This is a genomic window from Streptomyces sp. NPDC001450 (assembly GCF_053597295.1).
The window spans coordinates 225,157-282,827 of the sequence record NZ_JBSFHY010000005.1; the positions used below are offsets into that span (position 1 = coordinate 225,157).

The 57,671-nt window shown below is 71.7% G+C and carries 46 protein-coding genes and 3 pseudogenes (2 of these 49 only partly in view); 19 read left to right on the plus strand and 30 right to left on the minus strand.

The genetic code is table 11. The features are described 5' to 3' along the window. The 6 genes from ACWC5O_RS07415 to ACWC5O_RS07440 form a co-directional block, all read right to left on the minus strand. On the minus strand, positions 1-53 hold the 5' portion of the coding sequence (locus ACWC5O_RS07415) for an ABC transporter substrate-binding protein (protein ID WP_450580509.1). It extends 994 nt beyond the left edge of the window; 53 of the gene's 1,047 nt are visible here — the first part of the coding sequence; it begins with the start codon at positions 51-53; its stop codon lies off the left edge, out of view. A 371-nt stretch (positions 54-424) separates the two neighbouring features. After that, positions 425-802 (minus strand): hypothetical protein, encoded by a 378-nt coding sequence (locus tag ACWC5O_RS07420; protein WP_450580510.1) that lies wholly within the window; start codon positions 800-802, stop codon positions 425-427. Between the two features lie 724 nt (positions 803-1,526). Further along, a complete protein-coding gene (locus ACWC5O_RS07425) occupies positions 1,527-2,687 on the minus strand; it encodes an acyl-CoA dehydrogenase family protein (protein WP_450580741.1) in 1,161 nt (386 codons plus the stop codon). Positions 2,688-2,692: 5 nt separating this feature from the next. After that, a complete protein-coding gene (locus tag ACWC5O_RS07430; protein WP_450580511.1) occupies positions 2,693-3,634 on the minus strand; it encodes a hydroxymethylglutaryl-CoA lyase in 942 nt (313 codons plus the stop codon). Further along, positions 3,631-5,598, minus strand: a complete 1,968-nt coding sequence (locus ACWC5O_RS07435) for an acetyl/propionyl/methylcrotonyl-CoA carboxylase subunit alpha (protein WP_450580512.1) — start codon at positions 5,596-5,598, stop codon at positions 3,631-3,633. The genes ACWC5O_RS07430 and ACWC5O_RS07435 overlap by 4 nt, the downstream gene beginning before the upstream one ends. An 11-nt stretch (positions 5,599-5,609) precedes the next feature. Beyond that, positions 5,610-7,226, minus strand: a complete 1,617-nt coding sequence (locus ACWC5O_RS07440) for a carboxyl transferase domain-containing protein (protein WP_450580513.1) — start codon at positions 7,224-7,226, stop codon at positions 5,610-5,612. Between the two features lie 96 nt (positions 7,227-7,322). Here ACWC5O_RS07440 and ACWC5O_RS07445 point away from each other — a divergent pair, with 96 nt between their 5' ends. Next, the gene (locus ACWC5O_RS07445) at positions 7,323-7,925 is read left to right on the plus strand and encodes an SACE_7040 family transcriptional regulator (protein WP_450580514.1); all 603 of its coding nucleotides are present in this window, start codon (positions 7,323-7,325) and stop codon (positions 7,923-7,925) included. Positions 7,926-7,988: 63 nt separating this feature from the next. On the opposite strand, the gene ACWC5O_RS07450 is transcribed toward ACWC5O_RS07445, so the two are convergent. Beyond that, on the minus strand, positions 7,989-9,569 hold the full coding sequence (locus ACWC5O_RS07450; RefSeq protein ID WP_450580515.1) for an alpha/beta hydrolase: 1,581 nt from the start codon (positions 9,567-9,569) through the stop codon (positions 7,989-7,991). Positions 9,570-9,856: 287 nt separating this feature from the next. Between ACWC5O_RS07450 and ACWC5O_RS07455 the strand changes: the two genes are divergently transcribed. The 3 genes from ACWC5O_RS07455 to ACWC5O_RS07465 all read left to right on the plus strand — a co-directional run bounded on the left by ACWC5O_RS07455 (position 9,857) and on the right by ACWC5O_RS07465 (position 12,667). Continuing rightward, positions 9,857-11,014 (plus strand): acyl-CoA dehydrogenase family protein, encoded by a 1,158-nt coding sequence (locus ACWC5O_RS07455; RefSeq protein ID WP_450580516.1) that lies wholly within the window; start codon positions 9,857-9,859, stop codon positions 11,012-11,014. A gap of 35 nt (positions 11,015-11,049) precedes the next feature. Next, positions 11,050-11,916 carry an acyl-CoA thioesterase II gene (gene tesB, locus ACWC5O_RS07460; RefSeq protein ID WP_450580517.1) on the plus strand — a complete coding sequence of 289 codons (867 nt, stop codon included), beginning with the start codon at positions 11,050-11,052 and terminating at the stop codon, positions 11,914-11,916. 427 nt (positions 11,917-12,343) lie between these two features. Then, positions 12,344-12,667: a hypothetical protein gene (locus ACWC5O_RS07465; protein ID WP_450580518.1), complete on the plus strand. Its 324-nt coding sequence runs from the start codon at positions 12,344-12,346 to the stop codon at positions 12,665-12,667. A gap of 75 nt (positions 12,668-12,742) precedes the next feature. Here the strand turns inward: ACWC5O_RS07465 and ACWC5O_RS07470 are convergent, their stop codons facing one another. Both ACWC5O_RS07470 and ACWC5O_RS07475 read right to left on the minus strand, forming a co-directional pair. Further along, a complete protein-coding gene (locus ACWC5O_RS07470) occupies positions 12,743-13,531 on the minus strand; it encodes a phosphatase (RefSeq protein WP_450580519.1) in 789 nt (262 codons plus the stop codon). A gap of 67 nt (positions 13,532-13,598) precedes the next feature. Next, on the minus strand, positions 13,599-15,320 hold the full coding sequence (locus tag ACWC5O_RS07475) for a helix-turn-helix domain-containing protein (protein ID WP_450580520.1): 1,722 nt from the start codon (positions 15,318-15,320) through the stop codon (positions 13,599-13,601). Between the two features lie 230 nt (positions 15,321-15,550). On the opposite strand from ACWC5O_RS07475, the gene speB reads away from it, so the two are divergent. Both speB and ACWC5O_RS07485 read left to right on the plus strand, forming a co-directional pair. Continuing rightward, a complete protein-coding gene (speB, locus tag ACWC5O_RS07480; RefSeq protein WP_450580521.1) occupies positions 15,551-16,522 on the plus strand; it encodes an agmatinase in 972 nt (323 codons plus the stop codon). A gap of 5 nt (positions 16,523-16,527) precedes the next feature. After that, on the plus strand, positions 16,528-18,231 hold the full coding sequence (locus ACWC5O_RS07485) for a thiamine pyrophosphate-binding protein (RefSeq protein ID WP_450580522.1): 1,704 nt from the start codon (positions 16,528-16,530) through the stop codon (positions 18,229-18,231). Here ACWC5O_RS07485 and ACWC5O_RS07490 read toward each other — a convergent pair. The 6 genes and pseudogenes from ACWC5O_RS07490 to ACWC5O_RS07515 all read right to left on the minus strand — a co-directional run. Beyond that, on the minus strand, positions 18,228-18,623 hold the full coding sequence (locus ACWC5O_RS07490) for a DUF6210 family protein (protein WP_450580523.1): 396 nt from the start codon (positions 18,621-18,623) through the stop codon (positions 18,228-18,230). The genes ACWC5O_RS07485 and ACWC5O_RS07490 overlap by 4 nt on opposite strands. Then, positions 18,512-19,861, minus strand: a complete 1,350-nt coding sequence (locus tag ACWC5O_RS07495; protein ID WP_450580524.1) for a VanZ family protein — start codon at positions 19,859-19,861, stop codon at positions 18,512-18,514. The genes ACWC5O_RS07490 and ACWC5O_RS07495 overlap by 112 nt, the downstream gene beginning before the upstream one ends. 170 nt (positions 19,862-20,031) lie before the next feature. Next, on the minus strand, positions 20,032-20,571 hold the full coding sequence (locus ACWC5O_RS07500; RefSeq protein WP_450580525.1) for a hypothetical protein: 540 nt from the start codon (positions 20,569-20,571) through the stop codon (positions 20,032-20,034). Positions 20,572-20,610: 39 nt separating this feature from the next. Next, positions 20,611-20,943, minus strand: coding sequence for a peptidase inhibitor family I36 protein (locus tag ACWC5O_RS07505; RefSeq protein ID WP_450580742.1), 333 nt, complete (start codon positions 20,941-20,943; stop codon positions 20,611-20,613). 242 nt (positions 20,944-21,185) lie between these two features. Next, positions 21,186-23,510, minus strand: coding sequence for an ArnT family glycosyltransferase (locus ACWC5O_RS07510; protein ID WP_450580526.1), 2,325 nt, complete (start codon positions 23,508-23,510; stop codon positions 21,186-21,188). Positions 23,511-23,647: 137 nt separating this feature from the next. Next, positions 23,648-24,079 (minus strand): annotated as a pseudogene (locus ACWC5O_RS07515) (RNA-guided endonuclease InsQ/TnpB family protein); the annotation flags it as partial. Positions 24,080-24,326: 247 nt separating this feature from the next. On the opposite strand from ACWC5O_RS07515, the gene ACWC5O_RS07520 reads away from it, so the two are divergent. The 5 genes from ACWC5O_RS07520 to ACWC5O_RS07540 all read left to right on the plus strand — a co-directional run bounded on the left by ACWC5O_RS07520 (position 24,327) and on the right by ACWC5O_RS07540 (position 32,253). Then, on the plus strand, positions 24,327-25,250 hold the full coding sequence (locus ACWC5O_RS07520; RefSeq protein ID WP_450580527.1) for a serine hydrolase: 924 nt from the start codon (positions 24,327-24,329) through the stop codon (positions 25,248-25,250). A gap of 86 nt (positions 25,251-25,336) precedes the next feature. Next, entirely contained in the window at positions 25,337-26,365 is a 1,029-nt protein-coding gene (locus tag ACWC5O_RS07525; protein ID WP_450580528.1) for an esterase-like activity of phytase family protein, read from the plus strand. A gap of 92 nt (positions 26,366-26,457) precedes the next feature. Further along, complete coding sequence (locus ACWC5O_RS07530) at positions 26,458-30,207, plus strand: ABC transporter ATP-binding protein (protein WP_450580529.1); 3,750 nt, start codon at positions 26,458-26,460, stop codon at positions 30,205-30,207. 117 nt (positions 30,208-30,324) lie between these two features. Continuing rightward, positions 30,325-30,717 (plus strand): hypothetical protein, encoded by a 393-nt coding sequence (locus ACWC5O_RS07535; protein ID WP_450580530.1) that lies wholly within the window; start codon positions 30,325-30,327, stop codon positions 30,715-30,717. Positions 30,718-30,828: 111 nt separating this feature from the next. Next, positions 30,829-32,253 (plus strand): S28 family serine protease, encoded by a 1,425-nt coding sequence (locus ACWC5O_RS07540; RefSeq protein WP_450580531.1) that lies wholly within the window; start codon positions 30,829-30,831, stop codon positions 32,251-32,253. Between the two features lie 100 nt (positions 32,254-32,353). Here ACWC5O_RS07540 and ACWC5O_RS07545 read toward each other — a convergent pair whose 3' ends face one another. Together ACWC5O_RS07545 and ACWC5O_RS07550 are read right to left on the minus strand one after the other, a co-directional pair. Then, entirely contained in the window at positions 32,354-32,932 is a 579-nt protein-coding gene (locus ACWC5O_RS07545) for a hypothetical protein (RefSeq protein ID WP_450580743.1), read from the minus strand. A gap of 182 nt (positions 32,933-33,114) precedes the next feature. Continuing rightward, entirely contained in the window at positions 33,115-34,959 is a 1,845-nt protein-coding gene (locus ACWC5O_RS07550) for a glycoside hydrolase family 3 protein (RefSeq protein WP_450580532.1), read from the minus strand. 668 nt (positions 34,960-35,627) lie between these two features. On the opposite strand from ACWC5O_RS07550, the gene aroA reads away from it, so the two are divergent. Together aroA and ACWC5O_RS07560 are read left to right on the plus strand one after the other, a co-directional pair. Further along, the gene (aroA, locus tag ACWC5O_RS07555) at positions 35,628-36,863 is read left to right on the plus strand and encodes a 3-phosphoshikimate 1-carboxyvinyltransferase (RefSeq protein ID WP_450580533.1); all 1,236 of its coding nucleotides are present in this window, start codon (positions 35,628-35,630) and stop codon (positions 36,861-36,863) included. A gap of 57 nt (positions 36,864-36,920) precedes the next feature. After that, positions 36,921-37,511 (plus strand): alpha/beta hydrolase, encoded by a 591-nt coding sequence (locus ACWC5O_RS07560; protein ID WP_450580534.1) that lies wholly within the window; start codon positions 36,921-36,923, stop codon positions 37,509-37,511. 53 nt (positions 37,512-37,564) lie between these two features. Here ACWC5O_RS07560 and ACWC5O_RS07565 read toward each other — a convergent pair whose 3' ends face one another. The 6 genes from ACWC5O_RS07565 to ACWC5O_RS07590 all read right to left on the minus strand — a co-directional run bounded on the left by ACWC5O_RS07565 (position 37,565) and on the right by ACWC5O_RS07590 (position 42,992). Further along, positions 37,565-38,824, minus strand: a complete 1,260-nt coding sequence (locus ACWC5O_RS07565) for an MFS transporter (RefSeq protein WP_450580535.1) — start codon at positions 38,822-38,824, stop codon at positions 37,565-37,567. A 168-nt stretch (positions 38,825-38,992) separates the two neighbouring features. Further along, complete coding sequence (locus ACWC5O_RS07570) at positions 38,993-39,793, minus strand: sugar phosphate isomerase/epimerase family protein (protein WP_450580536.1); 801 nt, start codon at positions 39,791-39,793, stop codon at positions 38,993-38,995. A gap of 16 nt (positions 39,794-39,809) precedes the next feature. Then, a complete protein-coding gene (locus ACWC5O_RS07575; RefSeq protein WP_450580537.1) occupies positions 39,810-40,739 on the minus strand; it encodes a bifunctional helix-turn-helix transcriptional regulator/GNAT family N-acetyltransferase in 930 nt (309 codons plus the stop codon). Positions 40,740-40,825: 86 nt separating this feature from the next. Then, the gene (locus tag ACWC5O_RS07580) at positions 40,826-41,422 is read right to left on the minus strand and encodes a dihydrofolate reductase family protein (protein ID WP_450580538.1); all 597 of its coding nucleotides are present in this window, start codon (positions 41,420-41,422) and stop codon (positions 40,826-40,828) included. 88 nt (positions 41,423-41,510) lie between these two features. Next, entirely contained in the window at positions 41,511-41,930 is a 420-nt protein-coding gene (locus ACWC5O_RS07585) for a hypothetical protein (RefSeq protein ID WP_450580539.1), read from the minus strand. 15 nt (positions 41,931-41,945) lie between these two features. Next, positions 41,946-42,992 carry a LacI family DNA-binding transcriptional regulator gene (locus ACWC5O_RS07590; RefSeq protein ID WP_450580540.1) on the minus strand — a complete coding sequence of 349 codons (1,047 nt, stop codon included), beginning with the start codon at positions 42,990-42,992 and terminating at the stop codon, positions 41,946-41,948. Between the two features lie 280 nt (positions 42,993-43,272). Here ACWC5O_RS07590 and ACWC5O_RS07595 point away from each other — a divergent pair, with 280 nt between their 5' ends. The 3 genes from ACWC5O_RS07595 to ACWC5O_RS07605 are packed head-to-tail and all read left to right on the plus strand — an operon-like array spanning position 43,273 to position 46,405. Then, positions 43,273-44,424 (plus strand): Gfo/Idh/MocA family protein, encoded by a 1,152-nt coding sequence (locus tag ACWC5O_RS07595; RefSeq protein WP_450580541.1) that lies wholly within the window; start codon positions 43,273-43,275, stop codon positions 44,422-44,424. After that, positions 44,421-45,572, plus strand: coding sequence for a dihydrodipicolinate synthase family protein (locus ACWC5O_RS07600; RefSeq protein ID WP_450580542.1), 1,152 nt, complete (start codon positions 44,421-44,423; stop codon positions 45,570-45,572). Before ACWC5O_RS07595 ends, ACWC5O_RS07600 begins: the two co-directional genes overlap by 4 nt. Before the next feature lie 32 nt (positions 45,573-45,604). Further along, positions 45,605-46,405 (plus strand): sugar phosphate isomerase/epimerase family protein, encoded by an 801-nt coding sequence (locus ACWC5O_RS07605; protein ID WP_450580744.1) that lies wholly within the window; start codon positions 45,605-45,607, stop codon positions 46,403-46,405. A gap of 170 nt (positions 46,406-46,575) precedes the next feature. Here the strand turns inward: ACWC5O_RS07605 and ACWC5O_RS07610 are convergent, their stop codons facing one another. From ACWC5O_RS07610 to ACWC5O_RS07630, 5 genes and pseudogenes are all read right to left on the minus strand, one after another. Continuing rightward, positions 46,576-46,725: a lamin tail domain-containing protein gene (locus ACWC5O_RS07610; RefSeq protein ID WP_450580543.1), complete on the minus strand. Its 150-nt coding sequence runs from the start codon at positions 46,723-46,725 to the stop codon at positions 46,576-46,578. Further along, on the minus strand, positions 46,716-47,729 hold the full coding sequence (locus ACWC5O_RS07615) for a phosphotransferase (protein WP_450580544.1): 1,014 nt from the start codon (positions 47,727-47,729) through the stop codon (positions 46,716-46,718). Before ACWC5O_RS07615 ends, ACWC5O_RS07610 begins: the two co-directional genes overlap by 10 nt. A gap of 272 nt (positions 47,730-48,001) precedes the next feature. Further along, positions 48,002-48,317: pseudogene (locus ACWC5O_RS07620) on the minus strand (RbsD/FucU domain-containing protein). Beyond that, positions 48,314-49,216, minus strand: a complete 903-nt coding sequence (locus ACWC5O_RS07625; RefSeq protein WP_450580545.1) for a ribokinase — start codon at positions 49,214-49,216, stop codon at positions 48,314-48,316. The pseudogene ACWC5O_RS07620 and the gene ACWC5O_RS07625 overlap by 4 nt, the downstream one beginning before the upstream one ends. 114 nt (positions 49,217-49,330) lie before the next feature. Then, positions 49,331-49,513, minus strand: a pseudogene (locus ACWC5O_RS07630) (substrate-binding domain-containing protein); the annotation flags it as partial. 301 nt (positions 49,514-49,814) lie between these two features. On the opposite strand from ACWC5O_RS07630, the gene ACWC5O_RS07635 reads away from it, so the two are divergent. The 3 genes from ACWC5O_RS07635 to ACWC5O_RS07645 all read left to right on the plus strand — a co-directional run bounded on the left by ACWC5O_RS07635 (position 49,815) and on the right by ACWC5O_RS07645 (position 54,190). Beyond that, positions 49,815-50,351 (plus strand): hypothetical protein, encoded by a 537-nt coding sequence (locus tag ACWC5O_RS07635; RefSeq protein WP_450580546.1) that lies wholly within the window; start codon positions 49,815-49,817, stop codon positions 50,349-50,351. A 41-nt stretch (positions 50,352-50,392) separates the two neighbouring features. Next, a complete protein-coding gene (gene recD2, locus ACWC5O_RS07640; protein ID WP_450580547.1) occupies positions 50,393-52,648 on the plus strand; it encodes an SF1B family DNA helicase RecD2 in 2,256 nt (751 codons plus the stop codon). A gap of 252 nt (positions 52,649-52,900) precedes the next feature. Further along, complete coding sequence (locus ACWC5O_RS07645) at positions 52,901-54,190, plus strand: citrate synthase (protein ID WP_450580548.1); 1,290 nt, start codon at positions 52,901-52,903, stop codon at positions 54,188-54,190. An 843-nt stretch (positions 54,191-55,033) separates the two neighbouring features. Here the strand turns inward: ACWC5O_RS07645 and ACWC5O_RS07650 are convergent. Both ACWC5O_RS07650 and ACWC5O_RS07655 read right to left on the minus strand, forming a co-directional pair. Next, positions 55,034-57,313, minus strand: a complete 2,280-nt coding sequence (locus tag ACWC5O_RS07650) for a heavy metal translocating P-type ATPase (protein WP_450580549.1) — start codon at positions 57,311-57,313, stop codon at positions 55,034-55,036. A 129-nt stretch (positions 57,314-57,442) separates the two neighbouring features. Then, on the minus strand, positions 57,443-57,671 hold the 3' portion of the coding sequence (locus ACWC5O_RS07655) for a heavy-metal-associated domain-containing protein (protein WP_450580550.1). The gene runs 11 nt beyond the window's last position; the window shows 229 of its 240 coding nt (coding positions 12-240); the start codon falls outside the window, past its right edge; the stop codon is at positions 57,443-57,445.

Consider the following 57,671-nt stretch of genomic DNA (forward strand, 5'->3'; position numbering starts at 1 on the left):
CCCGCGGCGAGCAGGCCGCGGCGAGTGAGGTGGGTGGCGCGGGTGTTGGACATGGGTATGGCTGCTTTCGAACGGGGCGGAGCGCCCTCCGGAACAGTTCGAAGATAGGTTAGCCTAACCTCAGTACTTGTCCAGGAGGCGGTCCCGGTCGCTGGGACGCCCCTGCTCGCCCGTGCCCGGAGGGATGAGAGGCCTGTGGATCGAAGGCGTTCGGGGGGCGGGCGCGAAATTGTTCGCAGGGCCGCCGGTTGGACCGCACATGCGAAGGCCCTCTACGGCGAGCGTGAACCCCCCTCCTCTGCACGGCCGTTGACGCCCGGGCGCACTCACCCCCAACAACCCCAAAGACCCCCGCATCCTGTACTTCGAGGCCGCCCTCAGCGCCCCTGCGCACCCGAGGGGCGCTGAGGGCGGCTGAGGGGTGTCACACGGGCGTGCCGGGAATCGGGGCGAACCCGGTGCCGCACGCCGCCACCAGGTTCGACGCGTTGAACGGAGTGGCGGTCAAGCGGCAGACGGCCTCGTAGGACGCCCCGGTCGAGGCCACCAGGGTCACGTAGACGTCCTCGGGGCTTTCGTCGATCCCCACAGAGCTGCCCACCACGCAGGAGGGGGTGCCGGGGACGGCGTCGAGATTCACCCAGACACCCGGGTTCCGGCTGTCATTGAGGAAGGCGTCCCCCTTCTGGTTCGTTGCCACGTGGATCTCGGTCGGGCTGAACGACCCGAAGTCCTTGACTTCGGAACTGATGGTGCGTGACGACTTGCACTTTTCGCCACCGACGGGGCCGCTCTGGGCCACCGCGGCCGGGGCGATGAGAACCCCGGCGAGAAGGGCTCCGGTCGCCGCGGCGAGGCTTCTGCCGACCCAGGTGAAGCCTGTGGGCGATCCGGTGAGGCGACACAGGCCCCCACACTTGGTTTGCATCCGCTTTCGTTCCTCTCGGTTCCGAGCGCGAGGCCGCGTAGCGCCGAGGGGCGTCTGCTCACCCGTGCAGAGGCCGGGCAGAACCGTGGACTCCCTCGACGCGTTCGGCGGCAGTGGTCGGGTCGTAGATTCCACCGAGGCCGAGGCCGAGTCGCGCCGGTCCTGATTGCTACCCGGGAGGAGTAATGCTGCGCCTCGAACGGTCCCCTGCGCCGCCGAGGAAGCGTCAGGGCCGACGCGCCGGCGTCATCGCCTCCTTGACAGCGCCGGCAAGAGCGCGCCGCAGGCCTGCCCGCGCACGACGGTCGCTGTGCCGCCGCCCGTGAGCGGCATCCTCCTCGACATGATCGAGCCGCTGTTCATCGAGCCCCGGGAGAGGAGGCGACGGCCACTCCGTCGAGCGCACCGTCCCGCCCGATGCGGCGTGGTCACCCAGTTCTGGCGAAATTCCACGCCCGAACGCACCTGGCGGCGACGGCGTGCGGCCCAGCCCGGCGGCTGTCGTCCTCGACCTGGCGGCGGGGAGAGCATGTGATCCGCGAGGGCACGGGATCGGCACGGCTGTGTGGGCCGGACCGATTCCGCGATCGGGAGGCTGTCAGCCCACCAGCCCCAACTCCCGTGCGATCAGCATCCGCTGGACCTCGCTGGTGCCCTCGCCGATCTCCAGGATCTTGGAGTCGCGCCACATGCGGGCCACCGGATACTCGTTCATGAAGCCGTAGCCGCCGTGGATCTGGGTGGCCTCGCGGGCGTTGTCCACGGCGACCGTGGAGGAGTAGAGCTTGGCCAGGGCCGCCTCCTTCTTGAAGGGCTCGCCCGCGACCAGGCGGCTGGCCGCGTCGCGCCAGGCGAGGCGGGCCGTGTGGGCCTTCATCTCCATGTCCGCGATCTTGAACTGGATGGCCTGGTTGGCGCCGATGGGCCGGCCGAAGGCGTGGCGTTCCTTGGCGTACTTGACCGACTCGTCGACGCAGCCCTGGGCCAGACCCGTGGCCAGGGCCGCGATGGCGATGCGGCCCTCGTCGAGGATGCGCAGGAACTGGGCGTAGCCCCGGCCCTCCTCGCCCAGCAGGTTGGCGGCGGGCACCCGGACGTCCTGGAAGGAGAGTTCGCGGGTGTCGGAGGCGTTCCAGCCGACCTTCGAGTAGGGGGCGGCGACCGTGAAGCCGGGGGTACCCGACGGGACGATGATCGCCGAGATCCGCGGCTTGCCGTCCGGCTTGCGGCCGGTGACCGCCGTGACCGTCACCAACCCCGTGATGTCCGTGCCCGAGTTGGTGATGAAGCACTTCGTGCCGTTGATCACCCACTCGTTCGTGTCCGGGTCCAGGCGGGCCGTGGTGCGGGTGGCCCCGGCGTCCGAGCCGCCGTCCGGCTCCGTCAGGCCGAACGCGCCCAGGATCTCGCCCGCACACAGGCGGGGGAGCCACTCGCGCTTCTGCTCCTCGGTGCCGAAGAGGTGCAGCGGCATGGCGCCCAGCGAGACACCGGCCTCGAGGGTGATGGCCACGGACGAGTCGACGCGGGCCAGTTCCTCCAGGGCGATGCCGAGGGCCAGGTAGTCGCCGCCCATGCCGCCGTACTCCTCCGGGAACGGCAGCCCGAACAGGCCCATGCGGCCCATCTCGCGGACGATCTCGTACGGGAACTCGTGCCGCTCGTAGAAGTCGCCGATCTTCGGCGCCACGACATCGTGCGCGAACTCCTCCACGGTACGGCGGAGTTCCTCGAGTTCGGGGGAGAGGCGGTGGTCCACAGTGATCACTGCTCCTTGTGGGACAGGGCTCGGACGGTGCGGGACGGGCTGGGTCGGCCCAGGTGGGCGGCCATCCACACACTGGTGGCGACGAGACGGCCGAGGTCGACTCCGGTGTCGATGCCGAGACCCTGCAGCATCCACACGAGGTCTTCGGTGGCGAGATTGCCGGTCGCGGACTTGGCGTAGGGGCAGCCGCCGAGACCCCCGGCGGAGGCGTCGATCGTCGTGACCCCGTGTGACAGTGCCGCGTAGGTGTTGGCCAGTGCCTGGCCGTAGGTGTCGTGGAAGTGCACGCCGATGACGTCGGTGGGCACGCCCTCCTCGTTGAGCAGGGAGAGGAGTTCGAGGACGTGGCCCGGGGTCGCGACCCCGATGGTGTCCCCGAGGCTCAGTTCGTCGCAGCCCATGTCCGTCAGCGCCTTGCAGACGCGGGCCACCTGACGGAGCGGAACCGCCCCCTCCCAGGGGTCGCCGAAGCACATGGACACATAGCCGCGCACATGCCCGCCCGCGTCCTTCGCCTGCCGCACCACCGGGTCGAAGACGGCCAGCGACTCGTCCACCGTCCGGTTGAGGTTGGCCTTCGCGAAGGACTCCGTGGCGCTGGCGAACACCGCGATCCGGCGGGCGCCGAGCGCCAGCGCCCGGTCCAGGCCGCGCTGGTTGGGCACCAGCACGGGGAGTTCGGCACCGAGGTCGCCGACCAGCGGGTACAGCTGCTCGGCGTCGGCGAGCTGGGGCACCCACTTGGGGTGCACGAAGCTCGTCGCCTCGATGGTCGTCAGACCCGCGTCGGCGAGCCGGCGGATGAACTCCGCCTTGATCTCCGTCGGCACGGTCATCTTCTCGTTCTGCAGCCCGTCGCGCGCGCCGACCTCGTGGATCCGCACCCGCTGGGGCAGGTCCTGGGCCGGTACGACCATGGGCAGTCCGTCGGCGCTCATTCCGCCGCCACGCCTTCCTTGTCGTGTGGTGCGATCACGGCGAGCACCTGGTCCATGGCGACCGTCGCTCCCGGGGTCACGTCGATCTCGGCGACCGTGCCGGCGTGCGGGGCGGAGATGACATGCTCCATCTTCATCGCCTCGACCACCAACAGGCTCTGGCCCGCGCTCACTTCGTCGCCTACGGCGACCTTCACCACGGTCACCGTGCCGGGCATGGGCGCGGTCAGCGAGTCGGCGCCCGCGTGCGAGGCTCCGGAGAGGGAGGCCGCGACCGGGTCGTGGTCGCGCACCTGCCAGGCGTCGCCGTCCCGGCCGATCCAGTCGCCGGCCCGGTGGAAGGAGTGCCGGACGCCGTCGAGGGTGACGGACACCCGGTCGCCGGTGACGGTGTGGGCGCCGCGCGGGGCGTACGTGACCGGGTCGGTCGCGCGCAGGTCGAACGCGGGCCGCTTGGGGGTCCCGCCGAGGCGCCAGCCGCTCGGCACCGAGAAGGGGTCGGTCCAGCCTTCGGAGCGAGGCCGCAGCTCCTCCAGCCGTACAGCCGCCGCCGCCTCGTACACCTCCTCCGGGACGTCCGTGGTGACCAGCTCGTCCACCACCCGCTCGACCAGACCGGTGTCCAGCTCGCCCGACACCACGGCCGGATGGGCCAGCAGCCGCCGCAGGAAGCCCGCGTTGGTCTGCACGCCCAGCGTCACGGTCTCGGCGAGGGCGGCCCTGAGCTTGCGCAGCGCCGTCTCCCGGTCGGGGCCGTAGGCGATGACCTTGGACAGCATCGGGTCGTACAGGCTGCCCACCTCGGTGCCCTCGCTGAGCCCGGAGTCAGTGCGCACTCCGTCTCCCTGCGGCTCGTTCAGCAGCAGCACCGTGCCGCCGGACGGGAGGAATCCGCGCGCGGGGTCCTCGGCGCAGATCCGCGCCTCGACCGCGTGCCCGGTGAGCCGGACGTCCTCCTGCGCGAAGCCCAGCCGCTCCCCGGCCGCCACCCGCAACTGCCACTCGACCAGGTCGAGCCCTCCCGCGGCGCCAGCCGCACCAACGGACACAACCAGTTCCGTGACCGGGTGCTCCACCTGGAGGCGGGTGTTCATCTCCATGAAGTAGTACGACGACGGGTCGCCGCCCGGGACGATGAACTCCACCGTGCCCGCGCCCCGGTACCCGCACGAGCGCGCAGCCTGGACGGCCGCCTCACCCATCGCGGCCCGGGTCTCCTCGTCGAGGAGCACGCTCGGCGCCTCCTCGATGATCTTCTGGTGCCGGCGCTGCAGCGAGCACTCGCGCTCGCCGAGGTGGACCACGCCCCCGTGGCCGTCCGCCAGCACCTGGATCTCGATGTGCCGGGGGCGGTCGACCCACCGCTCCACCAGGAGCGTGTCGTCCCCGAAGGAGGCGCGGGCCTCGCGGCGGGCGGCGGCGATCTCCTCCTCCAGCCTGGTCACGTCCCGCACCAGGCGCATGCCCTTGCCGCCGCCGCCCGCCGAGGGCTTGAGCAGCACGGGGGTCCCGATCTCCCGGGCCGCGTCGGCCAGCTGGACGTCGGAGAGCCCGCTGCCGCTGGAACCCGGCACGACCGGCACCCCGGCCGCCTTCACCGTCTCCTTGGCGCGGATCTTGTCGCCCATCAGGGCGATCGCGTCCGCGGGCGGGCCGATGAAGACCAGCCCCGCCTCCTCGCACGCGCGCGCGAAGCCCGCGTTCTCGGCGAGGAAGCCGTACCCGGGGTGGACGGCCTGGGCGCCGGTGCGGGCGGCGGCCTCCAGCAGCCGCTCCACCGACAGATAGCTCTCGGCCGCGGGCGCCGGACCGATCCGTACCGCCGTGTCGGCCTCCCGTACGTGCCGCGCGTCCGCGTCGGCGTCGGAGAAGACCGCCACCGAGCGCACGCCCAGCGAGCGGAGCGTACGGATGACCCGTACGGCGATCTCGCCCCGGTTGGCCACCAGCACTGTGTCGAACACGGTTCCCCTCCTCACATCCGGAAGACGCCGAACTGGGGGTCACCCAGGGGCGCGTTTGCACAGGCCGTCAGGGCGAGTCCCAGCACCTGACGGGTCTCCAGCGGGTCGATCACGCCGTCGTCCCAGAGGCGGGCGGTGGCGTAGTAGGCGTTGCCCTGGCGCTCGTACTGCCGGCGGATCGGCGCCTTGAAGGCCTCTTCGTCCTCGGCCGGCCAGCCCTCGCCGCGCGCCTCCAGCTGGTCGCGCTTGACCGTGGCGAGGACGGAGGCGGCCTGCTCGCCGCCCATCACGGAGATCTTGGCGTTGGGCCACATCCACAGGAAGCGGGGGGAGTAGGCCCGGCCGCACATCGAGTAGTTGCCCGCGCCGTACGAGCCGCCGACCACGACGGTCAGCTTGGGGACCCTGGTGCACGCCACGGCCGTCACCATCTTGGCGCCGTGCTTGGCGATGCCGCCCGCCTCGTAGTCCCTGCCGACCATGAAGCCGGAGATGTTCTGCAGGAACACCAGCGGGATGCCGCGCTGGTCGCACAGCTCGATGAAGTGCGCGCCCTTCTGGGCGGACTCGGAGAAGAGGATGCCGTTGTTGGCGACGATCCCGACCGGGTGGCCGTGGATCCGGGCGAAGCCGGTGACCAGGGTCTGCCCGAACTCGGCCTTGAACTCGGCGAACCGGGAGCCGTCGACCACGCGCGCGATGATCTCGCGCACGTCGTAGGGGGTGCGGGAGTCCACCGGGACTGCGCCGTAGAGCCCGTACGGGTCCACCTTGGGCTCCGCGACCGGCGTGACCTCCCACGGGAGGGACTGCCGGGCGGGCAGGGTGGCGACGATGTTGCGCACGATCCGCAGGGCGTGCGCGTCGTCCTCGGCGAGGTGGTCGGTGACGCCGGAGATCCGGGAGTGGACCTCGCCGCCGCCCAGCTCCTCCGCGGTGACGACCTCGCCGGTGGCCGCCTTCACCAGGGGCGGGCCGCCCAGGAAGATCGTGCCCTGGTTGCGGACGATCACGGCCTCGTCGCTCATGGCCGGGACGTACGCGCCGCCGGCCGTGCACGACCCGAGGACCGCCGCGATCTGCGGGATCCCGGCGCCGGACATCCGGGCCTGGTTGTAGAAGATGCGCCCGAAGTGCTCGCGGTCCGGGAACACCTCGTCCTGCATGGGCAGGAAGGCGCCGCCGGAGTCCACGAGGTAGACGCACGGCAGCCGGTTGTCGAGGGCCACCTCCTGCGCGCGCAGGTGCTTCTTCACCGTCATCGGGTAGTACGTGCCGCCCTTGACGGTGGCGTCGTTGGCGACGACCACGCACTCGCGCCCGCTGACCCGCCCGATCCCGGCGATCACGCCGGCGGCCGGTGCCTGCCCGTCGTACATCCCGTCGGCCGCGAGGGGGGCCAGCTCCAGGAAGGGCGACCCGGGATCGAGCAGCGTGTCCACCCGGTCCCTCGGCAGCAGCTTGCCGCGCGCGGTGTGCCGGGCGCGGGCCTTCTCGCCGCCGCCGAGAGCCGCGGCGCCCAGCTTGGCGCGCAGCTCGTCGACGAGTGCGAGATGGGCTTGTTCATTGGCCCGCCAGGCCTCCGACGCGGGATCTGCCGCGCTCGTCAGCTCCGGTGCCTCCTGCATCCTGCGGTCCCCTCACCCAGTGGTCCTACTGTTAATGAGCGTTAACCATTTCCTCCAGGTTAACGACCGCTAACCTCGCTGTCTAGAATTGCTTGCATGGTCACCAGAACCGACGCTCCCACCCGTCGCGAGCAGATCCTCAAGGAGGCCGCCCGGCTCTTCGCCGAGCGCGGCTTCCACGGCGTCGGCGTCGACGAGATAGGCGCCGCGGTCGGCATCAGCGGCCCCGGTCTGTACCGGCACTTCCCGGGCAAGGACGCGATGCTCGCGGAGCTGCTGGTGGGCATCAGCGGCCAGCTGCTGACGGGAGCCAAGCGGCGCCTGGCGGAGGCGGACGGGGGAGCCGGTCCCGAAGCGGTGCTCGACTCGCTCATCGAGGGGCACATCGACTTCGCGCTCGACGACCGCCCCCTGATCACCCTGCACGACCGCGAGCTGGACCGCCTCCGGGACGCCGACCGCAAGCTGGTACGGCAGCTCCAGCGGCAGTACGTCGAGCTATGGGTGCAGGTGCTGCGCGAGGTCTACCCGACGCTGGCCGAGCCCGCCGCCCGCTCGGCGGTCCATTCGGTGTTCGGCCTCCTCAACTCGACCCCGCACCTGGGCCGCCCCGGCTCCCTGCCCGGGCGGCAGACCACGGCGACCCTCTTGCACCGCATGGCGCGAGGCGCGTTCTCGGCGGCGGGCAGCGACGGCTGACGCGCACTGCGGCGGCCGCGCCGCAGCGCTGGGGCCGCGTCGGCCGTGCCGGACGCGGCGCTCTCACTGGCCGGGTGCGCGGGCGTCCGGCGCGAACGGCCGGACGTCCTGGCCACAGACGGCGCCGCGGGGCGGCAGGGCGCCGGAGAGGAAATAGCGGACCTCGTGGCCGCCGACGCAGGCGCTGGGGTTCAGCAGCGTGGTGTGCCCGTAGCCCCGCACGGTGATGAGGCGGGCGTTGGCCAGATGCCGGGTCAGGTCCTCCGCCTGCTGGTACGGGGTGGCCGGGTCGAACGTGGTGTTGACCGTGAGCAGGGCAGGGGTGCGCCGGTTCCACGGTCCGGTGTAGCGGTCGGCCGCCCGTGCGGGCCAGGTGGCGCACGGCTCGGCGAGCCAGGTCCAGTACCGGCCCACGTCGCCCGACCGGGAATAGGCCTGCTGTTCGAAGGCGTGGTACCGGCGGGTGTCGCGGGGGACCGGACTCTCCGCGCACTGCACCGCGTACGGGGCCTCCACCTCGGGGTACTCGGGGGGCTGGAGCGCGCCGGACGCCCTGGCGGACGCGGATGCGCTGGCGGCCGGGGTGCCGCCGTCCCACAGGGTCTGGAGGACTCCGGCCAGTTCGGTCCACCCGGGATCGACGACGTACAGGCCCTCGACGACCGCCGCGACGGTGGCCGCGTAGGTCCACTCGCCCTGCGGGTGCGCGCTCAGGCGGCGCAGCAGCCGCTCGTACTTGTCCCTCGTGGCGCGCGGGGTGCCCGCGGAGAAGGCGCAGCGGTCCGTCGTGGTGCGGCCGCACAGGTCGAGGAAGCGGGCGAGGGTCTGCGCGGACCCGGTGTCGGCCTGCCGGCGCAGCTCCGTCGGCAGCGACGGGGACAGCCGCACCCAGGTGACGGGATCGACGGCGCCGTCCAGGACCATGGCCCGCACGTTGCCGGGGAAGAGGTTGGCGTAGGTGGCGCCGAGGAAGGTCCCGTAGGAGACGCCCAGGTAGTTCAGCCTCCGGTCGCCCACGGCGCGGCGCAGCAGGTCCAGGTCGCGGGCGGTGTCCGTGGTGGAGACGTGCCGGAGCAGATCCGGGAGACGTTGCTCACAGAGCCGGCCCAGTTCGGCGAAGACGGAGATCCACGACGCCCGCTCGCGGGCGCCGACGGGGAAACCGTCGGGCACCCGCGCGCTCCAGGCCGCGAACTCCTCGGCGCTGGTGAAGCATCGGACGGCCGTGGAGCGTCCGACCCCGCGGGGGTCCCAGCTGACGATGTCGAACCGCTCGCGCAGCTCCCGGGGGAAGGCCTCGTACGCGGCGGGAAGTGCGGCCGTTCCGGCCGTCGCGTTCCCGGGGCCACCGGGATTGAAGAACAGGGAGCCGACCCGGTGGGCCGGGTCGGTCGCCGGCCGCCTGATGACGGCGAGTTCGATCGTGCGCCCTTCGGGGTGCCGGTGGTCCAGCGGCACCTTCGCGGTCGCGCACTCGAACCCGGGCGCGTAAGGACAGGGACTCCAGGCCAGGCTGGGAGCGGCCGCTGCCGCCGCCGGGCGTCCGGCAGCGGTGGCAGTCGGGGCAGCCGTGGTCACGAGGCAGGCCACGGCCGCCATCGCGGCGACGGCGCCGCGCCACCAGGCCCTTCGGGGAGATGACATGCGTGCGGCCTTCCTTCGATCGCTGCCCGGCAGCTGTGCGACGCCCGCGGAGCGGACTGTTCGCAGCCTGCCCGTGCCCGGGAGGGCCGCGCCCGGTGGGCGGGCCGTACGGGCGCCGTGGCCCGGCCGGCCGGGTGAATCGCGCGGCTCGCCGCGGCCGAGCGGCGTGGCGGGGGTGACGAGCGTTACGCGGCCTCCTCTGGACGCCTCCGCCTACTCGCCGGTACGTTGCCATGAGCAAGCGCTTAGACATGCTCAGACATGCCGAAGTACGTGGAGGTGGCGGCGTGCGCCGTACGGTGTTCAACGAGGATCACGAGGCGTTCCGGGAGACCATCCGCGCCTTCATCGAGGCCGAGGTCGTGCCCGTCTACGACGAGTGGTTCGCCGCCGGCCAGGCCCCGCGCGAGTTCTACTACAAGCTCGCCGAGCTGGGCGTCTTCGGTATCCGTGTCGACGAGGAGTACGGCGGCGCCGGCATCGACTCGTACAAGTTCGAGGCCGTCCTGTACGAGGAGACCGCCCGCGCGGGCGTGTCCTTCGGCGGCTCCGGCGTGCACGTGCTGCTCGGCCTGCCCTACATCAAGCTGCTCGCCACCGACGAGCAGAAGAAGCGCTACCTGCCCAAGTTCGTCTCCGGCGAGGAGATGTGGGCCATCGCGATGACCGAGCCGGGCACCGGCTCCGACCTCGCGGGCATGAAGACCACCGCCAAGCTCTCCGAGGACGGCACCCACTACGTCCTCAACGGAGCCAAGACCTTCATCACCGGTGGCGTGCACGCCGACCGCATGATCGTCTGCGCCCGCACCGCCGCGCCCACCGCCGAGGACCGCCGTCACGGCATCTCCCTCTTCGTCGTGGACACCAAGGCCGAGGGCTACTCGGTCGGCCGCAAGCTCGACAAGCTCGGCCTGAAGACCTCCGACACCGCCGAGCTGGCGTTCGTCGACGTCAAGGTCCCCGTCGAGGACCTCCTCGGCGAGGAGAACAAGGGCTTCTACTACCTCGGCCACAACCTCGCCTCCGAGCGCTGGGGCATCGCCTTCGGCGCCTACGCGCAGGCCAAGGCCGCCGTCCGGTTCGCCAAGCAGTACGTCCAGGACCGCGTCGTCTTCGGCCAGCCCGTCGCCGCCTTCCAGAACACCAAGTTCGAGCTGGCCGCCTGCCAGGCCGAGGTGGACGCCGCCGAGGCCGTCGCCGACCGCGCCACGGAGGCCCTGGACGCCGGCGAGCTGACCCCGGCCGAGGCCGCCTCCGCGAAGCTCTTCTGCACCGAGGTCGCCCACCGCGTCATCGACCGCTGCCTCCAGCTGCACGGCGGCTACGGCTTCATGAACGAGTACCCGATCGCCCGCCTGTACGCGGACAACCGCGTCAACCGCATCTACGGCGGCACCAGCGAGATCATGAAGACGATCATCGCCAAGGACATGGGTCTGTAAGGTCACCGCAATCACTGGCCGGTACAACTAACGCCATGAGCCAGGCACTCCAGGACCTCCTCGAGCTGCTCGACCTCGAGCAGCTCGAGGAGGACATCTTCCGCGGCCAGTCCCGCTCCGCCGTCGTCCCGCGCGTCTTCGGCGGGCAGGTCGCGGCGCAGGCGCTGGTCGCCGCCGGACGCACGGTCCCCGCGGACCGGCCCGCCCACTCCCTGCACGCGTACTTCCTGCGCCCGGGAGACCCCGGCGCGCCGATCGTCTACAGCGTCGACCGCATCCGCGACGGCCGGTCGTTCACCACCCGCCGCGTCGTGGCCGTCCAGCACGGCAAGCCGATCTTCCACCTCTCGGCGTCCTTCCAGACGTACGAGGAGGGCCTCGACCACCAGGCCCCCGTGCCGCCCGCCCCGGACCCGGAGACCCTGCCCACCTCCCAGGAGCGGCTGCGCGGCTACGACCACCTGGACCCGGCGGTCGTGCAGAAGTTCATCGAGGCCCGCGAGGCGATCGACCTGCGCTACGTGGACGAGCCGCCGTACGGGAAGTTCGGCGAGCCGCGTGAGCCGCACAGCCAGGTGTGGTTCCGGGCCAACGGCAAGCTCGACGACGACCCCCTGCTCCATGTCGTCCTCGCCACCTATGTCTCCGACATGACCCTCCTCGACGCCGTGCTGCTCGCCCACGGGCGCGGCGGCTGGGCCGTCGGGGACGTCGTCGGGGCGTCCCTGGACCACGCGATGTGGTTCCACCGGCCCTTCCGTGCCGACGAATGGCTGCTGTACGACCAGGAGTCGCCGTCCGCACACGGCGGCCGGGGTCTCGGCCAGGCCCGTATCTACACCCAGGACGGGCGGCTCGCCATCACCGTCATCCAGGAGGGCGTGGTCCGCGTCCCCAGGTGAGCCGCGCAGCTGTTGAACGGGCGAACACATCCGGAGCGTAACGAAGTTGACGAACCGGATGTGGGCCGCGTCCCCGGCCGGAGAGCGGGTGCGACCAGGGTCCGCTCCGAGGCCCGGACGGCGCATGGTCGCTCGAAGTGACGAGTGACGCATGGGGTACTAGGCTCTTTGAGTGAAAGCCGCAGCGCACGGGATGCCCGGCCGACGAGGCCCCGTACCCGACGGACCTCAGCCGCGGAACCCGATGGCGCGACCGCGCACGGGTAGCCGCAGGCGTCGACATCGTTGGCATGCGTCGTGCCGCTCAACACATTGCGGTGACATCTGAAGACCGCGCCGCCTCTTCCCCCTTGTCGCGGCGTCGGCCATCACCTCGCGCCCCCTCTCCGGGAGCCGCGAGAGACGATGGAGATGGAAGGTATATCCCATGCGATCACAGCGCACGAGGCGTCTTGTCGCCATGTCCGCAGCCGGGGTGCTGCTGGCCGGCGGAGCCGCCATCGGCACGGCGGGCACCGCCTTCGCGGGCTCGTCCCACGACGACCACGGTTCCTACAGCAGCAACTGTGACGACCACGGCTGGTGGAACGACGACGACTGCGACAACGGTGGCGACCACGGTGGCTACGGTGGCGACCACGACAACGGTGACCACGGCGACCACGGTGGCGACCACGACAACGGCGACCACGGCGACCACGGTGGCGACCACGACAACGGCGACCACGGCGGAGACCACGGAGGTTACTGACCCGACCACGAACTGAACGCGAGTGCGGCCCTGCCGACAGGGCCGCACATCGCGCGCGGCGCGCCCGCGGGCGCCTCAGGCCAGGCCCGCCTCGGCCAGCAGATACGCCGTCATCGGGTCGTAGTAGCGCGGGCTCGGCACATGGTCGTCGAGCGGCACCGCCACCTGGACGGTGCCCTCGGACTCGGCGAGGAACAGCGCGGGGTCGTTGCAGTCGGCGTACCCCACGGAGTCGACGCCGTGCTGTCCGGCGTACCCGGCCCAGCCGTGGTCGGCGACCACCAGGTCCGGCAGCGGACGCCCCTCGCGCTCAAGTCCGGTCAGGACGGCCCGCATCGGCGCACCGGAGTGCGTGTGCCACAGCGTCGCTCCGTGTTCCAGGACGGCCACGTCCGCGAACTGCATGACGTACCCCTCCTCCGTCTGCAGCCCGTCCGGGATGACCACGATCTCGCAGCCGGCGGCGCGCAGCGCGGCGGCCGTGGCCCGGTGCACGTCCAGCAGGCCGCCCGGGTGGCCGGTGGCGAACAGCACCCGCTGCTGCCCGTCCGCCGCCTTGCGCAGCCGAAGTGCGAGGCGCTCCAGGGCGTCCAGGGTCAGCTCGGGGTCGATGGTGTCCTGCCCGTACCGGTACTCGGGATCGTCGTTGACGCCCACCCGTTCGGCCATGACCGCGAGCACGTCCTGCTCGTCCGACCAGCGGTCGCCCAGCTCCAGACCGAACCAGTAGTGACGGTCGCCGTTGGCCAGCTTGCGGTAGTGGGAGAGGTTGTTCTCGCGGGGTGTGGCGACGTCCCCCGCGATACGGGTCCTCACCAGGTGGTCGACGAGCTGGGCGCGGCTGGGTGTCCCGGATATCGGCATGCCTCCCATTGTGAGGGCAGCGGACCTGGCGCGTCCTCGGCATACCGCACCCTGGGACACGGCTCACTCACCCCTGGCGCAGCGCGAACCACAGCTCCATCCGGACGTCCGGGTCGTCAAGGTCCGTCCCGAGCAGCGTCGCGCACCGGGCGATCCGCTGCCGCACGGTGTTGCGGTGCACGTCCAGCGCCACCGCCGTACGGTCCCAACTGCCGTGCAGGGACAGCCAGGTACGCAGGGTCTCGGCGAGCGCGGGCTGCGCGGCGAGCGGGGCGAGCAGGGCTCGGGCGTGGGCCTCGGCGTCCGCCCGGGGCACCAGGTCCTCCAGGGCCGGCCGCGCGCCGTGCCGGACCAGCGGGCTGCGGGTGGCGCGGGCGCGGGCCAGGGCGCGGGCCGCCTGGGTGTCGGCGGCCGGCCACTCCCGCGGGCCGACGGCCGCGCTGATCCCGAGGGTCCAGCCCGGCTGCGGGACGGGCTCCCGCTCGGCGGGCACCAGCACCCGTACGACCTCCCGGGCGAGGTCGACCAGCGGCGACCCCAGCGCGGCCCCCAGGGCGGAGGCGGCCACGGCGTCCGGCGCCTGGGCCTCCGGCCGGGCGTGCACGACGACCCACCGCCCTTCTCCCACGAGCGGCGCCACGTCCTCCGGCGCCGAGCCGAGCAACAGCCGTACGAGCGCGGAGGACCGGGCGGCACCGGCGCCGCTGTGGTGCTCGCCGGTGAGCAGGGAGAGCAGCACGGAGGCGACGGAGGCGATGGTGTGGTCCCCGGGTTCCCGGCGCGAACTGGCCACGCCGAGCACGAACCCTTCCCCGGCGCCGAGCGCGTAGGCGGCGAGGTGGGTGTCGCCGTGGGTGTCGGTGGCGGAGGTGGGGACGGGGCGGGTGGTGGTGGCCGTGGTCGGCCGGGCGGCTGCCGGGTCGGTGGCGGAGAGCGAGGTGGTGGGGCGGTCGGCGGGGCGCTGGTTCGCCGAGGGGCGGGAGCCCGTGGGTGCGTCGGCATCCGCTCCACCACTCGTACGGCGGCCGGCCGGCCTGCTGCCGCCGCCTGCCGAGGCGGCGGCGCCGTCGGAGGACGGGCTGCCGGTGCTCGCCGAACCGGCCGCCCCAGGGGGCTGTACCTGCTCGCCGGCACCCGGCGGGCGTACCACCCCCGCCAGTGCCGCCAGCGCCTCGCGGGCCCCCTGCGCCGGCTCCCGGCCCGCCGCCGCGATCTCGGTGCCGTCGGGGCCGTAGAGGATCGCGTGGCCGCCCAGGCGTGCGGCCAGCTGACGCAGGACCGAGGGGACGGGGTCGGGACGGGAGGCGGCGGCCGCGAGGCTCTGCTGGGCCTCCGTGACCCGGCGCAGCTCGGCCAGGCGGGCCTGTGCCATCAGCTGCCAGACCGCGCGGGCCACACCCGAGAAGGTCGTCTGCGGCGGGACCTCCAGGAGCGGGAGGCCGTAGGCGTCGCAGGCGGCGACCAGGGCACGCGGGACCGTGTCGTGCACGGGCGCCAGGCCGAAGCCCAGGGCCGCCCCGCCCGCGGCCACGATCCGGGAGACGTAGTCGTCGAAGTAGGTCCCCGAGCCCGCCGCCTCCGGGACGTGCACCCCGGCCGTGAGCAGCAGCTCGCCGCCCAGCAGGTACGGGTACGGGTCGGCCATCTCCGAGGTGTGCGCCCAGTGGATCACGATGTCCGGATCGGGCGGCCCCGCGATCTGGCGCAGCGCGAGATCCTCGCGGGCCAGCAGGGCCGAGAGCGGTACGGGTGGGGTCGGTGGGACGGCTGGGGTGATCGCCTCGGCCATGGTGTGCATTTCCTCCATCCCGCCCCGTTCGTATGGATGAAACGTACACTTCGCAGTCGCTTTCCGGGCGCTTAGTGTCGAGGCAGCACGGCGGCCGCGGGTACGGGCCCCACATGGCCGCAGGGGGCGCCGGCCTCCGAACTCGTGTCCGAACCGGTCCCGGCTCGCCAGTAGAGTCGTACGGAAAGCAGTACATGCGCGGCGAAGCGCAGGAAAGAAGGCATTTCACCATGAGCAGCAACGAGACGCCCCGCGGCCCCGTCGACTCCTCCCGCATCCCGCGGTACGCCGGACCCGCGACCTTCGCCCGGCTGCCCCGCCTCGACGAGGTCGGCACCGCCGACGTCGCCGTCGTGGGCGTGCCGTTCGACTCCGGAGTCTCGTACCGGCCGGGCGCCCGCTTCGGCGGCAATGCCATCCGCGAGGCGTCCCGGCTGCTGCGCCCGTACAACCCGGCGCAGGACGCCTCCCCCTTCGCCCTGGCGCAGGTGGCCGACGGCGGCGACATCGCCGTCAACCCGTTCAACATCAACGAGGCCGTCGAGACCGTCGAGGCGGCCGCGGACGAGCTGCTCGGCACCGGCGCCCGCCTGATGACCCTGGGCGGCGACCACACCATCGCCCTCCCGCTGCTCCGCTCGGTAGCGAAGAAGCACGGCCCGGTGGCCCTGCTCCACTTCGACGCGCACCTCGACACCTGGGACACCTACTTCGGCGCCGAGTACACCCACGGCACCCCGTTCCGCCGTGCCGTCGAGGAGGGCATCCTCGACACCTCCGCGCTCTCCCACGTCGGCACCCGCGGCCCGCTGTACGGCAAGCAGGACCTCACCGACGACGAGAAGATGGGCTTCGGCATCGTCACCTCCGCGGACATCTACCGCCGCGGCGCCGACGAGGTCGCCGACCAGCTGCGCCAGCGCATCGGCGACCGCCCGCTGTACATCTCCATCGACATCGACTGCCTGGACCCGGCCCACGCGCCCGGCACCGGCACCCCGGAGGCGGGCGGCATGACCTCCCGCGAGCTGCTGGAGATCCTGCGCGGGCTGGCGTCGTGCAACCTGGTGTCGGCGGACGTCGTCGAGGTGGCCCCCGCGTACGACCACGCGGAGATCACGTCGGTGGCGGCCTCCCACACGGCGTACGAACTGACCACCATCATGAGCCGCCAGATCGCGGCGGCGCGGAAGGACGCGTAAGCGCAGTGACTCACGACCACGACCTGGTACTCCGCCCGACGGCGGCACAGATCTCGACCGCTCTGAACCCTCCCCCCGGGCGCAACGGCGGAGACCTGGTCGTGGAAACGCTGGCCGGGCTCGGCGCGACAACGGTCTTCGGCCTGCCCGGCCAGCACGCGCTGGGCATGTTCGACGCCCTGCGCCGCTCGTCCCTGCGCTATGTGGGCCTGCGGGTGGAGAACAACGCGGGCTTCGCGGCGGACGCGTACGGCCGCATCACCGGCGAGGCGGCCCCGCTGCTGCTCTCGACGGGCCCGGGAGCCCTGACCTCCCTGGCCGCACTCCAGGAGGCGGCCGCCGCTTCCGCGCCCGTCCTGGCGATCGGCAGCCAGATCCCGACGGCCGGGCTGGGCGGGGGCCGCCACGGCTACCTGCACGAACTCCCGGACCAGGCGGCCTCGTTCCGGGGCGTGGTGAAGTCGGTCCACACCGTCCGCGCCCAGTCCCAGATCCCCTCGGCCATCGCGGCGGCCTGGCAGTCGGCACTGACCGCCCCGCACGGCCCGGTGTGGGTGGAGATCCCGCAGGACGTGCTCCTCGCCGAGACCGCCCTGCCGGTGGTGACGGCGATGGACGCGACCCCGGACGACCTGGTCCCGCGCCCCGAACTGACGGCGGTGGCGGCGGACCTGCTGTCCCGTGCCGCCCGCCCGGCGATCATCGCGGGCGGCGGAGTCGTACGCGCGGACGCGTCGGGGAAGCTGAGGGCGCTGGCGGAGAAGCTGGACGCCCCCGTGGTCACCACGTTCGGCGGCAAGGGCGCGTTCCCCTGGGAGCACCCCCTCTCCCTCCAGTCCTGGCTGGAGGACCGCCACACGACGGACTTCCTGGAGGACGCGGACGTCCTCCTGGTGATCGGCTCGGGTCTCGGCGAACTCTCCTCGAACTACCACACGTTCAAGCCCCGGGGCCGGGTCGTCCAGATCGAGGCGGACCTCGGCAAGCTGGAGTCCAACCACCCGGCCCTCGGCATCCACGCGGACGCCCGGCTGGCCCTCCAGGCCCTGCTGGAGACGGTGGAGGAGCGCACGGACGAGTCGGCGCCGCAGCGGGTACGGGAGGTGCTCTCCCGGGTCACGTCCCGCATCGCCGCCCAGGAACTGTCCCTGGAACAGGACGTGTTGGCGTCGGTCCGCCGTGCCCTCCCCGCCGACTCCCCGTCCTTCTGGGACATGACGATCCTGGCGTACTGGGCATGGTCGGCCTTCGACGCGCAGGGCCCGAACACCATGCACTCCGCCCAGGGCGCCGGCGGCCTCGGCTACGGCTTCCCGGCGGCGCTCGGCGCGGCCGCCGCGGACCCCACCCGCCCGGTCCTGGCGGTCTCGGGCGACGGCGGAGCCCTGTACTCGATCGCCGAGCTGGCCACGGCGAAGCAGTACGACCTCCCCGTGACCTGGCTCATCGTCGACGACGGCGGCTACGGCATCCTCCGCGAGTACATGACGGACGCCTTCGGCGAGGCAACGGCCACGGAACTGACCCGCCCCGACTACGTGGCCCTGGCCGAGTCCTTCGGTGTCCCCGGGGTCCGTACGACCCCGGAGACCCTGGAGGAGGACCTGGCGAAGGCGCTCGCGTCCCCCGGCCCCTCGGTCGTCGTACTCCCCGCCGTACTGCGGATGTTCGCGCCCACGCACCTGGGCCAGGACGCCTGCGGCGCCTAGTCGGAGTTCTCCCGGACCAGCACCCCGGGCCCGTCGGGCGTCACGACCGGGACCCACGCCTCGTCGACCTCGGCGAGGCGGGTCTCGTCGAGGGCCAGCGGGCGGGGAGTAGGGGGATCAGGTAGCCCTCCTGCGCGTACTGGACGCAGCCCCGCCTCCCTGCACCTCGTGGACCACCCCGGTCTCCGCCGCCACGATGACGGACGCCCAGCCCTGGTCCGTGCCGGTGCCGTCCGGGTCGAGGAAGATGCACCGTCGGCCGCGTCAGCCACAGGGCGCCTCACTCGTCGTAGATCTCTCCGGTACCGGCGTCGAGGACCGTGTTCATCGGGTCGCAGCCGTTGCCGTTCTTGTCGGGCTTGCAGCGGGTGTCGTCGACGCTCACGGACCACACCACGCGCCAGGGGCCCTGCCAGCCCTTGGCGCGTTCGGTCCTCAGCTCGTCGGCGTGGATCTTCAGATTGCTGAGATCGGCACCGCTCTTCTTCCACTCCTTGGCGGCGATCTCCTCGGCCTGCTTCGCCGAGATCAGCCGGGCCGGAAGGTCCAGATGCCTGGGGCCGAAGTCGACCAGCATCCGGGAGACGCGGCCGGAGCGGTTGATCTGCACGTCGAGGCTGCGCGGCATCGCCACCCCGCGCTCCTTGAAGCGCCATGACGTGCGCCAGCCGAACTCGGCTTTCCGGCCGACGGGTTGCGTCTCGTGGAAGGAGGCCGCATCGGCCCAGGAGTAATGGGCCTTCATGTAGGAGCGGGCGATGCGGTACGCCTCCTGGGTGTTGTGGGGCGTGGTGGCGCCGGGGACCGGGAAGCTCGCCGGCGTCGGGGGCTCGGAGTCCTCGAAGCTCACGGTCAGGCGGCGTCCGCCGGGCCACATCAGCTCCGCGGGGAACGCGTCGGCGATCTGTATGGACATCCAGCCGTTGTAGCCGTCGATGCCAGGGCTGATGCGTACGTCGCCGACGTGGTACCGGTCGCCGAAGGCCTCACGGACGACACGCTCGGCGGCCTCCCGCTCGTCGCCGTGCGCGTCACGCACGCTGGAACCGTCCACGTGGTTCGCGGTGATCGCGGTCCGGAAGACGGCCGGCCCGGCCACGGCGCACACCACGGCCACGATCAGCGTGGGCTTGGCCCACGAACGCCACGCGACACGGCCCCGCACCAGCACCAGCCCGGCAGCCACGCCCAGGACGCCCCCACCGGCGTTCATCTCCACGTCGGCGCTGTCGCAGATACCGCTCACGAACGGGGCGAGGGCCTGGGCGAGTTCGATGAGACAGGGCAGCGCGAGGACACCGACGAGCACGGGAAGCGGACGCCGCAGCGCCAGGACGCCGAACAGGCCCAGCGGGACGAACATCGCCAGATTCCACAGACCCTGCGTGGTGTACAGCGGCTCGGTGATCTCATGGTTGATCACACACTCGGCCCGTCCCGCCTCGCCACCACGCAGCGCGAGGGTGACGCCGAGGACACCGGTCAGACAGAACGCCAGTGGCAGCCACCACACAGCGTGATCCACTTCGCGGCGACGGGCCACAGCCCACACGGCCAGCCCCACGACAGCGGCGACGACGGTGAGCCCGGCCAGAAAACCCATGTCGTCGCCGAAGACAGCTTCGAACAACTTGCTCTTTCCCCCGTGAAGCGCCTCCGGTCTCGCCGGTGGCGCGCGCTCCGACGACCTGGTCAGGGCCTCGGGCGTCAAATTGACCAAACTTTCGAAATCGACCCTAACTTACGGAAGTTGACACCGACGCACCTGACCGAAGGGGTGGGGCGAGCGGCCGGGGGGATCTACGGCCGTGTTCCTCGGGCGACGACCGGGTGGCCACCGTCGTGCGGCAGGACGACGGTGTACCGCCAGGGGCCGTCGTCGACTTGGGCCAGGCCGACCGACTCGCCGGCCCCGAGCGCCCGGGCGGTTGCCTCCGCGCCGTCGCACAACTCGTCGCCCCGCGCGTAGTGCTGCGCAAGGCTCGCGGACGGACCGTTGATCCACCGAACGACCCTCGCGCCGGTGCGCAGCGCGGAGAGCAGGTCGTCACGGGTGCTTCCCGGGGCGGCGGCCAGCACCCGGTCGTGCAGGCGTTCCTGCGTGGACGGCCGTGGCCGGGCCGCCGCCATCTGCCGGCGGCACTCTGGACGGGCGTGGCGGCCGTGGGCGACGAACAGGTGCCGGTAACGGACGATCCGCTGTTCCGGAATGCCGCACAGCGTCCCGCCGGCGTCCACGGCGTGTTCCGTTTCGGGAACGCCGTCGACCCTGCCGGCCCCGAACCGGGCAGGTTCGCGCGCCGTTTCGAAGGACCAACGGCCGTCCGGGGCATCAGACATGCGGACCAGCATGCCATGCCGGTCCACGGCCGCCCGGGATCAGCAGGCGCCCGCGCCCACCCCGTCGATGCGGCCGCCGAAGTCTCCGTAGTACTGGGAGCGCCAGTCGCCGTTGAAGACGTCCCGCTTCTCGGTCGGGTCCCAGTTGATGAAGCAGGCGCGGGTGGAGGCGACGAACGAGCCCACGTTGTCATGGAGGTTGGGCGGCATGTCGCGGTAGCCGCTGCGGGCCGTCCACTCCCAGTAGTCCCCGCCGAAGCCCTCCCCGCTCCAGAAGCACACCGAGCCGTCGGGACAGGAGGGCGCGGCGGCCTGGGCCGCGGCGGTCTGGGTGGGCAGGAGGAGGGCGGTCAGGGCGAGGGCGGCGGCCATGGACCAGGAGCGAAACTTCACGAGCCTCTCCAGAAAAGGGAGTTGGGACACCTCGGCGGTCGTGCCGGGCTGCCGCCATGCTCCTGTCCCGGATCGGGGACACGCCCGGGCTCAAGATCGACATCACTGGTGTGGGCGAACAAATAGAACTATTGACACCGTATGTTTTTCCGGCTCGGTCGAACGGCCCCTGACCGGGCGATGGTCACGGGCCGTTCGGCTGTGGAGCCGTGCTGCTCGTGTCAGCTGACGTCCGACGGGTCCAGGCGGTAGAGGGTCGACTGGTCGCTCTGCGAGGAGGAGTTCGAGGACGCGGAGTCAGAGGGCGAGGAGCTGGAGGACGAGGAGCTGGAGGACGACGACTTCGACGTCGTGCTCTTGCTGTACGCGCTCTCCTTCACCGCCGTGCCGTGCTTCTTCACCCACGACGTCACCTCGGAGCTGAGGCTGCTGCCCCCGCCGGGCCCGCCGCCCATGCCACCGCCGCCGACCTGGACGTAGTGCAGCTCGCCCCTCTTCACCAGCTCCTTGAGCTTGGCGACGGTCATCGCGTTGTCGGTGCCGGTGAAGCCCCACATGGAGATGACCGGCACGTTGCTGCTCAGCTCGATCTGCGCTGCGCTCTGCGAGTTGGACACCGCGAGCAGCCACTTGGCGCCGTCCTGGTGCTTCTTCAGGTACGAGATCAGCTCGCTGTCGGCCCCGCCCATGCCGCCGCCGGGCCCGCCGCCCATGCCGCCGCCGAAGCCACCGCTCCCGCCGGGCAGTTCGCCCTGCGGGGCGCCGCCCTCGGCCGTACCGCCGTTCGTACCGGTGCCGCCGGGTGGCGTACCGACCGTCTGGCCGTCGCCCCCGGGAGCCTGGCCGCTCTGGCCGCTCTGGCCGTTCTGCCCGCTCGGGGCGCCGGGCAGCTCGCCGTTCCCGCCGCCGGGCATCATCTCGCCGCCGGGGAAGCCGCCGCCCGCCCGGCCGTTCCGCCCGCCCTGCTGGGTGCCGCCCGGCAGCTCGCCGTCGCCGGGGCCGAAGCCGCCCGGGTTGCCGCCCGGCCCACCGCCGAGGCCGCTCCCCGTCGACGGCCCCGCCGTCGGGTTCGTACCGCCCATGCGGCCACCGCCCGACCCCGCCGGCACCGACCAGGCGTACGCCGCCGGACCGGCCACCGCCGCGACGACCGCCGCAGTGACGGAAGCCGCGAGCAGCCGCACCCGGTTGCCGCTCCGGAAGACGAACAGGCCCACGATCGCCGCCGCCATGACCACACCGATCACCGGCCACAGCCAGGTGTTCCAGCCGGAGGCCCGGCGCAGCAGCACGATGGCCCAGACGCCCGTGACGCCGAGCGCGACCGGGAGCACCCACACCCACCGCCTGCCGTCCCGGAACGCGCGCAGCAGCATCACGCCGCCGCCCCCGCACAGCGCCGCGATGCCGGGCGCGAGGGCGGTCGTGTAGTAGGGGTGCATGGTGCCCTCGGCCATGCTGAAGGTCAGGAAGTGCAGCACGGTCCAGCCGCCCCACAGCACCAGCGCGGCGCGGGTGAGGTCGGTGCGCGGGGCGCGGCCGCACAGGATCAGGCCGGCGACGAGCGCGACCGCAGAGAAGGGCAGCAGCCAGGAGATCTGCCCGCCGAGGATGTCGTTGAACATCCGGCCCAGGCCCGCGGAGCCGGAGAAGCCGCCGCCTCCGCCGCCCCCGCCTCCGCCGTTGCCCTCGCCGCCGAGGACCCGGCCGAGGCCGTTGTAGCCCATGATGAGGTTCCAGGCCGTGCCGTCCGTCGACCCGCCGATGTAGGGGCGCTCGGAGGCCGGGACGAGGGAGACCGCCGCCGCCCACCAGAAGCTGGACACCGCGAGGGCCACGCCCGCGAGCAGCAGGTTGACGATCCGCTTCACCAGCGGGAGCCGGGTCGCGTACAGGTACACAGCGAAGACCGCGGGCAGCGCGATGTAGCCCTGCAGCATCTTGGTGTTGAAGGCGAGCCCGAAGCAGACCGCCGAGCCGAGCAGTGGCAGCAGGCGGCCGCCCGTCACCGCGCGCAGGGCCAGGGCCGCGCCGCCGACCATCAGCAGGACCAGCAGCGTGTCGGGGTTGTTGTCCCGGTTGATGGCCACGGTGATGGGCGTCAACGCCAGGACCAGCGCGGCCAGTGCGGCCGCTCCGTGCCCCCACACCCGCTTCACGGACGTGTGCAGGATCCAGATCGTCGCCAGCGCGGCCACGATCATCGGTGCCATCATCTGCCAGGTGCCGAAGCCGAAGAGGCGGCAGGACAGGCCCATGACCATGAGGGCGAGCGGTGGTTTGTCGACGGTGAGGAAGTTGCCTGCGTCCAGCGAGCCGAAGAACCACGCCTTCCAGCTCTGCGTACCGCTGAGCACGGCCGCGCTGTAGAAGCTGTTGAGGCTGGAGCCGGAGAGGTTCCAGGAGTAGAGCACCGCCGCCAGGATCATGATCGCGATCAGGGCGGGCAGCGACCAGCGCGGCGTGACGGCCGGAGCCGTGGCCGCGGGCGGCGGGTCGGCGGTCACGTTCGCCGTGCGGGGGAGGGGATCGGTGGCTGAGGTCACGGCCGCATCGTGTCGAGCGGGGGTGGGTGCGCGCTGTGCCGCACCTTGCTCCTTCCTTTGAATGCTCCCCTCCCTGAAGGGAAGGGGATTCCTGGCTCAGGCTGCCTCCCGGAGCAGCGCTCCAGGAGGTCTTACGCCGTCCTGGCGAGGAACTTGGGGCGGAAGTCCTCGACCGCGATGGCGTCGTGGTCGTTCACGACGCGCTTGGCCCACTTTCGGGCGGTGTCCTGCCGCTGCCGGGCCACCTTCTTGTACGCCTTCGCTCGCAGTTTCTTGGCCTCGCGGTAGCCCTCCGAGGCCGCCTGTCCCTTCGCGGGTTTGCGGCGGGCCACCATCCGGTCGTACCGCGACAGTTTCTGCCGGGCCTTACGGCCGTGCTGGGGATGGGAGAGGTCGTGGCCGTCCGAGGTGGTGGTCGCGATCTCCTTCACGCCCCAGTCCATACCAATCACCGCGCCCGTCTCGGGGAGCGGCTGGACTTCGGTGGGCACGACGAACGATGCGTACCAGTGACCGAGGCTGTCCCGGTACACGCGCACGCTGGACGGGTTGGCGGGCAGGTCGCGGGTCACAGTCACCACGACCAGCGAACGCGTGCACACGCGTTCGCTTCCACCCGGCTCCGCCGGCGGTATTGAGGGCGCTGCGTGCCCCAGGAGGCCGGATGCGTAACGCTCTGCGCCGCCGTCGCAGGATGCGATTCCTCTCCGGCGCGAACGCCGGGGTGTCCTCTCGAGGATCAGGTGAATAGGCAAAGGGCGGGTCAACCCCGAACACGTGTGCAACTTTCGCTCGCCTCCGTGTGTCAACAGGGGTATGAATCCCCGCACTTTCAGCCGCACCGGCGCGCTCGCGGCCGCTCTCGGTGCTGTCGTGCTCATACCGGCCGTCACCGCCGCCACCCCGGCCGTGGCGGCGCCGCCCGCCGTCAGCTGCACCTCCGGCAAGGCCGGCCTAGCCGCCAAGCTGCAGAAGGACATCACGGCGGCGCTCGCGAACCGCAAGGGCACCGTCGCGGTAGGCCTGTACGACCGCTCCACCAAGACGACCTGCACTCTGCGTGCGACCAGCGCCTACGACTCGGCGAGCACGGTCAAGGTCACCGTCCTCGCCACGCTGCTGTGGGACGCGAAGAAGCACAACCGGTACCTGACGGACACCGAGCAGTCGCTCGCCACGGCCATGATCACCCAGTCGGACAACGACGCGACCAGCAAGCTGTGGAAGCAGCTGGGCCTGACGAAGATCAAGGGCTTCCTGTCCGCCGCCGGCATGACGAAGACCACGCCGGGCGCGGACGGTTACTGGGGTCTGACCCAGGAGAACGTCACCGACGAGCAGAAGCTGCTCAAGCTCATCACCGCCAAGAACAGCGTGCTGAGCGACAACTCCCGTGCCTACATCCTGAAGTTGATGGGCAAGGTCATCTCCGAGCAGCGCTGGGGCACGCCCGCCGGGGCGCCGTCCAGCGTGTCCGTGCACGTCAAGAACGGCTGGCTGCAGCGCTCCACGCACGGCTGGCGGGTGCACAGCCTGGGCACCTTCAACGGGGCCGGCCACGACTACATGATGAGCGTGCTGACGCAGGACAACAGCACCATGGACTACGGCGTCACCACCATCCAGAACGTGGCCAAGGCCATCCACAAGGACCTGGTGCCGACGACGTCCAGCACCGCCCGCTACACCCCGACCAGCACGCCGAGCGAGGCGTTCGTCGCGGTGCCCCCGCAGGGCTGACGCAGGACTGACACAGGACCGACGCGGGGCCGACGCTTCACGAGGCGGTCTCCCGCCGGTCACCGGAGCGCCCTACGGTGGCGCCCATGCGCCTGAGAACCGTACTCGCGACCCTCACCGCCGGCCTGGCGGCGGCCACCTGCCTGATCGCCGCCGGGCCCGCCGGTGCCGCCAACTCCGCGGACGGCAACGCCTGTTCGCCGACCGTCTCCATCGACCGCTTCTCCGACGCGCTCGACAAGACGACGTACCAGGGCACCTTCGCCGGCAACTTCTCCGCACTCGCGGTGGACCGGGACGGCTCCCTCGCCGCGCTGGAGGACCGCTCGTCCCTCTTCGGCCTGGACCCGAAGACCCTCCAGCCGACGTCGGCCGTCCACCTCGCCGACGAGAAGGGTGCGGACCTCGACTCCGAGGGGCTCGTCATCGACCGGGACGGCACCCGGCTGATCTCCTCCGAGACCGAGCCGTCCGTCCGCCGCTACTCCCCGGACGGGAAGATCCTCGACCGCCTCCCGGTCCCGTCCTCCCTCCTGGTCGCCCCGGCCGGCCGCGCCACCGCCAACCAGACCTTCGAGGGCCTGACGATGCTGCCCGGCGGCCGCACCCTGCTGGCCTCGATGGAGTACTCGATCTCGGGCGACGCCACCGGCATCGTCCGCTTCCAGACCTGGACCCGCCATCACGGCGGCTTCCGGCTCGCCGCCCAGTACGCCTACCGCACCGACGCCGGCCTCGGCGTCCCGGAGGTCCAGGCCACCCCCGACGGCCGCCTCCTCGTCCTGGAGCGCGGCTTCACCGCGGGCGTCGGCAACACCGTCCGCCTCTACGAGGCCGACCTCCGCCACGCCACGGACACCAGCACCGTCGAGAACCTGACCGGCCGGCCGGACGTCCACCTGATCAAGAAGACCCTGCTGACCGACCTCGTCACCTGCCCGACCCTGGGCGCCACGGCCAAGCAGCCCCAGCCGAACCCCCTCCTGGACAACATCGAGGGCATGACGATCACGGGGCGTGACCACACCGGCCGCCTGAAGGTCCTGCTGGTCAGCGACGACAACCAGAACCAGGCCCAGACGACCCGGTTCTACTACTTGCGGGTACGTGCCTGACGTCCGCTTCCGTTTTGTTGCAGAGGGATGAAATCCGTCCCCGCTGACGTTGGAGCCTTCCGGAAGAGCAGAACTGAACGGGAGGCACCGGCGTGGCAGCGCAGCGGGGATGGGCACGACGGCTGGCGGGCTACGCCTGGCGGTATCCGAAGGACGTCGTCCTCGCCCTCGGATCCTCCCTGGTCGGCATGGCCGTGATGGCCGTGGTCCCGCTGATCACCAAGGTGATCATCGACGACGTCATCGGCCACCACACCCGCTCCATGGCCCCGTGGGCCGGCGCGCTGCTCGGCGCGGCCGTCCTCGTCTACGCCCTGACCTACATCCGCCGCTACTACGGCGGCCGGCTCGCCCTCGACGTCCAGCACGACCTGCGGACCGAGATGTACGACACGATCACCCGCCTGGACGGCCGCCGCCAGGACGAGCTGTCCACCGGGCAGGTGGTCGGCCGGGCCACCAGCGACCTCCAGCTGATCCAGGGCCTGCTCTTCATGCTCCCGATGACCATCGGGAACGTCCTGCTCTTCCTGATCTCCCTGGCGATCATGGCCTGGCTGTCGCTGCCGCTGACCCTGGTCGCCCTGGCCGTGGCCCCGGCCCTCGGCTGGATCGCCCGGCGCAGCCGCACCAAGCTCCACCCCGCCACCTGGTACGCCCAGGCCCAGGCCGCCGCCGTGGCCGGTGTGGTCGACGGCGCGGTGAGCGGTGTACGCGTGGTGAAGGGCTTCGGGCAGGAGGAGCAGGAGACCGGGAAGCTGCGCGAGGTCGGGCGCCGCCTCTTCGCCGGGCGCCTGCGGACCATACGCCTGAACAGCAAGTTCACCCCCGCGCTCCAGGCCGTCCCGGCCCTCGGCCAGGTCGCCATGCTGGCCCTCGGCGGCTGGCTCGCGGTCCGCGGGCACATCACCCTCGGCACCTTCGTCGCCTTCTCCACCTACCTCGCCCAGCTGGTCGGCCCGGTCCGCATGCTCGCCATGGTGCTCACCGTCGGCCAGCAGGCCCGCGCCGGCACCGAGCGCGTCCTGGAGCTGATCGACACCGAGCCGACCCTGAAGGACGGCACGAAGACCCTCCCGGCCGACGCGCCCGCCACCGTCGAGTTCGACGACGTGTCCTTCGGGTACGCGCGCACTCCCGGCAAAACCAGCCCGGTGCTCGAAGGGCTCAGCTTCGAGATCCGGCCGGGGGAGACCCTGGCCGTGGTCGGCTCCTCCGGCTCCGGCAAGTCCACCCTCTCCCTGCTCCTGCCGCGCTTCTACGACGTCACCCACGGCGCTGTCCTGATCGGCGGGCACGACGTGCGCGAGCTGACCACGGACTCGCTCCGGGCAGCGATCGGACTGGTGCCCGAAGATTCGTTCCTCTTCTCCGACAGCGTCCGCAACAACATCGCCTACGGCCGCCCGGACGCCACCCAGGAGGAGATCGAGGCCGCCGCCCGCGCCGCCCAGGCGGATCGTTTCATCGCCGAGCTGCCCGAGGGCTACGACACCAAGGTCGGCGAGCACGGCCTGACCCTCTCCGGCGGCCAGCGCCAGCGCGTCGCGCTCGCCCGTGCCCTGCTCACCGACCCGCGCCTGCTGGTCCTGGACGACGCGACCTCGGCCGTGGACGCCCGCGTGGAGCACGAGATCCACGAGGCGCTCAAGCACGTCATGGAGGGCCGTACCACCCTCCTCATCGCGCACCGCCGCTCCACCCTGGGCCTCGCCGACCGCATCGCCGTCCTGGACGGCGGCCGGCTCGCCGACCTCGGCACGCACGAGGAGCTCCAGGAGCGCTCCGCCCTCTACCGCCGTCTGCTGACCGACCCGGACGAGCTGGGCGGGGTCTCCCCGGGCCACGCCCGCCCGGCCCAGCCGCAGGAGGACATGTCCGTCCGCGAGGAGCTGGACGCCGAGTTCGACGCCGAGCGCGGGGTCACCCCGCGGCTGTGGACCGGCGACCGTGAGGCCGAGAACGCCAAGGACGCAGCGCTGACCGGCACTCCGGCCACCCCCGAACTCCTCGCCCAGGTCAAGGCGCTGCCCCCGGCCACCGACACCCCCGACATCGACGAGGCCCGCGCGGTACGCCCCGAGGAGTCGTACGGCCTGCGGCGCCTGCTCCGCGGCTTCGGCGCACCCCTGCTCGTCAGCCTGCTGCTGGTCGCCGTGGACGCGGGAGCCGGCCTGCTGCTGCCGGTGCTGATCCGGCACGGCATCGACCAGGGCGTCACGAAGACGGCCCTCGGCGCGGTGTGGGCGGCCTCCCTGCTGGGCCTGTTCACCGTGCTGGTGCAGTGGGCCGCCCAGATCGGCGAGACCCGGATGACCGGCCGTACCGGCGAACGCGTCCTGTACTCCCTGCGTCTGAAGATCTTCGCCCAGCTCCAGCGGCTCGGCCTCGACTACTACGAGCGCGAGCTGACCGGCCGGATCATGACGCGGATGACGACGGACGTCGACGCCCTCTCGACCTTCCTGCAGACCGGCCTGGTCACGGCGTTCGTCTCGGTCGTCACCTTCTTCGGCATCATGGGCGTCCTGCTGGTGCTCGACGTCCAGCTCGCCCTCGTCGTCTTCGCCACCCTGCCCCCGCTGATCGTCGCCACCTTCTTCTTCCGCCGGGCGAGCGTGAAGGCGTACGAACTCGCCCGTGAGCGGGTGTCGTTGGTCAACGCCGACCTCCAGGAGTCGGTGGCCGGGCTCAGGATCGTGCAGGCGTTCCGGCGCGAGCGGGACGGCGGGCGGCGGTTCGCGGAGCGCAGCGACAGCTATCGCCAGGCCCGTATCCGGGGCCAGTGGCTGATATCCGTCTACTTCCCGTTCGTGCAGCTGCTGTCGTCGGTGGCCGCGGCGAGCGTCCTGATAGCGGGCGCGGGCCGCATCGAGGCGGCCACACTCACCACGGGCGCCCTGGTGGCGTACCTCCTCTACATCGACCTGTTCTTCGCCCCGGTCCAGCAGCTCTCCCAGGTCTTCGACGGCTACCAGCAGGCCACGGTCTCGCTGGGCCGCATCCAGGAACTGCTGCGCGAGCCGACCTCCACGAAGCCCGCCGACGAACCCCTCGAAGTCCGCGCCCTGCAGGGCGACATCGCCTTCGAGGACGTGCACTTCGCGTACGGTGCCGCCGACGAGGCCGAAGAGGCCCTGACCGGCATCGACCTGACGATCCCGGCCGGGCAGACGGTCGCCTTCGTCGGCGAGACGGGCGCCGGCAAGTCGACCCTCGTCAAGCTGGTGGCCCGGTTCTACGACCCCACCTCCGGCCGGGTCACGGCCGACGGCACGGACCTTCGCACCCTGGATCTGACCTCGTACCGGCACCGCCTCGGCGTCGTCCCGCAGGAGGCGTACCTCTTCCCGGGCACCGTCCGCGACGCCATCGCCTACGGCCGCCCCGACGCCACCGACGCCGAGGTCGAGGCCGCCGCACGGGCGGTCGGCGCGCACGAGATGATCGCCACGCTCGACGGCGGCTACCTCCACGAGGTCGCCGAGCGGGGGCGCAACCTCTCGGCCGGCCAGCGCCAGCTGATCGCGCTCGCCCGCGCCGAACTGGTCGACCCCGACGTCCTCCTTCTCGACGAGGCCACGGCCGCCCTGGACCTGGCCACCGAGGCCCAGGTCAACCAGGCCACCGACCGCCTGACGGGCCGCCGTACGACGCTGGTGGTCGCCCACCGGCTGACCACGGCGGCCCGCGCGGACCGGGTGGTGGTCATGGACCACGGCCGGGTGGTGGAGGACGGCACCCACGATGAACTCCTCGCCCTCGGCGGCCGGTACGCCGACCTGTGGCGGACGTTCGTGGGCGAGTCCGAACCGGAGGAGCCGGTGGGAGTGACCCGCTGAGGCAGGCGTCCGGTCGCCCGTCCTTCTGACGGCCGTGCAACCATCCGACACATGTCATGCGTCCGTACATCAGTACGGTCATCGGCCATGCATGGCGGCGGTACGGGGAGGACAACAGTGGACAGTGGTGCGATACGCCGGCGCCTTGCGATGGGTGCGGCCGTCCTGGCCGGGTCCCTCGGGCTCGCACTGGCGGTGCCCGGCACCGCCAGTGCGGCGGTGAACAGCTCCTGCGCCGGGCGCGAGGTGAGAACCCTGCCCTTCAGTACCGGCACGGTGCACGTCTTCGAGCGCAAGGGCTACGTCTGCGCCGTCACCACCGCCCGGAACCCCGGCGTCAAGCGCGTGATGTCGGTGAGCGTACAGGCCCGCGGCAACCGTCCGGTCGTGGACAAGGGCCGCTACAAGCACCTCGCGGGCCCGGTGACGGTCCACGCGGGCCGGCGCTGCGTGTGGGTGAAGGGGACGGTGGGCAGGGATTCGGTCAGCTCTGGCTGGATCCTGTGCTGACCCATGCCCCGAATCCTGTGCTGATCGCGAACACCACTCAATCCCCCCTGGTGTGACGGCAGTTGCTCCGATAGCTTCCGGCGCACATCTGTCTCACAGGGGAGAGTGCGCATGCGCAAGGCGCTCAGATGGCTGCTGGCGCTCACGGTGTTCATAGGCACGCTGAGCACAGCGGGCGCGGCCACCGCCGCACAGTCCGAGCCCACCGACATCAAGGACCGGCTCCTGTCGATACCCGGCATGAGCCTGATCCAGGAGAAGCCGTATCCCGGCTACCGCTACTTCGTCCTGAACTACACCCAGCCGGTCGACCACCGGCACCCGGACCGCGGAACCTTCCAGCAGCGCATCACCGTGCTGCACAAGGACGTGTCCCGCCCCACGGTCTTCTACACCAGCGGCTACAACGTCTCCACGAACCCGTCCCGCCGCGAGCCCACCCAGATCGTGGACGGCAACCAGGTCTCCCTGGAGTACCGCTTCTTCACGCCGTCCCGCCCCGACCCGGCCGACTGGTCCAAGCTGGACATCTGGCAGGCGGCGAGCGACCAGCACCGCGTCTACGAGGCCCTGAAGCCGGTCTACTCCGCCAACTGGCTGGCCACCGGCGGTTCCAAGGGCGGCATGACGGCCACCTACTACGAGCGCTTCTACCCCCACGACATGGACGGCGTGGTGGCATACGTGGCCCCCAACGACGTCGTCAACAACGAGGACTCGGCCTACGACCGCTTCTTCGCCGCCGTCGGCACCAAGGAGTGCCGGGACCGGCTGAACGCGGTCCAGCGTGAGGCCCTGGTCCGCCGAGAGGCGCTGGAGAAGAAGTACACCCGGTACGCCGCCGACAACCACTACACCTTCGACACCATCGGCGGCCTGGACAAGGCCTACGAGGCGGTCGTCCTCGACTACGTCTGGGGCTTCTGGCAGTACAGCCTGCTCAAGGACTGCGACTCCGTCCCGGCGAACGCGGCGACCGCGACGGACGACGCGATCTGGGACTCGGTCGACACGATCTCGGGCTTCTCCGCCTACACCGACCAGGGCCTGGAGCAGTACACGCCGTACTACTACCAGGCGGGCACGCAACTGGGCGCCCCCACCATCCACTTCCCGTACATCGAGCGAAAGTTGATCCGCTACGGCTACCAGCCGCCGCGCAACTTCGTGCCCCGCTCCATCCCGATGCGCTTCCGGCCGCTGGCGATGCGGGACGTGGACACGTGGGTCCGGCACCACGCGCACCACATGCTGTTCGTCTACGGCCAGAACGACCCGTGGGGGTCGGAGCGGTTCAGGCTCGGCGCGGGGGCCCGTGACTCGTACGTCTTCACGGCGCCCGGGTTGAACCACGGGGCGAACGTCGCGGGGTTGGTGGCCGAGGAGAAGGCGCTGGCGACGGCGCGGATCCTGGAGTGGGCGGGGGTCGCGTCGTCCGCGGTCCAGAAGAACCCGTCTGCGGCGAAGCCGCTGGCTCGGTTTGACGCGAAGCTGGATGCGCGGGGCGTGGAGAGGGAGCCGGCGTTGCGGCCGTGACGCGCCGGTCCGGCAGCTGATGACGGCGGGGTCCGGCGTGGCCGGGCTCCGCCGTCGTGGCTGATGGCGGGTTGGGCTGATGGCGGGTTGGAAGGAGACATCACACCGGCCGGGCGCACCCCACCGGCCGCCTCCCGCCCAACTCGACGTAGAGCACCGTCGACGCAGGGCACTCGGACCGCTCGGCGACCGCCTCCGCGACCTCGTACTCCGGCTTCCGGTGCCCCGAGCCGTCGCACGCCGTCTCCCGCACCTGACCCCCGCCCGAGTCGTACACGCAGTCGCCGGGCATCGTGCGGGGCCCGCCGCCGGCGCCCGGGTCGCCGGGGTGCGGGGGTTCCAGGTTGCGCATGCAGGCGTAGCCCCGGGGGATCGCGCCGTCGCCGTCCTCGTCGTCCTGCGGCCGCTGCTCGCTGATGTGCAGGACGAAGTCGGTGGTCGGCGGGCACAGTGGGCCGTCGGTGACCGTGCCGTCGTAGCGGGCGGCGACCCGGGCGGCAGCCCGCTCGCTGGTGCAGGGGACCTCCGTGAAGCTGGTGGTGCCGAAGGAGCTGCACTCGCCGACGGCGAGGAACTGGGCGCCGTAGCCGGAGGGCAGGACGGTGGCGGGCCGGGCGTTGCCCACCGGGGCGTCGGCCTGGCCCTGGCAGCCGCTGAGCAGGGTGGCCAAGGCCGCCATCAGGGTGACGAGGGCAGGGGTGGGCGGCAGTAGGCGGTACGCCACCCTTGCGGCACCCTTCCCGTGCATTGCCAATCCCCCAGACACCTCCTGCCCAGCGTGGCCCCGGTGCCGGGGCCACGTCAGGCGAACAGTAGGGTTTCATCCCTTTGGGGGTGTTGTGCCCGGTGTGTGACGTACGTCTAGTACGCCAGCCCGTGACCGAGCGGGTACAGCACCTGCGTCGGATCGTCCGCCCGCTGCACCGGCACCGGGAGCCTGCCGCGTGGGTTCACGCGTCCGGCGATCACCCGGGCGGCGGCGCGCAGTTCGACGTCGGTCCAGGAGTAGGTCGCCAGGTAGGCCTTGGCGGAGGGGAGCTGGGCCACGTCGTAGGGGTTGCGAACGGCGACGGCCACCACCGGGGTGCCGGTGGCCAGCAGTTGCTCGACCAGGGTCCGCTGGGTGCTGCCCGCCGTCACGTTGTACGTCCCGACGACCACCGCGTCCGCGTCCTGCGCCGCCGCCACCGCCTTGGCGATGGTCGTCGCGGAGGGTGCGGTGCCGGTGGGCAGGGCGGTGGCGGTGAAGCCCAGTTCGGTGAGGGCGGTGGCCAGGGCCGAGGTGGGCGGCCCGGTGGTGCCGGACGGGGAGGCCGGATCGGCGCCGACGACCAGGATCCTGGGCTCGGTGCGGGGGTCCAGCGGGAGGGTGTCGTCCTCGTTGACCAGCAGGGTCGTGGTCCGCTCGGCGATCCGGTCCGCTGTGGCCAGGTGGGACTTGGTGCCCACCGTGCGATCGACGCCGGACCGGGGGACGTACGCGCCGTCGAGCAGTCCGAGGCGGGCCTTCAGGCGGAGGATCCGGAGGATCGATTCGTCCAGGCGGGCCTCGGTCAGCTCGCCGTTCCGGACGGCGTTCAGCACCGCGTGCCAGGCCACGTCGATCGAGGGCGGGTTGAGCAGCTGGTCGACGCCGGCCTTCAGGGCCAGCACCGGCACCCGGTCGTCGCCGTACTTGGTGCGCACGCCCTCCATGCCGAGGGAGTCGGTGACCACGACCCCGTCGTAGCCGAGTTCGCCGCGCAGGATGCCGGTGAGGATCGGGCGGGAGAGGGTGGCCGGGTCGCCGGAGTCGTCGAGGGCCGGGAACTGGATGTGGGCGGTCATGATCGAGTCGATGCCCGCCTCGATCGCCGCCCGGAAGGGCACCGCGTCCAGCTTCTCCCACAGGTCGCGGCTGTGGGTGATGACCGGGAAGCCGGTGTGGCTGTCGACGGCGGTGTCGCCGTGCCCGGGGAAGTGCTTGGCGGTCGCCGCGACCCGGGAGGACTGATAGCCCCTCACCTCGGCCGCCACCAGGGCCGCCACCGCGTCCGGGTCGGCCCCGAAGGACCGTACGCCGATGACCGGGTTGGCCGGGTTGACGTTCACGTCGGCGTCGGGGGAGTAGTCCTGGTTGATGCCCATCGCGCGCAGTTCCGCGCCGGAGATGCGGCCGAGGGTACGGGCGTCGGAGCGGGAGCCGCCCGCACCGATCGCCATCGCGCCCGGGAACAGCGTGGCCGGCTTGCCCACCCTGCACACTATGCCGTGCTCCTGGTCGGTGGCGATGAGCAACGGCAGGCCGCGGGGCAGTTCCAGGGAGGCCCGCTGGATGCCGTTGGACAGGTCGGCGATCTGGTGGGGGTCGCGGGTGTTGTGGGCCCAGGTGAAGTAGATGATCCCGCCGACCCGGTACTTCTCGATCAGCTCGGCGGCCGTGCGGACCCCGATCTCCTTGAGGTTGGCGTCGATGTCGGCCTGGTCCGGGGCGGTCGCGGAGTGGCCGTAGACCCGCATCACGAAGAGCTGGCCGACCTTCTCCTCCAGGCTCATGCGGGAGATGAGGGCGCGGAGTGCGCGGTCGTTCGAGCCGGCGGCGTGGGCGGCGCCGGCCGGTACGGTCAGCGCGGCGGTGAGGCCCGCGGTCGCGGCGAGGACGGTCCGTCTGGACGGCCGTGCGGTGTTTCCCGTGCTTCCCGTGCTTCCCGTGCTGGTGTCGTGCACGTGCGCTCCTTCCAGAGGAGAACCGCTGAAGGAAACTTCCGAGGAGTCACCAATATCCAGGAAGTTTCTTTCCGTCAAGGGACTGCACAGTAAGCCAGCATGAGGCCGCCATCGGCGCTTGGGAGGGGGGCGCGCCGATGGCGGTGGGCTGTCGGGCGTGATGCGGCGGAGAGGGTGCGTCGGCGTTCGCGGCCTGCGGCGAGGGCCGACACCGCACCACGCACTCGTCCGGCAGCTTGCCGGTTGGACGGGCGGAGGGGGCGGCGGGTTCCCGTGACGAGGGGTCGGCGCAGTCCGCGCCGGCCCGCCCAGGCGGAGACGGCCGCCGCGATCTCGCCCGGCCGGTCCTCCGTGGCGTGCAGCTTCGGCGCGTCGGGGCCCTTGGCCGGCCAGGCGCCGTAGGCCTCGATACGGGCCACGAGGTCTGCGGGTTCGCCGCCCAGCGGCAGCCGGCGTGCCCACAAGAAGGCGATGCCGCGCCCCCGCTCCGGGTGCCGCGCGGCCCAGTCGAAGGCGAGCGCGCCGCGGAGTCGTGGGCATGCAGATACCGCACAGAGACATTATGTACATGGCTGGTATCCGGTGGGGTGCGGGCCGCCTGCGACGCGCGTGGTCCAGCCCCTGGACCTCCCGCCCGTCCGCCCGCGCGACGGACCATCATGACGGCCATGCCCGCAGTCGACATCCCCGGTTCCAAGTCCATCACCGCCCGCGCGCTCTTCCTCGCGGCCGCCGCCGACGGCGTCAGCACCCTCGTACGGCCCCTGCGCTCCGACGACACCGAGGGCTTCGCCGAAGGCCTGGTCCGGCTCGGCTACCGGGTGGGCCGCACCCCGGACGCCTGGCAGGTGGACGGCCGCCCGCAGGGCCCGGCGCTCGCCGAGGCCGACGTGTACTGCCGCGACGGTGCCACCACCGCCCGCTTCCTGCCCACCCTGGCCGCCGCGGGCCACGGCACCTACCGCTTCGACGCCTCCCCGCAGATGCGCCGACGCCCCCTCGGCCCGCTCACCCGGGCCCTGCGCGACCTCGGCGTCGACCTGCGGCACGAGGAGGCCGAGGGCCACCACCCGCTGACCGTCCGGGCGGCCGGGGTCGCGGGCGGGGAGGTCGTGCTGGACGCCGGCCAGTCCTCCCAGTACCTCACCGCGCTGCTCCTGCTGGGCCCGCTGACGCGCGACGGCCTGCGGATCCGGGTGACCGACCTGGTCTCGGTGCCGTACGTGGAGATCACGCTGGCGATGATGCGGGCGTTCGGCGTCGAGGTGGTCCGGGACGGCCAGGTCTTCGAGGTCCCGCCCGGCGGCTACCGGGCCACCACCTACGCGATCGAGCCGGACGCCTCGACCGCGAGCTACTTCTTCGCCGCGGCGGCCGTCACCCCGGGCCGCGAGGTGACCGTGCCGGGCCTCGGGTCGGGGGCCCTCCAGGGCGACCTGCGGTTCGTCGAGGTGCTGCGGCGGATGGGCGCCGAGGTGGAGGTCGCCGCGGACCGGACGACCGTACGCGGCACGGGAGTTCTGCGCGGCCTGACCGTCAACATGCGCGACATCTCCGACACCATGCCGACCCTCGCGGCCATCGCGCCCTTCGCCTCCGGCCCGGTCCGCATCGAGGACGTGGCCAACACGCGGGTCAAGGAGTGCGACCGGCTGGAGGCCTGCGCGGAGAACCTCCGCCGGCTCGGCGTGGACGTGGCGACCGGCCCCGACCGGATCGAGATCCGGCCCGGCACGCCCCTGCCGGACGTCGGGATCAAGTCCTACGGCGACCACCGCATCGTGATGTCCTTCGCGGTGACCGGACTGCGCACGCCCGGGCTGTCGTACGACGATCCCGGCTGCGTACGCAAGACGTTCCCCGGCTTCCACGAGGCGTTCGCGGCGCTGGCCGCGACCACCTGACGGGACGGTGGCCGTCCCCGCTGGACCGGAAGAAAGGGGTCGGAAATCATCGAACGCATGACCACGCACTCGTATCTCGTCCTGCACGGCTGGCAGAACCGCCGACCCGAGGACCACTGGCAGCACTGGCTCGCCGACCGGCTCACCGCGCTGGGGCACCGGGTCACCTACCCGCAGCTGCCCGACCCGGACGACCCGGACCTCGAGGTGTGGCTCGGCGAACTGGCCCGTCACCTGGAGGAGCTGGACGACTCGGGGGAACGGGTCGTCGTGGCGCACAGCCTTTCCGTCGTGCTGTGGCTGCACGCCGCAGCCCGGGGCATGAAGGAACAGCGGCACGCGGACCGGGTGCTGCTCGTCGCACCGCCGTCCGGATCCGTCCTCGTCCGGTACCCGGAGGTGGCGGCCTTCGCGCCGCCCGCCCTCGACTTCGCGCTGCCCGGCGCGACCCGGCTCGTCGCGGGCGACGACGACCCGTACTGCCCCGAGGGCGCCGACCGAATCTTCGGCGCGCCGCTCGGCATTCCCGCCGACGTCGTCCGGGGCGCCGCACACCTCGACCTGGACGCGGGTTACGGCTCCTGGCCGGCCGTGCTCGACTGGTGCCTGGACGGCTCCGCACCGCTCAGGGCGCGTCCGGTGCGGTAGGACCGTCCGTGCGGCTCAGGGCGCGTCCGGTGCGGTAGGACCGTCCGTGCGGCTCACGGCGCGTCCGGCGCAGCAGCACCGTCAGTCGACCCGGTGTCTCCCTGCCGCAGTTCGGGAGTCGTCGCCGCGACCGCCGCCACCGCCAGGACGCACATCACGCCGCCGCTGACCACGGCGGTCGCCCCGGAGCTCCAGCCGGCGACCAGGCCGCCCCGGACGTTGCCGAGGCTGGGGCCCGCCTGGCCGACGATCGCCTCGGCCGCCGTGACCCGGCCGAGCAGCGCGTCCGGGGTGAGGGTCTGCACGATCGTTGACCGGGAGACGACCGACGTGGCGTCCGCCGCCCCGGCCACGACGAGCAGGCCGAGGCCGGTCCAGGGGTCGGCCGACAGACCGAAGGCCACCAGGGCCGCACCCCAGGTGCCGGAGGCGCACAGCATCACCGTGCCCGGCCGGCCGAGCCGGGTCAGCGAGCCGGACAGCGCCGTGGCCGCGACGCCGCCCACCGCGAGGGCCGACAGGAGCAGGCCGAGGGTGCGCGGACTGTTCCCGAACCGCTCGGCGTTGACCAGCGGGAACAGGCTCACCGGGAAGGACAGCACGGTGGCGGCGAGGTCGGTGATCAGCGCGCCCCGCACCACCCGGTGCCCGGCCAGGAACCGCAGCCCGTCCAGCACCCCGTGCACCCCGGCCCGCGACGGCTCGCCCTCCGGCGGCAGCGCGGGCAGCCCGAAGGCGCCGTGGAAGGCGACACCGAAGCTGAGCGCGTCCAGCAGGTAGCAGGCGCCGATGCCCAGCCAGCCCAGCAGCACACCGGCCAGGGCGGGGCCGAGCAGGAACATCGCCTGGCCGGTGATCTGGTTGAGGGCGAGGCCGGCGGCCACCTGGTCCTTGGGCAGCAGCCGCGGCACGAAGACACCGGCCGCCGGGGCGCCGAGCGCACCGAAGCCCGACTGGACGGCGACCAGCACGAGCACCGCCACCACCGGGACATGTCCGGCGAAGCCCTGCACGGCCAGCAGCAGCGAGCAGGCGGCCTGGCCCACGGTGGCCGTCAGGTAGATCCGACGCCGGTCCGCCCGGTCCACCCGGGCCCCCGCGAACAGCCCGAACACCACCAGCGGCAACGCCTGCGCCAGCCCGACCGCACCGGTCCACGCCGTGCTGCGGGTCATGTCCCACACCTGGTACATGACCGTCACCAGGGTCATGGACCCACCGAGCAGCGACACGGTCCGCCCGGCCAGCAGCCGCCGGAAGACGGGCGAGGTACGCAGCGGCCGTACGTCGATGAGCGAGCGGGCGAGGCTCACGAGCGGGAACGGGGGCAGGCGAGGGCACAGGGTGCGGGCTGCGGAATCACCGGGGGAGGGTACGCGGGGGCCTCACGGCCCGGCCAGCGAATTATTCGGGGGCCGGGGCCGGGCCGGGGGGGCCGACGGGACACAGTTGTCCGGAGCCGGCCCGATCCGCCGGACAGGCTAGGCAGCCTCTCCCAGCAGCCGTACGAGATGATCCCGGCCCGCGCTCAGCAGACCCGGAAGCGGGGCCGCCGACTCGTACCAGCGCTTCTCGTACTCCCAGCACAGCCAGCCGTCCCAGCCGTGGCGGCACAGGACGTCCACGCACTCGGTGAGCGGGAGGACACCCGCGCCGAGCGGGAGCGGGGTGGTGTCGTCGGCCGAGGCGATGTCCTTGACCTGGACGTAGCCGAGGTGCGGGGCGAGTGCCGCGTAGCTGTCCGCGGGCTGCTCGCCGCCCAGCCAGGTGTGCATCACGTCCCACAGCGCCCCCACCTGCCGGTGGCCCACCGGCCCGAGGACGCGGATCGCGTCGGCGCCGGTGCGGTGCGAGTCGTGGGTCTCCAGCAGGATCCGGACACCGAGCGCGGAGGCGTCCTCGGCGGCGGCGCCCAGCCGCCGGGCGGCGATGGCGTCGGACTCCTCGCGGGGCCGGTCCGGGTCGGCGCCGGGGAAGACCCGGACGAACGGGGCGCCCAGGTCGTGGCCCAACTGGAGGAGTTGACGGATCTCGTCGAGGACGGGGGTGTCGTCGCCGGGCGCGGCGACGCGCGCGTACCCGGCGAGGCCCAGCACCTCGACCCCCGCCCCCTTGAACAGCGCGGCCGTCTCGGCCCGCTCGGCGGCGGTGAGGCCCGGGTGCACCGGCTCCTCCGGATGGGCGCGCAGTTCGACGCCGTGATACCCGTGCGCGGTCGCGAGCGCCAGGACCTCAGGGACGGGCAGGCCGGGGACACCGAGAGTGGAGAACGCCAGCTTCATGCTCGGACCCTACTCGTCACACGCCCGATCCGCGCAGATCCAACCGCCAGTCCTGCCCCACCAGATCCTTGCCGAAGGAGCGGTGCGGCCGCTCGGCGACGAGCACGAAGCCGTGCCGCTGGTAGAGGCGCCGGGCGCTGCTGAGCACGTCGTTGGTCCACAGCACCAGGTCGCGGTAGCCGACCCCGCGCGCGAAGCCGACGACGGCCCGCACCAGCCGGTCACCGATGCCGTGCCCGCGCGCGTCGGGCTCCACGAGGAGCAGCCGCAGCCGCGCGGTGGCGGGCACGTCGTCCCGCACGCACATGACACACCCCACCGGCCGCCCGTCCAGCTCCGCGATCCACACCCGCTCCAGATGCGGGTCGTGGTCCTGGGCGAAGTCGGCGACGATCTTCGCCACCAGCCCCTCGTAGTCGGCGTTCCAGCCGTACTCGGACGCGTACAGGGCGGCGTTGCGCTGCACGATCCAGCCGAGGTCACCGGGCAGCGGCTCCCGCAGAACGACCTCACCCGGCGCCCTCTTCCCGCTCCCGAGGACGCCCCGGATGGTCCGCATCGCCTCCGCCAGCCGCGGCCGGTCCTCCGGGGGCACGGTGTCCAGCAGCGCTCCCACCGTCTCCCGCGCCCGCTCGTCCAGCAGCGCGGCGGCCTGGCGCCCGGCCGCGGTGAGCGTGACGCTCCTGCGGCGCGGATCCGCCGCGGACGGCCCGCGCTCGATCAGCCCCGCCTCCTCGAACTTGTTGAGGATGCGGCTCAGATAACCGGCGTCCAGCGCGAGCCGGGTGCGCAGGTCGGCCGCGTCCAGCTGCCGGTCGTGCGCGAGTTCGTACAGGACCCGGGACTCGGTGAGGGTGTACGGCGCGTACAGGTGACGGCCGTAGTCGAGGGCGCCGATGACGCCGGTGTAGAAGCGGTTGAAGGCGCGGACGTCCTGGACGGTCATGATCGCCCCCGGATGCTTGACTCAGTCAGAGATACCGTTCCTCCGAGGCTAAGCCCGCTGCGCCGCGCCGTCCACCGCCGCGACTCCTACGACTTTGCGGCGGGCCGGAACACGTTGACCTGCACCCCGGTCTTCCCGGTCGCCGACGACACCAGCTCCCAGCACCGCTTGCCCCCGTCCGCCGGGAAGATCGACTTGCCGCCGCCCAGCATCACCGGCATCACCACGAGCTGCAGCTCGTCCACCAGCCCCTCGGACAGCAGTGCCCGCACCAGCGTGGGGCTGCCCATCATCGCCAGATCCCCACCCTCGGCGGCCCGCAGCTCGCGTACCTTCCCGACCGCCTCCGCGACCGGCACCCGCACGGAGTTCTCCCAGGTCAGCTCGTCGTCCCCGAGCGTGTCGGAAACGACGTACTTCCGCAGCGAGTTGAGCCGATCGGCAAAGGGATCCCCGGCCCGCTCGGGCCAGGCGGCCGCCATCGTCTGATACGTACGACGCCCGTACAGCAGCGCCTCCGCCTGCTCAAGACCCGCGGCAAAGGCCCCACCGACCACCTCGGGATCGAAGAACGGATGCGACCAACCCCCGTGCGCGAACCCGCCGTCGGTGTCCTCCTCGGGCCCGCCGGGGGCCTGGACGACACCGTCGAGGCTGATGAACTCGGTGACTACGAGACGCATGTCGATACTCCTTGGCCGGCGCCCTTGTGACGTACGGCAGTGAAGACCGCCCCCACGCCGAAAAGTAATCGGCGCGCACACGCCGGACTCAGAACGGGGTCTCCCGTACCGCGACAGCGTCGACACCTGCGGCCCGCAGCTTCCGCGCGAGCAACTCCGTCTCCGGAAGCGTCCCGCCGTACTCCCCGGCCACCACCTGCTCCACGAGGGCCCGGATCTCCGCCGGCCCGACGCCGAGTCGCTTTCGAAGCACGTGCATGACGGCCTGCCTCTGCGCCGAGGCCTCCAGCCGCAACAGGGTCCGCCCGTGCTCCGTGAGCATCCGCTCCCGCATCTCGGCCGGCAGGTCCCTCCCGCACACGGCCATCGCGCTCCCGCACGCCGGGCACGTCGTCTCGGTGTCCCACCGCAGCGAGTCGTCGTCCAGCAGCACCTGTACGCCGTGCCACTGCGCGGTGGCACGGTAGGACGGGCAGGGCACCGGGCCCTCGAGGGACTCGACGATCACCGGCACCTTCTCCGCTCAGCCTCGCGGCACCCCGGTAGACCCCCGCACCATCAACTCCCCCCGCACCGAGGCGATCCCGCCAGGCGGCGGCTCCTCCCGCCCCATCGCGATCCGGCCCGCCCGGGCCCCCGCCTCCGACAGCGGCAACCGGACCGTCGTAAGGGACGGCACCGCGTCGATGCTGAACGGCAGGTCGTCGAAGCCGGCCACGGACACGTCCTCGGGGATCCGCAGCCCCGACTCCCGCAGCGCGGCGCACGCGCCCAGTGCGACGGAGTCGTTCGCGGCCACGATCGCCGTCAGGGACGGGTCCCGGCGCAGCAGTTCCAGCGTGGCCTCGTAGCCGGACCGGCGGTCGTAGCGGCCGTGGACCGTCCAGCGAGGGTCATCCTCGATGCCCGCCGCCGCCAGCGCGGCCCGGTGGCCCTCCAGGCGGTGCCGGGTGGTGGTCCGCTCCTCGGGGCCGGCGATGTAGCCGAGCCGGCGGTGGCCGAGGCCGATGAGGTGGTCGGTGAGGGCGCGGGCGCCCCCGCGGTTGTCGAAGGTCAGCGCGATGGCCTCGGTGTCCGGCGCCGGCGGCCGCCCGCACAGCACCACCCGGGTGCCGGCCTCCGCCAGTTTCCGCAGCTTCGCCGCCACCGCCGCGGCGTGCGGCGCGTTCTCCACGGCCCCGCCGGTCAGCACCACGGCCGCGGCCCGCTGCCGCTGCAGCAGGGTCAGGTAGGTCAGTTCGCGCTCCGGAGAACCGCCGGTGTTGCAGACGACCGCGAGGCGTTCGCCGCCCGCCCGGCCGCCCGGGCCCCCGATCTCCCCCTGGATCGCACTCGCCATGATCCCGAAGAAGGGGTCCGCGATGTCGTTCACGAGGATGCCGACGAGGTCGGAGGTGGCCGCGGCGAGTGCGCTGGCGGGCCCGTTGAGGACGTAGTCCAGCTCGTCCACGGCCCGCAGCACCCGCTCCCGCGTGGAGGCGGCCACCGGGTAGTTCCCGTTCAGCACGCGCGACACCGTCGCGGGGGAGACCTGCGCGCGGGCCGCCACATCCGCCAAGGTCACCGTCATCTGTCGTCCTCCGGTCGCGCATCTGGTCGCGCATTGGTGCTCATACGTCCACGTAGACAGGCCGGGCCCGGCCACGGTTCCCGTCCGGTGTCGAGCAGACCTTAAGGCCAACCAGCCGAGTTGTTCGCCCCCTCGAACAACTCGAAGAGGACACGGTCTTGTACAGACCACAGTTCAGAGGCTAGCTTCTCTGGATAGAAAGCGCTTGCTGCACTGCGCTGGACGCTGGCGACGCTGCTGATGCCGACCGGGGCGCCCAGCGCCCACGAAGGGGACTGACGTGACACGCAAGACGGTGCGTATCGCCATGAACGGCGTGACCGGGCGCATGGGCTACCGCCAGCACCTCGTCCGGTCGATCCTCGCCCTGCGCGAACAGGGCGGCCTCGACCTCGGCGACGGCACCGTGCTGTGGCCCGAGCCGATCCTGCTCGGCCGCCGCGAGCACGCCCTCAGGGAGATCGCCGACCGGCACGGCCTGGAGCACGTCTCCACCGACATCGACGCCGTCCTCGCCGACCCGGCCGTCGACATCTACTTCGACTCCCAGGTCACCTCGGCCCGCGAGGAGTCGATCAGGAAGGCGATCGCGGCCGGCAAGCACATCTACACCGAGAAGCCCACCGCCACGGGACTGGCGGGCGCCCTGGAGCTGGCCCGCCTGGCCCAGGAGAAGGGCGTCAAGCACGGCGTCGTCCAGGACAAGATCTTCCTCCCCGGCCTCCTCAAGCTGAAGCGCCTGATCGACGGCGGCTTCTTCGGGCGGATCCTGTCCGTCCGGGGCGAGTTCGGCTACTGGGTCTTCGAGGGCGACTGGCAGCCCGCCCAGCGCCCCTCGTGGAACTACCGCGCCGAGGACGGCGGCGGCATCGTCGTCGACATGTTCCCGCACTGGGAATACGTGCTCCACGAGCTGTTCGGCCGGGTGACCTCCGTCCAGGCCCTGGCCACCACCCACATCCCGCAGCGCTGGGACGAGCACGGCAAGCCCTACGACGCGACCGCGGACGACGCCGCCTACGGCATCTTCGAGCTGGAGGGCGGCGCGATCGCCCAGATCAACTCCTCGTGGGCGGTCCGCGTCAACCGGGACGAGCTGGTGGAGTTCCAGGTGGACGGCACCGAGGGCTCGGCGGTCGCCGGCCTGCGCAACTGCCGTGCCCAGCACCGCGGCGCGACCCCCAAGCCGGTCTGGAACCCGGACATCCCCGCCACCGAGGTCTTCCGCGACCAGTGGCAGGAGGTGCCGGACAACGCCGAGTTCGACAACGGCTTCAAGGCCCAGTGGGAGCTGTTCCTGAAGCACGTCTACGCCGACACCCCGTACCACTGGGACCTGCTGGCCGGCGCCCGCGGCGTCCAGCTCGCCGAGCTGGGCCTGAGGTCCTCGGCCGAGGGCCGCCGCATCGACGTACCGGAGATCGCCCTGTGACCATCCGACTCCCCGGCCCCGCCGGCGCCCTGCGGACGTACGAGCCCCGGACCGAACCGCTCGCGCCGACACCCGGCACCCCCTTCACCTCCCGCACGGTCTTCTCGGCGGCCCACGTCGTCGCTGACCCGTACGCCGACGTGTCCCCCGACTCACCCGCCGCCCTCGACTGGGACGCCACCCTCGCCTTCCGCCGCCACCTGTGGTCCCACGGGCTGGGGGTCGCCGAGGCGATGGACACCGCCCAGCGCGGGATGGGCCTGGACTGGGCGGGCGCGGCCGAGCTGATCCGCCGGTCCGCGGCGGAGGCGCACAGCGTGGGCGGCCGGATCGCCTGCGGCGTCGGCACCGACCAGATCGCCGGCGGCACCCTGGCCGAGATCCGCGCCGCCTACGAGGAGCAGCTGGCGGTCGTGGAGGAGGCGGGCGCCCAGGCCATCCTCATGGCGTCCAGGGCACTCGCGGCCGCCGCCCGGGGCCCCGAGGACTACCTGGAGATCTACGGCCATCTCCTCCGCCAGGCCGCCGAGCCGGTGATCCTGCACTGGCTGGGCCCGATGTTCGACCCCGCCCTGGAGGGCTACTGGGGCTCACCGGACCTCGACGCGGCCACGGGCACCTTCCTGGAGGTCATCGCCGCGCACCCGGACAAGGTCGACGGCATCAAGGTCTCGCTGCTGGACGCCCAGCGCGAGGTGGACCTGCGCCGCCGCCTCCCGCAGGGCGTGCGCTGCTACACCGGTGACGACTTCCACTACCCCGAGCTGATCGCGGGCGACGAGAAGGGCTTCAGTCACGCCCTGCTGGGCATCTTCGACCCGCTGGGACCGCTGGCGGCCGAGGCGGTACGGGTCCTGGACACGGGGGACACGGACGGCTTCCGCGCCCTGCTCGACCCCACGGTCGACCTCTCCCGCCACCTCTTCCAGGCCCCGACCCGCTTCTACAAGACCGGAGTCGTGTTCCTGGCCTGGCTGGCGGGCCACCAGTCCCACTTCACGATGGTCGGCGGCCTCCAGTCGGCCCGCTCCCTGCCCCACTTCGCCCGCGCCTACGAACTCGCCGACGGTCTCGGCCTGTTCCCGGACCCGAAACTGGCCGAGGAACGCATGAAGAACCTGCTGTCGCTGTACGGGGTGAACCAGTGAGCACCGGACTCGAACGCTTCTCCGTCAACCAGATGACGGTCAAGCAGCTGTCTCTTCCCGAACTGGTCGCCGCGTGCGTTCAGTTGGGCGTACCGGGCGTGGGCCTGTGGCGCGAGCCGGTCCAGTCGTACGGCGTGGAGGCGACCGCCAAGCTGGTCCGTGACGCGGGCCTGACGGTGACGACCCTGTGCCGGGGCGGTTTCTTCACGGCGATCGACCCGGCCGAGCGGGAGCAGGCCCTGGCCGACAACCGCCGGGCGATCGACGAGGCGGCCACGCTCGGCACGGACACGCTCGTCCTGGTCTCGGGCGGCCTGCCCGCCGGCTCGCGCGACCTGCACGGCGCCCGCGAACGCATCGCCGACGCGCTGGCGGAGCTGGGCCCCCACGCCGAATCCCACGGCGTACGTCTCGCCATCGAACCCCTGCACCCCATGTACGCGTCCGACCGCTGCGTGGTCTCCACCCTCGCCCAGGCCCTGGACCTCGCCGAGCGCTTCCCGGCGCACCAGGTGGGCGTGACCGTGGACACGTACCACATCTGGTGGGACGACCGGGCCCCCGCCCAGATCGCCCGGGCGGGCGCGGCCGGCCGCATCCACACCTTCCAGCTCGCCGACTGGACCACCCCCCTGCCCGAGGGCGTCCTCAACGGCCGCGGCCAGATCGGCGACGGCTCGATCGACATGCGGGAGTGGAAGGGGTACGTGGAGGCGGCCGGTTACACCGGGCCGATCGAGGTCGAGCTGTTCAACGAGGGGTTGTGGGCCCGGGACGGGCGGGAGGTGCTGGCCGAGACGGCGGAGCGGTTCGTGACGCACGTCGCCGGTTGAGCGCCGAGGGGCCCCCGCCCGTGTGGCAGGGGCCCGACACGGCGATCCTCAGCTCTCGTTGTGGCAGTTGTACGGGTTGGGATCGTCGAAGTCGTGCCCGGCGAAGCAGCTCTTGAAGTCGTAGCCGTTGGGCTTGAACAGGAACGCCATGTCCTCGGTGTTGTTCCAGATCAGTTGCCGCTGCCCCAGTACAGGTGACCGGCGGTGTTGGTGCCCCGGCCGGTGTGCAGCTCGACCGTCTTGCCCGCGCCGATCTTGTACGACGGCAGCACGTAGCGGTGCCCGGCCGCGTCCTCGACCGACCAGCCCTTCAGCTGCACCGCGGAGGAGGTGCCGTTGTGGATGTTGATCCACTCGTTGTTCGGGCTCGTGTTCGAGCGGGTGTCACTGCCCGGGCTGTCGTCACCGTGCCGAACCACGCCTCCGCGAGCGAGGGCAGTGTCTCCTCGGCAGGTACGGGCAGTTCCTTCAGGTACCAGGGGAGATCGCTGTACACGTGCAGCAGCGTGTACGCGAGCAGTTGGGACGGGTCGAGGGGGTGGCCGTACGCCCCGGTGAGCCGGGCCAGCAGGTCCGGATCGGCGCGGGTGACGAACAGGCCGACGCCCACGAAGTCGTACGCGCGGTCACCGATCATGGCCGGTTCGAAGTCGAAGAGCCCGGTCAGGCGCCAGCCGTCGGGATCGACGAGGAAGTGCTGCCGCATGACCTCGGTGTGCAGCAGGGAACGGTGCGGGGCGCGCGGCAGGGAGACCGAGGCGAGGAAGTCCGGGATCTGCTCCAGCCAGGCGTCCGGCAGTCCACGGGCGCGCTGCCGTGCCACGGCACTGGTGGCCTGGCGGTCCAGGAAGGCGCCCCAGTCTCCGGGGCCGAGGACGTCCGCGAGGGGGTCGCAGTCGAGGGAGTGCAGCACCGCCAGGGTCTCGCCGATCTCGGTGACCAGCCGCTCGCGGTGGCTTCGCGGCATCCGGTCCCACGCTTCGGCCAGGTTCTCGCCGTGGAGGCGGGACATCAGGACGTACCGCCAGCCGTTCTCGTAGGTGCCGAAGTCACGCACCTGCGGTGTGGGCACCGGCAGCCGGCCCTGGAGGTGGGTGAGGACGCGCCCTTCGGCGACGCCGTCCCCTGCGGAGGCTCCGGGGAACAGCTTGAGAACGTGCTCGTCACCCACCGCGTAGACGGGCTGTGAGCCGTCCGGGAACCGAGTCAGCGGTGCGCCGGCCAGACCGAGGCGGGCGCAGAGCTCCTCCACACCCGGGCGCATCACCGTCTCGTCGGGGACGACCGCGTCCCATTCCTCGTCCGTTTCCACCGGAGGCAGCATGACCGGGACAGTAGGTCGGCGGATTCCAGGGAGCAACGGGATTTGACGGCCTCGCAGGGCCGGCAAGAAATCTCGCGGGGCCGTACAACCCTTCCCCCACCTGGTGTGTCGTACCGTGCGTCAGAACTTCTGGGGGGATTCCGGGGGGGGGAGGATCTGGGGGGTTCTGGCACGGAGGGGAAAGCCGAGGGGGCGTACCCGGTCGACGGACCGGGTACGCCCCCTCGAAACTTCACGGCTTCGGTGACTTCAGGGCCTCATACGTCAGGGCCTCAGAAGAACACCCCGCACCGCAGCAGCACGTTCGTGTACGGCCGTGGCTCCCCGGTGCGCACCACCAGCCGAGCGCCGGCCGACAGCTCCTTCAGCCGCTCGTGCGGGACCAGCGTCAGGCCGGGGAAGTGCCCGTCCAGCAGCCCTTCCAGCACCTCGGCGAAGGACGGGACACCGGCACGAAAGGCGAGATCCACCACCCGTGGGCCGTCCGGTATCGGCATGCCCACCGTCGCACACCAGCACCTCGTCGCCGTGCCCCAGTTCGGCCGGCGCACCGGACGGGTGACGGTTGAGAATGCCCGCCCTCTTCACAGCGAGTCGACCTCCGCGGCCGTAGGGTACGACTCCTGCGCGCCCCGCTTCGTCACCGCCGCCGCACCGACCCGGGCCGCGTGGGCCGCGGCCTCGGCCAGGGCGGAACCCGAGCCCAGCTTCCAGGCCAGGGTCGCCGTGAACGCGTCGCCCGCCCCCGTCGTGTCCACCGCGTCCACCTTCACCGACGGCACCCGGGTCACACCGGAGGAGTCGCACACCAGCGCCCCCTGCGCGCCCAGCGTCACCACCACCGAGCGCGGGCCCTTGGCCAGCAGCAGCCGCGCCCAGGCCTCGGGCTCCTCGCTCACGACGGAGTCGCCGAGGAGCACCCGCGCCTCGTGCTCGTTGACGATCAGGGGGTCGCAGGCGGCCAGCACCTCCGTGGGCAGCGGGCGCGGCGGGGACGGATTCAGCACGAACCGGCTGCCCTCGGCGAGGTTCCGTACGACCTCCACGACCGTCTCCAGCGGGATCTCCAGCTGCGCCGACACCACCCGCGAGGTGAGGAGGAGGCTGACGGCGGCCCGGACGTCGGCCGGGGTCAGGCGGGCGTTGGCGCCGGGGGACACCACGATGCTGTTGTCCCCGGAGGGGTCGACGGTGATGAGCGCGACGCCCGTCGGCGCTCCGCCCACCAGCACGCCCACCGTGTCCACACCTGCCGTCCGCTGCGAGTCGAGCAGCAGCCGGCCGTGGGCGTCGTCGCCGACCCGGGCCAGCAGGGCCGTACGGGCCCCGAGCCGGGCGGCCGCGACCGCCTGGTTGGCGCCCTTGCCGCCCGGGTGGACGGCGAGGTCGCCGCCGAGCACCGTCTCGCCGGCGGCCGGCCGCCGCTCGACGCCGATCACCAGGTCGGCGTTGGCCGAACCCACGACCAGGAGGTCGTAGTCGTACATGGAATTGACTCCCCAGAGATGACCTGAGGCGGGCGGTCGCCACCAACTGTGCCCACATGCCCGCCCGTTCGCTGTTGTGAGCCGCTGAAGCTACCGCTCTCAGCCGCTGAAGCACGCCACGTTGTCCTCGGCGATGACGCCCCGGCCGCCCGCGATGACCGGGATCCGCGCCTTGTCGGCGGCCTTCACCGAGTTACTCGCCGCGTCCGGGTCCACCGGGTTGACGATGATCGCACCCAGGTTCGAACTGGTGCAGTTCTGGAGCTGGTTGGCCCGCTGGGAGGCGTCGTTCCGGGAAGGACTTGCGTAGGCGCTCGAAGCGCAGCAACTCGTCCGGGTCGGCGGCTGGTGGCTGGGATATTGGCCGCAGTTGGCCATTGTGTCCCCCGTGCGGATGAACGAGGTCGGTTCTCGTGATTGTGCGGATGCTTGGAACGCATGACCGGTGGTGGGGTCTGAGTTCTAGGTGACTGGGGAGGAGGATCGCCGGTGGCGCGTGGGCGGGGGAAGAGGCAGCAACTGCGTACGCCGGCTGCTCCGTTCACCGTGGCTGCGCCGTCGGGGGCGCGGATTTCGGGGCCGGCTGCGCGTGGACGCGGTGGATGAGCAGGTGCTGCGCCTGGTGGGCGAGCACCTCGGGCATCATCAGCGGGCCGACCTGGCTGAACGCGTCCCACTCGAGCTGACTGGTTCCACAGCTACCCGGGACGGTCGGCTGCGCGCCGCAATCAGCGACCTGATCGCCCTTGCCCACGAGCGCGGCTGTGCGGCGATCGCCATCGAGGACCTGGGCTTCGCCGAGGCCCGCGCCACCGGGCGGGAGTCCATGGGCCGGGGCAGGCGCGGCGAAGCGTTCCGCCGTACGGTGGCCGGGATCCCCACCGCCCGCTTCCGCGAACGGCTGCGTGGCATGACGTATCACGTCGGCCTGGTGGTGGTCTCGGTCGACCCGGCCGCCCACCCAGGACAGCGGGGAATGGTTGAGTACGTCGCTGATGACCAGGCCGAGGGCGTGGGTCTGACCGGTACCAAGGGCGCGGGCGACGGCGTTCGGGCGGTAGCCCAGCCGCTCGACGGCTACGGAGGGGTGGAATCGATCACACGGTCGTTAATAAAGTCCTCAACCAGTTGCTGAGCTCGGATCGTGATGTCAGTCCCCGCCGGTACCGTCGGATCATGGCTCAACAGGCGGGGAACTCGACGGGCGAACGGCGGCTCGCCGTGCTCGAAGGCGTGCTTGAGCGGATCACGTACGCCAACGAGGAGAACGGCTACACGGTCGCCCGGGTCGACACCGGCCGCGGCGGCGGCGATCTCCTCACGGTGGTGGGTGCCCTGCTCGGCGCCCAGGTCGGCGAATCCCTCCGCATGGAAGGCCGCTGGGGCTCCCACCCCCAGTACGGCAAGCAGTTCACGGTGGAGAACTACACGACGGTCCTGCCGGCCACCGTCCAGGGCATCCGCCGCTACCTCGGATCCGGGCTGGTCAAGGGCATCGGCCCGGTCTTCGCCGACCGCATCACCCAGCACTTCGGTCTGGACACCCTCCAGATCATCGAGGAGGAGCCGAAGCGGCTGATCGAGGTGCCCGGCCTCGGCCCCAAGCGGACGAAGAAGATCGCCGACGCCTGGGAGGAGCAGAAGGCGATCAAGGAGGTCATGCTCTTCCTCCAGACCGTCGAGGTCTCCACGTCCATCGCGGTGCGGATCTACAAGAAGTACGGCGACGCGTCGATCTCGGTCGTGAAGAACGAGCCGTACCGGCTGGCCGCCGACGTCTGGGGCATCGGCTTCCTCACCGCCGACAGGATCGCCCAGTCGGTCGGCATCCCGCACGACAGCCCGGAGCGGGTGAAGGCGGGCCTCCAGTACGCGCTGTCCCAGTCCGCCGACCAGGGCCACTGCTTCCTGCCGGAGGAGCGGCTGATCGCGGACGCGGTCAAGCTGCTCCAGGTCGACACCGGGCTGGTCATCGAATGCCTCGCCGAGCTGGCCGAACCGGCACAGGACGGCGCGGATCCCGGGGTCGTACGCGAGAAGGTGCCCGGACCCGAAGGGGATGCGGAGCCCGTCACCGCCGTCTACCTCGTGCCGTTCCATCGCGCCGAACTCTCCCTCTCCGCACAGCTGTTGCGCCTGCTGCGGACGCCGGAGGACCGGATGCCGGCCTTCCGGGACGTGAACTGGGGCAAGGCGCTCGGCTGGCTGAAGTCCCGTACCGGAGCCGACCTCGCCCCCGAGCAGGAGGCCGCCGTCCGGCTCGCGCTGACCGAGAAGGTCGCCGTGCTCACCGGCGGGCCCGGCTGCGGCAAGTCCTTCACGGTCCGCTCGATCGTCGAACTGGCTCGCGCCAAGCAGGCCAAGGTGCTGCTGGCCGCCCCCACCGGCCGCGCCGCCAAGCGGCTCGCCGAACTGACGGGCGCCGAGGCCTCCACGGTCCACCGGCTGCTGGAGCTGAAGCCCGGCGGCGACGCGGCCTACGACCGGGACCGCCCGCTGGACGCCGACCTGGTCGTCGTGGACGAGGCGTCCATGCTGGACCTGCTGCTCGCCAACAAGCTGGTGAAGGCGGTGCCGCCGGGGGCCCATCTGCTGTTCGTCGGTGACGTCGACCAGCTGCCCAGCGTCGGCGCCGGGGAGGTGCTGCGCGACCTGCTGGCCGGCGGGAGCCCGATCCCGTCCGTGCGGCTCACCCAGGTGTTCCGGCAGGCCCAGCAGTCCGGCGTCGTCACCAACGCGCACCGCATCAACGCCGGGCAGCATCCGCTCACCGACGGCCTGAAGGACTTCTTCCTCTTCGTGGAGGACGACACCGAGGAGGCCGGCCGGCTCACCGTGGACGTGGCCGCCCGGCGCATCCCGGCCAGGTTCGGGCTCGACCCGCGCCGGGACGTCCAGGTGCTCGCGCCCATGCACCGTGGCCCGGCCGGCGCCGGCACCCTCAACGGTCTGCTCCAGCAGGCCATCACGCCCGGCCGGCCCGACCTGCCGGAGAAGCGGTTCGGCGGCCGGCTCTTCCGCGTCGGCGACAAGGTCACCCAGATCCGCAACAATTACGAGAAGGGAGAGAACGGCGTCTTCAACGGCACCGTGGGTGTGGTCACCTCGCTCGATCCGGTCGACCAGCGGCTGACGGTGCTGACGGACGAGGACGAGGAGGTTCCGTACGAATTCGACGAACTGGATGAACTGGCACACGCGTACGCGGTGACGATCCACCGTTCACAGGGGAGTGAATATCCCGCCGTGGTGATCCCCGTCACCACGGGAGCCTGGATGATGCTGCAGCGGAACCTCCTGTACACGGCGGTGACACGGGCCAAGCGGCTGGTCGTCCTCGTCGGTTCACGCAAGGCGATCGGACAGGCGGTGCGCACGGTCTCGGCCGGACGGCGCTGCACGGCACTGGACTTCAGGCTCCAGGGCTCCTGACCGGCCCCTGAGCAGGGGCGGCGACAGAGGCGGAGAGCCGCATCACAAAAAATGATCGATCAAACGAGTCGTAAAGGTCACAGAGCACTTCCAGATGCCGGTCGGAGGGGGCAGGATGAGCAGGTTGGCGGCACTGAGTGCCGCCGATAGGCCCAATGGTCGACCCCGAGTGCACTCTCCTGAGCCAAATGGGGGATGGTAGAGACAGTCAGGGCACCTCGAAGATGAGGCACTACGTCGGTGAGGGAAGACGTGAGCGACAACTCTGTAGTACTGCGGTACGGCGACGGCGAGTACACCTACCCGGTGGTCGACAGCACCGTCGGTGACACGGGCTTCGACATCGGGAAGCTCCGCGCCCAGACCGGTCTGGTGACTCTGGACAGCGGTTACGGCAACACGGCCGCCTATAAATCCGCCATCACCTACCTGGACGGCGAGGCGGGCATCCTCCGCTACCGCGGCTACCCCATCGAGCAGCTCGCCGAGCGCTCCACCTTCCTCGAGGTGGCGTACCTGCTCATCAACGGTGAGCTCCCGACCGTCGACGAGCTGAGCACGTTCAAGAACGACATCACGCGGCACACCCTGCTGCACGAGGACGTCAAGAACTTCTACAAGGGCTTCCCGCGCGACGCGCACCCGATGGCCATGCTGTCGTCGGTCGTCTCGGCGCTGTCCACCTTCTACCAGGACAGCCACAACCCGTTCGACGAGAAGCAGCGCAACCTCTCCACCATCCGCCTGCTCGCCAAGCTTCCGACGATCGCGGCGTACGCGTACAAGAAGTCGATCGGTCACCCGTTCGTCTACCCGCGCAACGACCTCGGCTACGTCGAGAACTTCCTGCGCATGACCTTCTCGGTCCCGGCGCAGGAGTACGACCTGGACCCGGTCGTCGTCTCCGCGCTCGACAAGCTGCTGATCCTGCACGCGGACCACGAGCAGAACTGTTCGACCTCCACGGTCCGCCTGGTCGGCTCGTCGCAGGCCAACATGTTCGCGTCGATCTCGGCCGGCATCTCCGCCCTGTGGGGCCCGCTGCACGGCGGCGCCAACCAGTCCGTCCTCGAGATGCTGGAAGGCATCCAGGAGAGCGGCGGCGATGTCGACTCCTTCATCCGCAAGGTGAAGAACAAGGAGGACGGCGTCCGTCTGATGGGCTTCGGCCACCGGGTCTACAAGAGCTTCGACCCGCGCGCCAAGATCATCAAGGCCGCCGCGCACGACGTCCTCTCCGCCCTCGGCAAGTCCGACGATCTGCTGGACATCGCGCTCAAGCTGGAGGAGCACGCGCTCTCCGACGACTACTTCGTCTCGCGCAACCTCTACCCGAACGTCGACTTCTACACCGGCCTGATCTACCGCGCCATGGGCTTCCCGACCGAGATGTTCACGGTCCTGTTCGCCCTCGGCCGCCTGCCGGGCTGGATCGCCCAGTGGACCGAGATGATCAAGGAGCCGGGTTCCCGCATCGGCCGCCCGCGCCAGATCTACACGGGCGTGGTGGAGCGCGACTTCGTTCCGGTCGAGGAGCGCTGACACCTGCCGGTGGGGGGTGCCGATTTGGTGGTGCCCCGCCGGTGGGCACCGCGTTTCCCGTGATTTCGGGCCGGCCTGCCGGGTGCTGTCGGCATGGGGCGCGGTGGCGCTGGGCCTGCGGCCGGGGGTCCGGGGGTTGTCCCCAGGGTCGGCACGGCCACGGGCGTGGTGGAGCGCGACTTCGTTCCGGTCGAGGAGCGCTGACGCACTGAGTGTGAGGGCCTGCCCGCCGGGCGGGCCCTGGATCAGTGCTGAGCGGTGAACCAATGCTGAGCGGTCGCGACGCGAGCCGCTGCTGAGCAGGAAAACAGAAGGCGCCCTGAGCCGTCAGTCCCCCCACGGGCCGACGACCAGGGCGCCTTCCCATGTCCCGGTGCGGATTCCCCCCACGGGATCCGGCCGGGCGCTCGGAGAGGACAGCGCCTGAATCGCTGTCTGAGCACAACGAGCAAAACCCGTCGTACTCCAGTGATGCGGTGCGATCTGCCGGGACAACGCACGCTGGGAGGGCCGCTCAAAGCTTCCCGGTGTGCGTGTGCCCCGGCAACGCATCTCTGAGGAAGTCCCCCAAGACATCCCCAGATGCCAGTCAGCGCCCCCCAAGACGCTGTACTGACATCGCCAACTTAGACCTTCGAACCCCTTCGATGGTTACGTTCGCATCACTGTGATCTGCGTCTCTTGCATATGTCCCTTAGATGCGCAAGAGCCCCGATACGGCGATCGAGGCCCAAGCGTAAGGATGATGCGCGAGCCTTGTGAAGAGCTTATGTGAGGCGCGCGCCCGACTCTAGAGGGACTCTTACTTCAGCTCCACCTAACCCCCGGTAACCCCGGGGTACTTCAGCGGAAGCGGCGCAGTCGCAGGCTGTTGGTCACCACGAAGACCGAGGAGAAGGCCATCGCCGCCCCCGCGATCATCGGGTTCAGCAGGCCCGCGGCGGCCAGCGGCAGCGCGGCCACGTTGTAGCCGAAGGCCCACACCAGGTTGCCCTTGATCGTGGCGAGGGTGCGCCGGGAGAGCCGGATGGCGTCCCCGGCCACCCTGAGGTCCCCGCGCACCAGCGTCAGATCGCCGGCCTCGATCGCCGCGTCCGTGCCGGTGCCCATGGCGAGCCCCAGATCGGCGGTGGCGAGTGCGGCCGCGTCGTTGACGCCGTCACCGACCATCGCCACGGTGCGTCCCTCGCGCTGCAGCCGTCGTACGACGTCCACCTTCTCCTCGGGGAGCACCTCGGCGATCACCTCGTCGATGCCGACGGTGTGCGCGACCGCCTCGGCGACCGTCCGGTTGTCCCCGGTGAGCAGCACCGGCGTGAGCCCGAGGGCGCGCAGCTCGCGCACCGCCTCGGCGCTGGTCTCCTTGACCGCGTCGGCGACGGCGAGGACTCCGCGGGCCTGTCCGTCCCAGCCGACCGGGACGGCCGTACGGCCCTCCTGCTCGGCCTGCCGCCCCGCCCGGGCCAGCTCCTCCGGAAGCGCGCCGAACAGTCGCCCCACGGCCACCTCACGGCCTTCCACACGCCCGCGTACGCCCCGCCCGGGGACGTTCTCGAAGTGCTCGACCGCGGGGAGCGTGCCGGCCCTCCCCCGCTCTCGGCTTCGCTCGAGCGGGGGGACCCCCATCTCGGCGCCCGCGGCGATCGCCCGCGCGACGGGGTGCTCGGAGGCGTGCTCCAGGGCTCCGGCGAGCCGCAGCACCTCCTTCTCGTCCTCGCCGTCGGCGACGTACACCGCCTGGAGGGTCATCCGGCCGGTGGTGACCGTGCCGGTCTTGTCCAGGACGACGGTGTCGACGCGGCGCGTGGACTCCAGCACCTCGGGTCCCTTGATGAGGATGCCGAGCTGGGCGCCCCGGCCGGTGCCGACCATCAGCGCGGTCGGCGTGGCGAGGCCGAGCGCGCACGGGCAGGCGATGATCAGCACGGAGACGGCGGCCGTGAACGCGGCGGAAGTGTCCCCGGTGGCCGCCAGCCAGACGCCGAAGGTGCCGAGCGCGACGAGGATGACGACCGGGACGAAGACGGCGGAGATCCGGTCGGCGAGCCGCTGCACCTCGGCCTTGCCGTTCTGCGCGTCCTCGACCAGCTTCGCCATCCGGGCGAGCTGGGTGTCCGCGCCGACCCGGGTCGCCTCCACCACCAGTCGGCCGCCCGCGTTGACCGTCGCGCCGGTGACCTGGTCGCCGGGGCCGACGTCCACCGGCACCGACTCGCCGGTCAGCATGGCCGCGTCCACCGCGGAGAGACCCTGGACGACCGTGCCGTCGGTGGCGATCTTCTCGCCGGGCCGTACGACGAACCGGTCGCCCACGGCCAGTGAGGCCACCGGCACGCGCACCTCGCGCCCGTCCCGCAGGACGGCGACGTCCTTGGCGCCGAGCTCCATCAGGGCCTTCAGGGCCGCGCCCGCACGGCGCTTGGAGCGGGCCTCCAGATAGCGGCCGAGGAGGATCAGCGCGACGACTCCGGCGGCGACCTCGAGGTAGATGGTGGAGGCGCCGTCCATGCGCGAGACGGTGAGGCGGAACTCGTCGTGCATGCCGGTCATGCCCGCGTCGCCGAAGAACAGCGCCCACAGCGACCAGCCGAACGCGGCCAGCGTGCCGACCGAGACGAGGGTGTCCATCGTGGCGGCGCCGTGCCGGGCGTTGGTCCAGGCGGCCCGGTGGAAGGGCAGGCCGCCCCAGACGACGACCGGCGCGGCGAGCGTGAGCGAGAGCCACTGCCAGTTGTCGAACTGCAGCGCGGGGATCATGGCGAGCAGGACGACAGGGGCGGCGAGCAGCACGGAGACGAGCAGGCGGTGCCGCAGGGCGGTGAGCTCGGGGTCGTGCTCGGCGGCCTCCCGGACCTCGGGTCCGGGCTCCGGGGGCGCGGGCTCCTCCGCGGTGTAGCCGGTCTTCACGACGGTCGCGATCAGGTCGGCGACCTGGACGCCCTCGGCGTAGCTGACCTTCGCCTTCTCCGTCGCGTAGTTCACGGTGGCGCTCACGCCGTCCATGCGGTTGAGCTTCTTCTCCACCCGTGCGGCGCAGGAGGCACAGGTCATCCCGCCGATGAGCAGCTCGACCTCGGACGTGCTGCCTATCTCGCTCGCTGTCTCTGTGGTGGTGCTGGTCATGTCCGGACTCCAGACATCGGACCGGACCGTGCGGATCCAGTATCAGCTGGTCGGCACGGCCCGATCGGTGAAGGGTTTCGGGGCTCGCGCCCGGGATTCGGGGCGGGCCCGGTCGCTCGGGTCGTGCGCTCAGGCCCTGCCGGCCAGCTCGAAGCCCGCCTCGTCCACGGCGGCGCGGACGGCCTCGTCGTCGAGCGGGGCCTCGGAGACGACGGTCACCTCGCCGGTCGACGCGACGGCCTTGACCGAGCTGACGCCGGGAAGCTGGGAGATCTCGCTGGAGACGGAGCCCTCGCAGTGGCCACAGCTCATGCCGGTCACCTTGTAGACGGCGGTGACGGAGCCCGAAGTGTCGGTC

Bases quoted from the DNA above. Each gene is read 5' to 3' on its own strand.
- ACWC5O_RS07430 (WP_450580511.1), bottom strand. From the start codon at position 3,634: ATGAGCGCCGACGGACTGCCCATGGTCGTACCGGCCCAGGACCTGCCC.
- ACWC5O_RS07440 (WP_450580513.1), bottom strand. From the start codon at position 7,226: ATGCAGGAGGCACCGGAGCTGACGAGCGCGGCAGATCCCGCGTCGGAG.
- ACWC5O_RS07445 (WP_450580514.1), top strand. From the start codon at position 7,323: ATGGTCACCAGAACCGACGCTCCCACCCGTCGCGAGCAGATCCTCAAG.
- ACWC5O_RS07450 (WP_450580515.1), bottom strand. From the start codon at position 9,569: ATGTCATCTCCCCGAAGGGCCTGGTGGCGCGGCGCCGTCGCCGCGATG.
- tesB (WP_450580517.1), top strand. From the start codon at position 11,050: ATGAGCCAGGCACTCCAGGACCTCCTCGAGCTGCTCGACCTCGAGCAG.
- ACWC5O_RS07465 (WP_450580518.1), top strand. From the start codon at position 12,344: ATGCGATCACAGCGCACGAGGCGTCTTGTCGCCATGTCCGCAGCCGGG.
- ACWC5O_RS07470 (WP_450580519.1), bottom strand. From the start codon at position 13,531: ATGCCGATATCCGGGACACCCAGCCGCGCCCAGCTCGTCGACCACCTG.
- ACWC5O_RS07475 (WP_450580520.1), bottom strand. From the start codon at position 15,320: ATGGCCGAGGCGATCACCCCAGCCGTCCCACCGACCCCACCCGTACCG.
- speB (WP_450580521.1), top strand. From the start codon at position 15,551: ATGAGCAGCAACGAGACGCCCCGCGGCCCCGTCGACTCCTCCCGCATC.
- ACWC5O_RS07500 (WP_450580525.1), bottom strand. From the start codon at position 20,571: ATGTCTGATGCCCCGGACGGCCGTTGGTCCTTCGAAACGGCGCGCGAA.
- ACWC5O_RS07505 (WP_450580742.1), bottom strand. From the start codon at position 20,943: ATGGCCGCCGCCCTCGCCCTGACCGCCCTCCTCCTGCCCACCCAGACC.
- ACWC5O_RS07520 (WP_450580527.1), top strand. From the start codon at position 24,327: ATGAATCCCCGCACTTTCAGCCGCACCGGCGCGCTCGCGGCCGCTCTC.
- ACWC5O_RS07525 (WP_450580528.1), top strand. From the start codon at position 25,337: ATGCGCCTGAGAACCGTACTCGCGACCCTCACCGCCGGCCTGGCGGCG.
- ACWC5O_RS07540 (WP_450580531.1), top strand. From the start codon at position 30,829: ATGCGCAAGGCGCTCAGATGGCTGCTGGCGCTCACGGTGTTCATAGGC.
- ACWC5O_RS07545 (WP_450580743.1), bottom strand. From the start codon at position 32,932: ATGGCGGCCTTGGCCACCCTGCTCAGCGGCTGCCAGGGCCAGGCCGAC.
- aroA (WP_450580533.1), top strand. From the start codon at position 35,628: ATGCCCGCAGTCGACATCCCCGGTTCCAAGTCCATCACCGCCCGCGCG.
- ACWC5O_RS07560 (WP_450580534.1), top strand. From the start codon at position 36,921: ATGACCACGCACTCGTATCTCGTCCTGCACGGCTGGCAGAACCGCCGA.
- ACWC5O_RS07570 (WP_450580536.1), bottom strand. From the start codon at position 39,793: ATGAAGCTGGCGTTCTCCACTCTCGGTGTCCCCGGCCTGCCCGTCCCT.
- ACWC5O_RS07575 (WP_450580537.1), bottom strand. From the start codon at position 40,739: ATGACCGTCCAGGACGTCCGCGCCTTCAACCGCTTCTACACCGGCGTC.
- ACWC5O_RS07580 (WP_450580538.1), bottom strand. From the start codon at position 41,422: ATGCGTCTCGTAGTCACCGAGTTCATCAGCCTCGACGGTGTCGTCCAG.
- ACWC5O_RS07590 (WP_450580540.1), bottom strand. From the start codon at position 42,992: ATGACGGTGACCTTGGCGGATGTGGCGGCCCGCGCGCAGGTCTCCCCC.
- ACWC5O_RS07605 (WP_450580744.1), top strand. From the start codon at position 45,605: ATGACGGTCAAGCAGCTGTCTCTTCCCGAACTGGTCGCCGCGTGCGTT.
- ACWC5O_RS07615 (WP_450580544.1), bottom strand. From the start codon at position 47,729: ATGCTGCCTCCGGTGGAAACGGACGAGGAATGGGACGCGGTCGTCCCC.
- ACWC5O_RS07625 (WP_450580545.1), bottom strand. From the start codon at position 49,216: ATGTACGACTACGACCTCCTGGTCGTGGGTTCGGCCAACGCCGACCTG.
- recD2 (WP_450580547.1), top strand. From the start codon at position 50,393: ATGGCTCAACAGGCGGGGAACTCGACGGGCGAACGGCGGCTCGCCGTG.
- ACWC5O_RS07650 (WP_450580549.1), bottom strand. From the start codon at position 57,313: ATGACCAGCACCACCACAGAGACAGCGAGCGAGATAGGCAGCACGTCC.